The organism is Sphingobacterium sp. UBA2610 (genome assembly GCF_002339225.1).
In the GTDB taxonomy this organism is placed as follows: Bacteria; Bacteroidota; Bacteroidia; order Sphingobacteriales; family Sphingobacteriaceae; genus Sphingobacterium; species Sphingobacterium multivorum.
This window is the reverse complement of sequence record NZ_DDKA01000006.1, coordinates 61,030-115,651: the sequence shown is the minus strand read 5'-3', so window position 1 is coordinate 115,651 and position 54,622 is coordinate 61,030. Positions and strand designations below refer to the sequence as shown.

Below are 54,622 nucleotides of genomic sequence, written 5' to 3'. Positions count from 1 at the left end.
GTCGGGGTGGCAGGATTCGAACCTACGACCTCCACATCCCAAATGTGGCGCGATACCGGGCTACGCTACACCCCGAAAAGGTATCACCTTTGTTTTGTGTGGCACAAAAGTAAACTAAAAATATGTTTTTTTCAAAAATATTCTTCACATAACACCTAACAAGCTGATTTATTGTAAAATAATTTACAAAACATTTAAAACACATGTCGATTTCGATCCAAAATAATTATAAAAACCAGCATGACTGCCCTGAATAGCGAAGTTATCGGTTAGGTAGCTAAAATAGTGGGATTGGCTGGACCTGACTAAGTCTACTCCGGATCAAACTTAATAATATCCTAAAGGCCCTAGGTTCGCTCCTTGCCCTGAAACAAAAAAAGCCCTAACTTTCGTTAGAGCTTTTAAGTCGGGGTGGCAGGACGAATCAACCTACACGCAAATATCTATATATCAAAATGTTGACTACTTAACTTAAGAACTACTCACCGTTTTACTCACATATATTTTGTAATTCGATAATACAAATATAGATATATTAAACAAATCGGCAATACATCTTGGCATCTATTTATTAGAGTAGTTTAATGAAAAAAATAATATTTCAAATTATTTATGAATAAGTAAAGAGGCACAGATAAAAATAGAAATAGAAGAGAGCAATAAAATCATTGAAGCAGGCAAGGTATTAGATATACAACTACTAGATCACATAGTTCTAACTGCTGATAGTTACTATTCATTCAGAGATGAAGGGGAGTTTTAAAATCCCCTATTATACCTGACTCCTTCTGTTACTTCTATTTCATTAAAATATCCCTTTATCTTTTCTGAATAATATAAATGCTCTAATCCAAGTTTCCAGTAACTCTCAAATGAAGTACCATCACATTTTAATACTTGAGGAATTATTTCTGGAATATTTGGCACACAAATAAAGATAGTATAGCTTTCATTATCATTTAATTGCATAGTAAGGCATTTTTTAGGTTTGTATCCAATAGGTCTTTGTTTTTTGTAACTGAATTCCGCTACTGATATGCTTCATCAAAATCAAAAGGCCAAAGATCGGTTAGCCATTCATTTTATATAAAAATTTTAGTTTTGAAGAGGTAATGTTAAATACAAACAACTATGACCAAAGCAAATCTAAAATGAATTTCATTTATTGCTTGCAACTCCTTGTAGATGTGATTCAATATCTATTTTTAGAGTGCGTGTGATCAATTTTGCGGTATTTTAGTTTCTATAAAATCAAAAATTGGTTTAAAAACTTGAAATGGTTCATCATCAAAGGTAGGGACAAGATTCTTACTGAAATTTACCTTATCACCTTGAAATCTTAAAAATTGAGAAGGAAGACTAAGGTCTGGTTCAAACATGGCTTCAATTGCTGGAATATGCTGAAAGAGATGTTCAATAGCCATTAAAGAATGTTCACCAAAAGTACCACCGGTTGCGACATTTACGACTTGTTTAGTTATTGGTTTACCATTAGGTACGGGCAACATAATTGCATAAACCTCATTATCATCCATCTGTTTAATCAGACCATCATATACGTTTGTACATATATCATTTGTTGAAAATCCATTCCAACTGTTGTATGCTTTATCAAAATCAAATAAGCCAAAAATTGGCAGACCTTGCATATCACTTATAACTTCTGGATCTTTCATCAATTGAACTAGATATCTATGGCCAAAAGCGTAAAATGGAATAAACGGAATTTCTCTATCTGGATATATCCTATTCCAAGCTTCTTTGATTATTATAGGATCTGTTTTCCCTTCGGTAAAAAGAACAGGTTTCTTTTCAATTTGAATGGTGTTAATGATACTTAATAATTGCTCGTGTTCGCTGTAACGTATCAATCTCTCACTTAATTTATCAATAGCGATTCTTTTGGGAATAGTGTATGATCTTACATTTCCTTGTTCATTTAAATCAAAATAGCTTACTCTGCTCTTAATAAATTTTATTAAAGTTATTGCACTATGACTACTCATAATTATATGATTACTTTCACTTGATTCATCTGAAATTTCACAAACTTGTTTTAAAAAATCATACTGCCATTCAGGATGTAAAAAAGAATCTGGTTCGTCTAATAAAGAAATACAATTCTTATTCTTAAACAACTCTGTAATCGTATAGATGTAAATAGATTGGAATTGACCATCACTAAATTGCTTAATATCTATTTTCTTACCCGAATTCAATTCTACTTCAATTGAAATATCTGATAGCATACCAATAGTAATTAAGTTATCAAAGGAAACAAATAGTTCTAATGCATCCGTTGTATTAAATATATTTTGAAATGACTGCAAGCTCCTATAAAGAATATATTCTTCTTTTTCTTCCGTATAAATATAACCTTCTTCCCGAACAGGATTGTCCGCAATTTTCTCAACTCCCCAAATTTGATTCAAAAATGTCTTGAAAAATCCCTGTGCTCCCCAAAATCTCTCTTCATCATTAAATTCATCAAAAATTATTTCCTCCTTGCCTTCTGCATATTCAGGCCTCTTGAATACAAGTTTTACCTCATTGCCTATTGACCTAATTCCTAACTTTTTAAGGATGAATATTTTGGCATTTAGGTCTTCACTTTGTAAAAGCATTACTGCCAATAAAAGAGATTTATAATCAGTTCCAATTCTAAAAAATGGCCTAGCATCATCCTGGTTGAAGTTCGGACTATTTCTGTTCCTACTAATTTTTTCTTTATGCTTCTGATCGTTAACTGATATAAAATCTTTTATAGTCGAGTTGTGACCAGAGTAATATATAAGCACATTATTAGGCCGCTTATTTGCGGGTAAAGATCTTGTGGGGCTTCCGTCTGAATCTTTCCAACTGTTATCTTTCCAAGTTATGTCTACTATTTCACCATCTATTTCATATCTTATTCTATAATCGAAACGTATAGGATGTTCATTGTCAAAAAGATGTTTTAAAATTTCCAAACTCGCCTCGAAGAAATTTGATTTACCAGCACCATTCTTTCCAACGAATATGTCAATAAAACTACTTCCGTCAAAATCAATCTTAAAGTCCTTTAAGTTCTTGTATTCTGATATTATGTGAATATGTAACATCCTCATATCTCAATATTTGATAAGAATGAACTAAGAATTTGTGTTTGTTTCTTTGAAGATTCTTCAATGTTTGATTCAAGTAAATCAGAGAGTTTGAATAAATCCTCAATTTTCTTGACTATTCTTTCCTGCTCATAGAATGGGGGTAGAGGAACGGCTGTATTAATAATTTTTTCTCTTGAAATATTAGGCTGAGCAGCACCAGCACCTTGTGAAATAAAGTTGGATTTTAGAGACAATAATAAATAATACAAGAATTCATTATTAATTGGAGAAAAGGTTTTACAAGCACAAACAGCCTGATTTGTAGCAGCTTCAATTTCCAAAACACCAACTTCTCCAATATTCGCTCCATACATTGCTATCAAGACAGAGCCAATTGGATTTAAATGCAAGGAACACTTTTCTAACGCTAGTTCTGTAATTTTTTCACTGGTTTCTTTTATTCTACCTTGTTTTACCTCTCCTGATTTTACCCACGGAATATCTCCAGCATAGAATGCTTGATTCGTTCTGCTTGGAGTAGAACCTGATTTCCATATACCATAATTATTTAGCCTTACCCATTCCCAACCAGTGGGCAATTTGTATTTTTTTTCATCTTCTGATATTTGTGGAAGGCCTTTTGGCTTGCTTATTAGTTTTTGTCTTAAAAGTGATTTTCTCTCACTCTCTATTTGACTAAGTATTTTTGCAGCAGCTTCATCTTTGTGATTTTGAGTATCAAATTCACCTTTCATAGCTAGGCTTAATAAAACACTTTTCAATTTATCTATGCTTTCCTTCGATGAAAACAATTTATCGAAATGGGATAAAAACTCATAGTCATTATGATTTTGTTTAAGCTCTTTTTTTAGTAAATCCTGAATTTTGCTCCTTTCTTTTAAAAGATTGTCATATTCATTTAAAAGCTCTTTTGGATCTCTGTGATTTATTACCTTCTCGAATGGATTTTTAAAATCTAGATTGTAATTTCTTGCTTCAATCTCTTTAATAGAAATTTTCCAAGCGTATTGATTCTGAATACGTTTTTTCCACCAATTCTTTTCTAAATCAAATTCTTCAATTTGTAATGGCTTTCCTCTTGAATATGACTTGTAACCTTCTGGATATGGGTGCTCAAAAAACCAAACATTTTTGGTTGGTTCTCCTTTTTCGAAAAATAAAATATTTGTTGTAATACTTGTATAAGGACTGAAAACGCCTTTTGGTAATCGGACAATCGTGTGAAGATTAAATTCGTTCAGCAATTCTTTTTTAAGGTTTGTTTTTACACCCTCGCCAAAAAGAAAACCATCAGGTAAAACCACAGCGGCTCTTCCTGTATTTGGCTTTAAAAGGTGCATGATAAGTGCCATAAACAAGTCTGCAGTTTCTCTAGTCTGGTATTTTTTAGGAAAATTCTTTTCAATTCCATCTTCTTCTACACCACCAAATGGCGGATTTGTAATAATTACATCAACTCTGTCTTTTGATCCATAATCTTTCAAAGGACGGCTCAAGGTGTTGTCATGCCTTATGTTTAATGGGACATCGATTCCATGTAACATCATATTCGTCATTGCCAACATGTGTGGCAAGGGTTTTTTCTCAATTCCGATTATGTTGTCTTGAAGTTTAGCTATATCATCAGGGTTTTTAAATTGCTTTTTTTTATGCTCAATTACATTAACCAAAAAACCGCCTGTTCCACAGGCTGGGTCAAATACTTTTTCACCTAATTGAGGATTGAGGATGTCAACCATAAATTGAGTTACTGCCCTTGGAGTATAATATTCACCAGCATTACCTGCTGACTGTAAATCACTTAATATCTTCTCATAAATATCATTGAACAAATGTCTGTCAGACGATGAATTAAAATCCACATCACTTTGAATGGTATTTATCACTTGTCGTAACAATGTCCCAGATTTCATATAGTTATAAGCGTCTTCAAAAACACTTCCTATAACTTTTCCATGTGGTGAAACTCCTGCTGTATTTGACAATTTCTTAAGTGCAGGAAATAAATCATTGTTTACAAAATAAATTAAATCCTCTCCAGTATCCCCTTCATCATTAGCAGCCCAATTAGACCATTTGCATCTGCTAGGCAAAGGAGACTTATAATTTGGAATAGTTATTTCCCATTCCTTTTCTTTATCATCAAAAATTTTGAGAAATAGTAGCCAAACAATCTGGCTAATACGCTGTGCGTCTCCATCTACGCCAACGTCCTTTCTCATGATATCTTGAATAGTTTTTATTAATGCGCTTAATGACATGTTTTTTTCTTTTTTATGCAGTATATATTGCTTGTTCTAATTCTCTAATAGCCTTTTCGTATTCAGTTATACCGCCAAACTTTTTAATAATTTCTAGTGGTGTTCCAAACTCTGTAAATGGCTGAATTGTTAATATTTTTGTCTCTTCAATATGCACTACACCTTCATCTGCATACTTCTGCAGCAAGGCATCAATGACATTCTGTGCTTGTTCTCCGTATTTGAAAAAGTAATTTCTCTTCTTGACTTTTTCAGCTCTTTCTTTTCTTGTGAGAGGAGGCATGTCCCATGCTACATGACAAATGATATCAAAAGGGTCAATGTCTTTTCCAATTTCTTCTGATAATGCATCAAAAAAGACACCTTCTGCTTCTAAAGCTGAAATTATCGCTTTTTTCTTGTCGGCATCAGACCATTTTTTTAGAAAATCATCAAGAGATAAAAATTCCTTTGATAATGTTTTTTTAGTATAATCTTTTAATGACTCAGTGATTAATTTACCATATGCATCAAAATATTGAACTCTCTCAGCTACTACAGAAACAGGAACATCAGCTACGTAATACTTTTTTACTTTTTGCTGTTCTTCATCTGAAGATTGAATATCGGAGAAATCAAAATCATCACTTGTTGTATAATCAACTGGTTGGATTTTGTCAGAACTTTCCAAATCATCTGGAGGAACAGGAGATTCTCCTTTTTTCGGAGTATATACTACTACTGGGTCTCCGTCAAAATCAGGGTCTGCAAATAGCTCAGTTGCTTTCTTAAAGTCCATTATGGTAAAATAGAACTTATTGAATTCTTCATTTATTCTTGTACCTCTCCCTATTATTTGCTTGAATTCAGTCATTGATTGAATTCTTTGGTCTAGCACAATTAATTTACAAGTTTGAGCATCCACTCCTGTAGTCATTAATTTTGAAGTCGTTGCAATCACAGGATACTTTGATTCTGGAAAAATGAAATTGTCCAGTTCAAGTTTTCCTTCCTCATTATCACCTGTAATTCGAACAACATATCTCGAATTATCAGCAGCTAAATCACTATTTTCATTTACCAAAGCTTGCCGCATTCTTTCGGCATGGTCAATGTTGTCGCAGAATACGATAGTTTTATCAAAGCGATTAGTTTGCCTTAAAAAGTCAGATATTTTCTTGGCAACAAGTTGAGTTCTTTTATCTAAAACCAAGGCTTTATCAAAATCTTTCTGGTTATAGATTCTATCTTCAATTTCATTCCCATATTTATCCAGCATTCCTTTATCAGGTCGCCATCCTGTTACATCTTTATCAATGTCTATCCTTACTACTTTATAGGGGGCTAAAAAACCGTCATCAATACCTTGTCGCAAGGAATAAGTGTAAATAGGATCTCCAAAATAATCAATATTAGATACGTCTTTGGTCTCTTTGGGTGTTGCAGTTAATCCAATTTGTGTAGCATTAGAAAAGTATTCTAAAATTCTTCTCCAATTCGAGTCTTCCCCTGCACTCCCTCTGTGGCACTCATCAATGACAATTAAATCGAAAAAATCAGGGGAGAACTGCTTGTAAATATTTTGTTCTTCTTCTGTCCCAGATACAGCTTGATAAAGCGAAAGATAAATTTCATAAGACTTATTAGCTTGTCGTTTGGATATTTTGGACATTGCAGAACCAAAAGGCTTAAAGTCATTTGTAATTGTTTGGTCAACCAAAATATTTCTATCAGCTAAGAATAGTATTCTCTTTTTAGCTTTAGACTTCCATAATCTCCAAATGATTTGAAACGCAGTAAACGTTTTACCTGTACCTGTAGCCATTACAAGTAATATCCGATTATTACCTTTAGCTATAGCTTCAATAGTTTTATTAATCGCTAATAATTGATAATATCTTGGAGTTTTATTGCTTCCATCACTATAATAGTCTTGGGTTACTATAATCTCTTGTTCACTCGATAGCTTTTTATGGTCTTTCCATAAATTCCAAAGGAAATCAGGTGATGGAAAATCGTCTAATGTAATCTCAGTTTCAACTTCTCCATCTTTTGCAAGATTGTTATGAAACAAAAAACCGTCACCATTTGAGCTAAAAACAAAAGGTACATCCAACAATTCTCCATATTTAAGAGCCTGCTGCATACCATCACATATTGAATGATTATTGTCTTTTGCTTCAATTATTGCAATAGGAATACCTGGCTTATAGAAAAGTGCATAATCAGCTCTTTTATTTTTAGCTCTTGTATGGAGTTGCCCACGTACAATTATTCTTCCATTAGTTAACGGGAATTCTTCTCTTAACTGAACATGAGTGTCCCATCCAGCTTTTTCTAAAGCAGGTGTGATGTACTTTGTACAGATATCTCTTTCAGTTAAGTTCTTCTTATTCATAATATTGACATATAATTCGCTTTTAAAATATACAACATTTATAATATATTCCACGAGATAATTATCATTCCAAAAAATAATTAGTCCGAAATATGTCCGAAAATAAGAAAAGCCACTGATTATCAGTGGCTTTTGTCGGGGTGGCAGGATTCGAACCTACGACCTCCACATCCCAAATGTGGCGCGATACCGGGCTACGCTACACCCCGAAAAGGTATCACCTTTGTTTTGTGTGGCACAAATATACGCTTCTTACAAATTATTTGCAAATGAAAAACGCAAAATAAAACTAACAAGTTGTTACATTGCGACATACTGTTTTCTCATATGACGTAGTACCCTCCTTTACAAAATCAAACCCAATGTTATTCTCCATATTCCTTACCCACATAAGGCACCATCCTGTAAATAAAACTTTTTTTGATTTCCAGACCTCAGGATGTTCGAATATGAACACAAAGTGTTCGAATCCAAACACTTACACAACAAAAACACTACATAAAACACTGACTATAAACATATTAGCCATTTGGCAGTTTTTTTGGAATTAACCTGCATTGAACGTGTTTTTTCAAAAAAATTAGACGGACCTTCTATCTGATTGATTACTAAATAAGGTCGAAACAAACACTTATAACTAAAAGTATGATAAAGAACTATTTCCAAATCGCCTGGAGAAACCTCATGAAAAACAAGGTCTTTTCCTTTATCAATATCCTAGGCTTAACCATAGGCATCGCGGTCTGTGCAATGATATTCCTGTTTATCGCCAATCAGTTTAGTTTTGACAAGTTTCACAACCAAGGCGATCACATCTATCGTGTGATGCGAGGTTTTGACAACACCAAGGACCGTGCACCTTATTTATCGGCACCCTATGCCACGGCCTTATTAACCGATTATCCCGATGATATCAAAGAAGCTGTACGGGTAATGCCTGCCAATGGGTTATTCTCTATTGGCAACATTGCATTCAATGAAAAGAAACTCTTTATTGCAGATGACGATTTCTTTGAACTATTTAGTTTTCCGCTAATCAAAGGGAATCCAACGACTGTTTTAAAAAATCCAACAAGTGTTGTGCTCACGGAAACAACTGCGAAGAAATATTTTGGAAATGAAAATCCTATCGGTAAAATACTGCAGCTTGATAAAAATAAACAATTAACCGTTACTGGGATCGCTAAAGATCTTCCGGTCAATTCACATCTGGATTTTGATCTCATTATCCCCTTATCCAATTATCTCGATACCGAACCCTTTAAAGCCTGGCAAAACAACAATTTATTCACTTACATCTTACTTGACGAACATAAGGATGCTAGGCAATTGGAAAAGCAGTTTCCTGATTTCATGAATAGGCATATGAAAGCAGTTTCTACCAATATGGGCATTCATTTTGATCTTGCGCTTACACCGCTACGAGACGTCTATCTTGAATCCCACAGCGCATTTGACAGCGCAAAACATGGCGACAAAAAGGTTATTTACATTTTTCTTTCCATCGCCATACTTATATTGATTATCGCCTGCATCAATTTCATGAATCTCTCAACAATACGTGCAGTTGACCGATCAAAAGAAGTTGGTTTAAGAAAGGTACTTGGCGCTCGACGTCTTCAATTAATGGGACAGTTTATCGGAGAATCCATTTTATTAACCAGCATATCCTGCGCACTCGCCATGTGTCTGTTGCAACTACTCATGCCTGTATATAATCAACTATTGGGATACAGCCTAACAGTCCCATGGAATTCATGGCCGATCTATATTTTTTTGATTGCAGTTATCATTATAGTAGGTCTATTAGCGGGAAGTTACCCCGCATTATACCTTTCGACCTTCTCCCCTATACAGGCATTAAAAGGCAAATTGCGCTTCGGCAAGGGCGGCACACTGTTCCGACATACGCTGGTTGTATTCCAATTCAGCATATCCATTTTACTTATCATCGGTACACTGATTATCTCCAAGCAGATGAAATATGTAAAAGAACTAGGGCTCGGCTACGACAACCAACAGACTGTGGTTATTCCAATAGACAATGAAGAACTGTACAACAACCTTCGTACATTCAAAAACGAATTATCTGTGAGCAGTGATATTGCATCGGTCTCCTTTATGTCCGGTGAACCGGGCGGCTTCTTCGATAGCCACACATTCGAGGTCGAAGGAAAGAACGGTGAGAAGTGGAAGTCAAGGACAGAGTTCACTGATTTTGACTATGTAAGTACGTTGAAACTCAAAATAATAGCAGGCCGAAACTTTTCAATACAACACCCGACCGACTCCACTAGGGCTGTATTAGTCAATCGTAGTGCAGCATCGATGCTTGGATTTACTCCCGAACAGGCCATTGGCAAATGGATAAAAAATACGATCCGCGATCAATCCCCCCGGACAATCATTGGTGTAATTGATGATTTTAACTTCCTATCCCTAAAAGAAAACATGGATGCATTAGTTGTTGCCCCTTCTGATGATCTAAGGGTAGCCCTTATCCGCTTAAACACAAAAGATTTCCCTGCAGCCCTAAAAACTATTAGAACCGCATTTGGGAAAGTAGCCCCATTATATCCGTTTGAATACAGTTTTTTGGACCAGAAATTCGATATGCTGTACAAAACTGATCTTAGGCAACAACGTATACTCAGTCTTTTTTCTGGATTGGCCATATTTATCGCGTGCCTAGGCCTCTATGGTTTAGCCTCATTTACGGCTGCCAAACGAAACAAAGAGATCGGAATTCGCAAGGTGCTTGGCGCTTCGGTATCGGGTGTCACTACATTACTGTCCAGAGATTTTATAAAACCCGTATTAATTGCCTTGATAATCGCCTCGCCGATCGCCTGGCTAACCATGAACAAATGGCTGGAAGACTTTGCTTACCGCATCGAGATCCAATGGTGGATGTTTGTGCTGGCGGGACTAGTAACAATAGGCATCGCATTAATTACAGTAAGTTGGCAGGCTATCCGAACAGCCATAGCTAATCCTATAAACAGCTTACGGGACGAATAAAAAGAGGATACAAAAAAAGCTCTAACTTTCGTTAGAGCTTTTAAGTCGGGGTGGCAGGATTCGAACCTACGACCTCCACATCCCAAATGTGGCGCGATACCGGGCTACGCTACACCCCGAAAAGGTATCACCTTTGTTTTGTGTGGCACAAATATCGAATCATTTTTTGACTTTGTCAACACCCTATAGAAAATTAATCACTAAACAGCTGATTGATTGCATAATATTTTTATCAAAAGAATATATTCTATTGAATTTAGCAATCAAAAACCCTTTCCATATAGCCTACAAAGGAATATTCAAAATATCTTTAGATTATCCATTTCATTTTCATATCTTTGCATCCGATTTGAATATCAGTCAATAGTTTTTTAAAAAAGTATTTTTATATTCAGAAAATAAGTCGTAATATTGCATTCCGATTTTTACAGGATATAAATCGTTAATAATTACTCGAAATCATGGATTTAGTAAAATTTGTAGAAGAACAAGCGGTAGTAAAGAATGAAATTCCCGCTTTCAAAGCTGGAGATACCATCAGCGTTCATTATAAAATTCGCGAAGGAAATAAGGAGCGTGTACAGGTGTACCAAGGTGTAGTAATTCAATTAAACAGCGAAGGTGCTAACGCTACTTTTACCGTTCGTAAAATCTCAAACGGTGTAGGTGTTGAACGTATTTTCCCTGTAAACTCACCAAACATTGAAAAAATTGAAGTAAACAGCTACGGTAAAGTTCGTCGCGCGAAATTATTCTATTTACGCGGCCTTACTGGTAAAGCTGCTCGTATTAAATCGAAAAGAATCTAATTACGACTACCACGGCATAAAAAAAGGCTTTGAAATCATTCAAAGCCTTTTTTTATACCCTACCACCCGTAGCTTCCAAAACGCAGGTCATACAAACCACTGCTTCTGTAATAAATTTAGGACAATTATATATTGTTTCCTAAAATCACACCCTCCTCTTTGCCGCGCTAAAACATTTTACTTACTTTTAGCTTCGTATCTGAAAGGTAGAATCGTAGATGATCACAATAGTTAAAAACATCCTAATTTTGTTCCATCTTCACTTTGCTGCCGTTAAAAATCAAACTGTATCTTGATGAGAATTATAGCTTTTATCCTTGCTTTTATAAGCTATCCGACCTTTACTTTTGCACAACGGAATCTGAATGAATTTCTTCAGTTACAGTCGCGCCCTGAAACCTATTATGTACACCCAGCAACAGATGCAATCACGATTGACGGAAAGGACGATGAGGCTTCCTGGTCAAAAGCGCCATGGACAGACTCTTTTAAGGATATTGAGGGATTAAATAAGCCTGTTCCTACTTTTAAGACGCAAGTCAAGATGCTTTGGGATAAAGAAAACCTTTATCTTTTTGCCAAGCTTCAAGAACCTCATATCAAAGGATATTTAAGACAGAAAGATACAATCATCTATCATGACAATGATTTTGAGATCTTTCTCAAGCCAAATCTATTCTCTCCGGAATATATAGAGATTGAAATAAATGCATTAAATACAGTTATGGATCTTTTGATGACTAAACCTTATCGCTTTGGCGGTAGGGCTAATCTAAATTGGGACACAAAAGATATTGAAACTGCAGTCTATCATGCCGGGTCCATCAACAATCCACAAGACAAGGATGAATTTTGGACTGTGGAAATGAAAATACCTGTAAAAAGTCTAAAATACTTTGGCGAAGGAAATCAGATCAAAGTAAATGAAACCTGGAAGATAAACTTCTCACGCGTTCAGTGGCATTATGACAACACCGAAACCACCTACAGCAAGAGAAAAGACAATACGGGTAAGACGCTCGCTGAAGAGAACTGGGTATGGTCTCCAATCGGCCTCGTTAATATGCATTACCCCGAGCGATGGGGACATATAAAATTTGTTGATGATGCAAACCATCAACCTATCGACCAGCAATTCCTCGCGCTCGAAAAAGTTACCTGGAATATCTTTTACCTGCAACAGATCTATAGAAACGATAAAAAACGTTATGCAACGTCAATTCAGGAGTTAAGCAAATTATATCCTGAAATTATAAATGAGCAAAAAAATTATGAGATTGTATTTTCAAACAGTATTAATTTCTATCGCATTGAAATCAAGTCAAAAGCACAGCCTACATTAAAGACGACAATCGATAGCCAAGGTAACATCTATTTTTAATTTAATTATTCGAGCGATCTTCAATTCTGATTTTGAATAAAAATTGCTATCTTTGTATCCCGTACATAAAGCAACTATTATTGGTCATTTTGACCACATAAAATTGAAAATCCTTTAATTGTTATGACTAAATATATTTTTGTTACGGGCGGCGTTACTTCGTCGTTGGGGAAAGGTATTATTGCTGCCTCCCTTGCTAAACTTCTCCAGGCGCGTGGCTATAAAGTTACCATTCAAAAATTCGACCCTTACATTAACATCGACCCAGGAACATTAAATCCATATGAGCATGGAGAATGCTATGTTACGGAAGATGGTGCTGAAACAGACCTTGACTTAGGTCATTACGAGCGCTTCCTGAACGTCCCTACTTCACAAGCAAATAACGTCACGACAGGCCGCATCTATCAACACGTTATCCAACAAGAACGTGAAGGTGCATATTTAGGAAAAACTGTTCAAGTGATTCCCCATATCACAGATGAGATAAAACGCAGAATGCAACTGTTGGGTGAGTCTGGTGAATATGACATTATCATCACTGAATTGGGCGGAACCGTGGGCGATATTGAGTCCTTACCTTTTGTGGAGGCCGTAAGACAACTTCGCTGGGAATTAGGAGCCAATAATTCGCTGGTTATCCATTTGACTTTAGTCCCTTACCTAGCTGCTGCAGGTGAGCTTAAAACTAAACCTACGCAACATTCAGTAAAAACATTATTGGAATATGGTGTACAACCAGATATTCTAGTGTGTCGTACTGAACATAAATTATCACAAGAAATCCGTAAAAAATTAGCGCAATTCTGTAATGTCAACATCAACGCCGTCGTAGAATCTATCGATGCGTCGACGATTTATGACGTTCCATTACTGATGCTAAAGGAGAATCTTGATAAAACAGCATTAACAAAGCTAAAACTTTCCAACAAAAATGAGCCTGATTTAGAAAATTGGAAGAACTTCCTTGGCAAACTCAAAAACCCAACTAGTGAAGTGAATATTGCTTTGGTTGGAAAATATGTAGAACTTCCAGATGCTTACAAGTCCATTATCGAAGGATTTATCCATGCAGGAGCAACAAACGAATGTAAAGTAAAAGTAAGCTATATTGCTGCTGAAAGTGTTACAAAAGAAAATGTTGCTGAAAAGCTAAAAGGTATGGATGGAGTTTTGGTTGCTCCAGGATTCGGCGAACGCGGTTTGGACGGCAAGCTAAATGCTATTCAGTATGTTCGTGAAAATAATATTCCGTTCTTTGGTATCTGTTTAGGTATGCAATGTTCGGTTATCGAATTCGGAAGAAACGTATTGGGTCTGAAAGACGCTAATAGTTTCGAGATGGATGCCACCACGAGCAATCCGGTCATCAATTTGATGGAAGAACAGAAGAATATCACCAATATGGGCGGTACAATGCGTTTAGGTGCTTACGACTGCGAAATTAAAAAAGGAACTAAAGCCTTTGCCATCTATGGTAAAACAAAAATTTCTGAAAGACACCGTCACCGTTATGAATTTAACAATGACTATTTAAAACAATATGAAGCAGCTGGAATGATTGCTTCAGGATTCAACCCGGAGACTGGATTAGTTGAAATTGTCGAATTGAAAAACCATCCATTTTTCGTTGCCGGACAATTTCATCCAGAATTAAAGTCAACTGTTGCAAATCCTCACCCACTTTTTGTTAGCTTTGTAGCCGCTGCTTTGGCCAACAAAAAATCAAAGTAGTAATAGAAGGATACAATTAATTAAGTTTAATTATTAAAAATGGATAGAAATACCCTAATTGGTTTGGTCCTGATGTTTGCTATCATCACTGGTTCATTTTACCTGATGAAGCCTTCAGAATCAGAAATCAAACAAGAACAAGCGAGACAAGAGGCTAAAGCGCGTACAGAAAAAGGACTGCCTGCCGAAAGTGACTCTACCGCTAAAGCCAAAGCAGCACAAACAGCAGTGATTGCTGATTCGGCGGAATTGAAAAAACCTTTTGGCGCGACAAAATTTGGAACGGAGAAAGTCATTACGATTGAAAACGAGAAAATCATTGCCAAAATCAGTACAAAAGGTGGTAAGGTTAAATCCGTAGAACTAAAAGGCGAAAAGAATTTCAATGGAAAACCGTTGATGCTTTTTGATGGCGACGACAACAAGTTTGGTTTTCAATTTAACGCAGCTGGTCAAAATGTGTCAACAAATGATTTATACTTCAGTACAGAGTCTTCGGATATCCAAGTTTCTGCTGAAGGTAAACAATCTGTGAAATTCCGACTAAATTACAGTGCCGATCAATATATTGAATATGTATACTCGATTGCTGGCAAAGGTTATAATGTAGGACTGGACATTAACACAAAAGGGATACAGAATTTAATTCCGCAGAGTCAAAAAACGTTGACCCTGAACTGGAACACCACGTTGAGACAGAAAGAGCAAAACATAGAATCGGAAAGACAGAAATCTACCCTGTATTATAAAGAAGATAATAAAGTAGATCACCTTTCCGAATCAAAAGATGCTGATGAAGCATTGGAGAAAAAAGTACAATGGATTGCATTCAAGCAGCATTACTTCTCTAGTATCCTCAGCACTAAAGATGGCTTTGTCAACGCAAAAGTGGATGTAAAACATGCGTCAGAAACCGATATCGTTAAATTCTACAACACAAACGCGGAATTAGCATTTGATAACCACAAAGACAACAACTATTCCTTAAACTTCTTCTTTGGGCCAAATCAATACAATGTATTGAAGGCTGAAGGAAATGATTATCAATCGATTATCAATATGGGTTGGGGCCCTATGCGTTGGATCAACCAATGGATTACAGTACCTGTATTCAACTTCCTGGATGGTTTCCATATGAGCTACGGTATCGTTATCCTTTTATTGACATTGATGTTGAAGTTGATTCTTTCCCCAATGACCTACAAGTCTTATGTCTCTATGGCCAAAATGCGTGTTTTAAAACCGCAGCTGGATGAGATCAAAGCAAAAGTGGGTGAAGACAATCAAATGTTGATGCAGCAGGAGCAAATGAAATTGTACAAACAGGTTGGTGTGAATCCACTTGGCGGATGTCTTCCTCTTGTCTTACAAATGCCATTTACCATTGCGTTCTTCTACTTCTTTCCAAATTTATTTGAATTGAGAGGACAAAGCTTCTTGTTTATGAAGGACATGTCAACTTATGATACGCTATTCACATTTGCACCTATTTTTGGATCATTCAATCACATCTCTTTGATGTGTATCTTGATGACATTGACAACACTGTTAACGACCTGGTATAACAACGCTACATCTGGTGCTACAGGACAAATGAAATACATGGGCTATATCATGCCGTTGATTTTCTTCTTTGTTTTGAATAGCTTCCCAGCGGGTTTGAATTACTACTATTTCTTAAGTGCATTATTTACGTTCTTAACGCAGTTGGTTATTCGCACTATGGTGAATGATGAGAAAATCTTAGCTAAATTGGAGGAAAATAAAAAGAATCCAAAAGCAGATAAAAAATCGAGCTTCCAAACGAAAATGGAAGAAATGATGCGTGCACAACAACAGGCACAACAAAATAAAAACAAATCGTAAGATTTATCCTACTGATAAAGAAGGCTTCTAATTGGAAGCCTTTTTTTGTTTGTGAACTTTTGTAGCATTTTGTCAAACCAAACGTTAAAAAGGGTGTTAATAGGTTAAAATTTAGAATATGAACTTTAAAAACATCGCCATACTGGCCATCTTAATCGTTAGTCTTGGAAGTTGCTCTGTGATCAAGAAAAACGCGAATGAGCAGAACACAGACAGTAGCCTGTCGTCAGTAATTGGAAAAAAATGGCAATTGATTGAAATCAATGGACAGCCAGTAGCGGCTCAGATCAACGGCAAAATGCCTTACCTCCAGCTGGACGAAAAAAGTTACAGTGCAAGTGGGGGATGTAATGGCATCGGTGGAGAATTGACTTTATCAAAGAATGGAAAGGTTAAATTTGCTCAGGGTATGTCTACGATGATGGCCTGTCCGGATATGTCTATTGAACAAGCCTTATCCAAAAACCTTATTGCTGCAGATAATTATACGGTTAAGGATGGTATTCTTAGCTTAAACAAAGCGAAAATGGCTCCCCTGGCAAAATTTAAACTGATTCAGGACAATAAGCAACAACTTAGTGGAACTTGGGAACTTGATTATATATCCGGCCCACGGATTGCTTTCGACGGCCTATATCCCAATCGTAAACCAACCATGATCTTTGATGCTTCCAGTGGTAAAGTAAACGGAAATAGCAGCTGCAATAACTACAATATGACTTTTAAAACGAATGGAAACACCATCAATTTTGGCCCCATTATGTCGACAAAAATGGCCTGTGAAGGTAATGGTGAAGCAACCTTCTTTTCGACCTTAGAAAAGGTAAATACCTTTAGCATAAGCGAGAATACATTGACATTTATCATGGGAGATATTGCTATTATGCGATTCAAACGGAAATAGAAAATTAGATTTTTGCTCCAAATGAAGTAAAACTGGCGTTGTTACGGAACAACGCCAGTTTTATATATTAAGCGATATTTGGCAACAGAATGCCAAAGACCAGCCTGATAATCCCTAAACAAAGGCACTAAATCCAGTTATACTTCTACCAACAATAAGTGAATTGATTTCTTTTGTCCCCTCATAGGAATAAATGGCTTCAGCATCGGCCAAAAAGCGTGCGACATTATATTCCAACAGAATACCGTTTCCGCCCATGACCTCTCGAGCCTTGGAAACAATATCCCTCGTACGTAAAGAACAGAAGACTTTGGCCAGCGAGGCATGTTCATCTCTTAGCTCACCCTTATCCTGTAATTCAGATAATCTGAAGACAAGCGTTTGCATGGCCGTTAAATTGGACAACATTTCGACCAGGTGATTTTGAATAAGCTGAAAAGAGGCGATTGGTTTACCAAATTGCCTCCTTTTACGCGTATAATCCAAGGCATTTTCATAGGCGCCTCGCGCACATCCAACGGCCATCCAAGCAACACCTGCTCGCGTCATCTGAAGAACCTTTCCTGTATCTTTAAAGGAATTTGCATTTTGCAGGCGATCACTTTCTGGAACGATGCAATTCGCTAAAGTAATAAGACCATTCTGTACAATACGCAAAGCCATCTTATCTTTAATTTTCTCAACTGAAAAACCTGGGTTATCTTTTCGTACGATAAAACCTTTAACTTCATCATCATCAAGATCCCTAGCCCAAACAATGGTTATATCCGAAAAGGTGGAGTTCCCGATCCATTTTTTCTGACCATTTAACACCCAACCTTCGGCGGTCTTCTTACAGGTTGTTGTCAATCCGCCCGCTGCTCCCGACCCTACTTCGGGCTCGGTTAGACCAAAAGCACCAATCACTTGCATTTTCTGCATTCTAGGCAACCACTCCTGTTTTTGTTCTTCGGATCCGCATATATAGATTGATCCCATAGCCAAACCACTCTGTACGCCAAAAAAAGTCGCTACAGAAGCATCAACACGCGCTATCTCCGCTGCGATGATCCCCTCCATTAAAGAACTGCCCCCCATACAGCCATACCCATCGTAGGTATAGCCACAAATATTTAAAGCGGCTAGTTTCGGTATAATTTCGAAAGGAAATTCATCTCTTAACCAATATTTATTGACAATTGGCTTGACTTCATTCTCCATAAATTCCCGCACCTTCAATTGCAATGCACTATCTGAATCATTTAATTTGCTATCCATAGCATAGAAATCACCATTAATAGGAGGTAATTCCTTTTTTTCTTTTCCTGCACTCAGCATTTTCATTAAACCATGAAGCTGCTTATCATCCATTTTTGATACGGCATCCATTACTGCTCCCAAATCCACTTTCTTCGATATTTCTTCCAATTTGCCAAAGTCTATTGATTTTGCCAAATCCATTATATTCTTTACTTTATCAAACATAATTGCAATTTCTTTTTAAGTGTTTACTTTTTAAAATAAGAAAAATAATCGAAAATTGTTTGGAAACGGCATGATACAAATTGACACTATGGAATTATCCGGTAAACAAACGAATGGACAGCAACTTACCTTTTATCGCACGATATCTTATCAACAAAATATTGGAATCAGGAACGTTTCGAATAAAACACACAACTATAAAACACTTAAAAACAGCTTGTTAATAATATTTTCAAAAAAATATTATTTTTTGGGTTACCTTTTTTGGTTACGTGTATTAAGAGATGAAAAAGAAAATTATTTCAATTTAAATTAGAAAATTAGAAAATGAAAAACGCATTAAAATTCGGTTTCTTAGGTTTAGCTTTAACTGTAGCTTTCGCATCTTGTAACAATTCAGAGAAAAAAGCTGAAGGTGCTGCAGATTCAGCTTCTGCTTTAGTTGATTCAGCTGCTAACACATTAGATTCAGCTGCTACTAAAGTTGATTCAGCTGCTGCTAAAGTTGATTCAGCTGCTGCTAAAGTTGATTCAGCTGCTACTAAAAAATAATTTAGGACTGAATAGAGCTTTTGGAAGGCCTTTTTTACGAAAGGCCTTTCTTTTTTTTTTCAAAAAAAGAAATACACGGGTTACCTTTTTTGTTTAATGGTATTAACTCCTAAATAACAAGATTTAAAAATATTTTAATTTTAATAAAATGAAAAACGCATTCAAATTCGGTTTCTTAGGTTTAGCTTTAACATTGGCTTTCGCATCATGTGGTGAAACTGCTAAAAAAACTGACGCTGCTACTGATTCAGCTAACGTTGCACTAGATTCAGCTAACACTCAATTGGATTCAGCAAAAACTGCTGTAGATTCAGCAAAATCTGCTGTAGATTCAGCTGCTGCTAAAGTTGATTCAACTAAAGCTGCTCACTAATTCTCTGAAAAGAATTTACACCGTATAGAAAGCTTCCTTCAGTAAGGAGGCTTTTTTTATATCTACACCAATTAAATTGCTAAGCTCCAAGCATTTTTTTACCTTTGCCAAAAATCATTCAATCTATGGCTTTATCATCTTTAACAGCAGTTACGCCTATTGACGGACGCTATTACAATAATACTAATGAACTTTCAGCATTTTTTTCCGAATTTGCCTTAATAAAATATCGTGTACGCGTAGAAGTCGAATATTTTATTGCATTAAGCGAGTCTGGTATCGCTCAATTGCAACAGTTTGACAAAACACTAAATGAAAAATTAAGGGATATCTATAGGAATTTTTCTGAAGAAGATGCCATTTGGATCAAAAACACAGAGAAAGTTACGAACCATGATGTTAAAGCTGTTGAGTATTTTCTAAAAGATCAATTTGAAAAATTAGGATTACAGGACTACCTTGAATTTATTCATTTTGGTTTGACTTCACAAGATATCAATAACACAGCCATTCCACTTTCCTGGAAAGAAGCAATTAAAGAGAGCTATACACCTGCAATCGAAGAATTGCTTCATGAATTGAAATCTTTGGCAACTTCGTGGTCAGAGATCCCGATGTTGGCACGTACCCATGGACAGCCAGCATCTCCAACTCGTTTGGGCAAAGAGTTCTATGTTTTCATTGAACGTATTGAACGTCAATTGCAACTATTACATCAAGTACCGTATTCAGCTAAATTTGGTGGAGCGACTGGTAATTTTAATGCGCATCACGTTGCATATCCAGCGACAAATTGGATCGATTTTGGAAATAATTTCGTCAACAATATCTTGGGTTTAGACCGTTCACAAACGACCACGCAAATTGAGCACTACGATAACTTTGCGGCAAGTTGTGACGCCTTAAAACGGATCAACAATATTGTCATCGATTTATGCCGTGACATTTGGACATATATTTCGATGGAATATTTTAAACAAAAAATTACTGCCGGTCAAATCGGTTCTTCGGCTATGCCACATAAAGTCAACCCGATTGACTTTGAAAATGCAGAAGGAAATTTAGGTATTGCAAATGCAATTTTCGAGCACCTTGCAGCGAAGTTACCTGTTTCCCGTCTTCAACGGGATTTAACAGATTCTACGGTATTACGTAATATTGGTGTTCCATTTGCACATACCCTAATTGCTATTAAATCAACTTTGAGAGGGTTACGCAAATTGATCTTAAACGAACAGGCATTGGCCAATGATCTTGAAAATAATTGGGCTGTTGTTGCCGAAGCGCTACAAACGATACTAAGACGAGAAGGCTATCCAAAACCGTATGAAGCTTTAAAAGACCTAACACGTACCAACACGCATGTCACGAAAGAAACAATAGCGACATTTGTTGATAATCTAAATGTGTCAGCGGAAGTTAAAGAGGAACTGAAAGCGATCAGTCCTTCTAACTACACAGGTGTTACTTTATAAGCTTTTACTTATAGATGACCTTAAGAAAGCTCCTTTTGACCTATATTTGTTTGGAATAAAATAGATATTACATGGCTACGATTAACGTATATACAGAGTCTACCCCCAATCCTTCTACAATGAAGTTCTTGGTCAATAAATTGTTGATCAACGGTAGTGTAGATTATCCAAATAAAGAAGCAGCACAAGATTCACCGTTTGCACTTGAATTGTTCAAATTTAATTTTGTAAGTGGTGTATTTTTCGCGAGTAACTTCGTTACTATTACCAAAACGGAAGATGCAGAATGGGAAGACATCGAAGCTTTGTTGAAAGATTTTGTAAAAGGTGCTGTAGAGTCTGAACTTGCTGTAAAAACGGTACACCACGACACAGAAGTGGATTTTGAGGGCACCGAAACTGAAGTTAAGATACAACAAGTTTTACACGATTATGTACGACCTGCTGTTGAACAAGATGGGGGTGCTATACATTATAAATCATTTAATGAAGGTGTGGTAACGGTTGAACTAAAGGGTTCTTGTAGCGGTTGTCCATCATCTACAATTACTTTAAAAGCAGGCATTGAAGGATTGTTGAAACGCATGGTTCCGGAAGTGACTGAAGTAGTGGCAGAGGCCATGTAATCACAGCTATTCGATACAATAAAAAAAGGATTCAGTAGTTAATTTTGCTGAATCCTTTTTTTTATACCCTAAGTCCTAAGGAATGATTGCCATCCGTCATCTATTTGGTCTGGCAATTTTAAACCTAATTGACCACTTCAAATGAATCCTTAAGCGGAAGATTAACAGAAGAATTACCGATAAATAGTTCAAATTTGCCAGGTTCAACTGTCCAGTTATTGTGCTGATCCAAAAGTTCCAGGTGGGCAGGTAGTATTGTAAACCGTATGGTCCTTTTCTCTCCTGGATTAAGTTCAATTTTTTCAAACCCACGCAAATCCATCTCATATGTCGTTACCGAAGACAGCACATCTTTGATATAAAGCTGAACAACTTCGGCGCCTTTCCTCTTCCCTATGTTTTCAATATCAACCGTAACTGTAAGGGAATCCGTTGGTCTGATCTGTTTCTTCGTGAGTTGTAAATTTGAAAAACTAAAATCTGTGTAGCTTAATCCATATCCAAAAGGGTATAAAAAGCCAACAACCCGACTATTTCCCCACCCATTGGGTCCGACCCCGGGTTGCCCCGCCTGTGCAGCGGGCTTGGTCGGAAAATTCATCTCAACCTGTCCTACAGACTTTGGAAATGAAATGGGCAATTTTCCACTAGGGCTATACCCTCCAAACAGCATTTCGGCAAGAACATTTCCCGACTGATTACTAAGAAACCAACTCTCCACAATTGCAGGTAGATACTTATTTTCCCAATTGACAGTAAGTGGACGACCATTGACAAGTACCAGCACAATAGGTTTACCTGTTTCTTTCAATTTCATTAAATAGTCGCGTTGCTTGCCTGGCAAATTTAGATCTGACCTCGATCGACTTTCACCGACTTCCCGTTCCGACTCGCCCATTACTGCTATGATTAGGTCTGATTCTTTACCGAGACGGACACCTTCGGCCATCTTTTCCAGCTCCTCACTTGACAAGTCTGTTGGAATAATCTCACTCTCAGGCCAGTTTTTATCCACGACATCTACCCCTTTTGCATAATCAACCCGAAGTGCCTTTGTTTTTCCATAGTTTATAATCCCATCTTTGATGGTTGTGATTGGGTTATTGGATGGCCCGTATCGACTTGTCGTATAATTTGTTGCTTCTGCCATTGGTCCCGTAACCAAAATTCGTTTGTATTTATTCACGTCTATTGGAAGAAGATTCTGTTCATTTTTCAACAGAACAATAGACTCCTTATTCATTTGAAGTGATACTTCTTCATCTGCGGGGGTATGCACCTTTTTATCGGCTATCGCTATATCTTCTCTCAATGGATGATCAAATAATCCCAATTTAAATTTCACCGTCAGGACTTCGCGAACCCGCTGATCCAATATTTTGGTATCCAGCCCCCCTTCCTCTATTAGTTCCATTAACGGTGTTAGATAGGTACTCGGTGGATCAAAATTTGTCCGCACATTCAAACCCGCCTCCAATGCCTGTTTAATAGCCTCTTTATAGTTTGCAGCAACATGGTGTTTGTTGTAAATAAACTCTAGGGCCTCGCTATCAGAAACTACATATCCTTCAAACCCATATTCTTTGCGGAGTAAGTCCTGCAAAAAATAACTACTGGCAGATACCGGCACGCCATCATAATCATTATAACTACTCATGACTCCTAAAGGTTTGGCTTCCTTTATGACCCTTTTAAATGGATAGAGGTGAAGCGAATGCATCTCACGAAAGCCAACATGCGGATCCGTTCGTGCATTGCCATCTCTCCCCCCTTTGGGCACAGAATAGACCGCATAATGTTTCAATGTGGATGCGACGCCATTTTTTTGAATCCCCAAAACAACTTGTTTTCCCATTTCGGCAATATGAAACGGATCTTCTCCATAGGTTTCAACCACTCTTCCCCATCGTGGATCTCTAGAAACGTCAAGAATAGGCGTATAAACATTTGTATAGCCAAGATACTTGGCTTCCCTACCAATTATATCACCAGCTTTACGTACCAGCGCAGTATTCCATGTACTTCCAATATTGATTGGTGCCGGCAAGGAGGTAGCCCGATCATGGTTGAGTCCATGAATTCCTTCATTGGTAAAATCAACCGGAATACCAAGTCGTGTATTTTCCACAAACCATCGTTGAACATTATTTAAGGCTTGAGCGTGGCGGCTGAAGGGATACGAAAATGAACTTTTTGCCGACTTATTATAAGCTAAGCTATTCAACATTTCGTCAATATTGGCCAAGCCGTATTTCCAAATCTCTTTGTCCCAAGCGGCAGTGGGCTGTTCATCCTTCAAAACCCGCCCATAACCGTAAAGTGTGACAGTCTGATTGGCCTTTTCTTGAACAGTCATTTGGCGCAACAAATCTTCCACGCGACTGGCTATTTTCTGATTGGGGTCTTCATAAATATCCTTTTTTCCATTTTTGTTAAAATCGATCCAATCCTTATGATAAATGTTGCTGTGCTGGGCAGAAGAATGCAAATATAGGACTGAGAGCGCTGAAAAAAAACGCAGCTTTTGAGTTGATTAAGCATTATGCTGAAAATTGTTGGTTTTATAAAGTGAAGCAAGGTACAAAAAAAATAAAAATCTGCAGGCCAAATACATTGTCAGTCTGGAATAAGTCAATATAAATTCATTTTTTAACAAGCATCTAGCTTAAAAATAGTTAACTTTACGACCAATTGTGAAACCAACAAAAAAAATGAGTGCAGATATTAACAAACTAGAACAAATTGCATCACAGGTAAGACGTGATATCGTACGTATGGTACACGCTTGTCAATCAGGACACCCAGGTGGTTCGTTAGGTTGTACAGATTACTTTGTGGCGCTTTATTTCAATGCAATGAAACGCAATCCTTCCTTTGACATGGATGGAAAAGGAGAAGATTTATTCTTCCTGTCAAACGGACATATCTCTCCTGTATTTTACAGTACATTGGCACGTGCGGGATATTTTGAAGTGAGCGAATTAGCAACGTTCAGAAAAATCAATTCCAGACTTCAAGGTCACCCAACAACACACGAAGGCCTTCCAGGTATTCGTATTGCTTCGGGATCATTGGGACAAGGATTATCTGTTGCAATTGGAGCCGCACAGGCAAAAAAATTGAATAAAGACAATAATCTAGTTTATGTATTAATGGGTGATGGAGAATTGCAGGAGGGCCAAGTTTGGGAAGCTGCAATGTACGCGCCACACAACAAGATTGACAATTTAATTGCTACTGTTGACTATAACAAAGCACAAATTGACGGATCTACAGATCAAGTATTATCTCTTGGGGATCTTCGTGCAAAATGGGAAGCATTTGGCTGGGATGTGATGGAAATTGCTAAAGGCAATGATATGAATGCTGTTGTTGCAGGTTTAGCAGAAGCTAAGTCACGCACAGGAAAAGGTAAACCAGTCATTATTCTGATGCATACTGAAATGGGTAACGGTGTTGATTTTATGATGGGTTCTCATAAATGGCATGGTGTTGCTCCAAATGACGAACAATTGGCGTCGGCATTGAATCAGCTTACAGAAACTTTAGGAGATTACTAGAATGAAAAAATATACTTATACAGAGTCAAAAGATACACGTTCAGGATTTGGTGCGGGATTACTAGAAGCAGGAAAGCAAGATGAGAATGTAGTTGCATTATGTGCTGATTTAATTGGTTCGTTAAAAATGAACGATTTTATCAAAGAATTTCCAGAACGTTTTTTCCAAATCGGTATCGCGGAAGCTAATATGATGGGAATTGCTGCCGGACTTACGATCGGTGGTAAAATACCATTCACTGGTACATTCGCAAATTTCTCAACAGGACGTGTTTATGATCAGATTCGCCAATCGATTGCATACTCGGACAAAAATGTAAAAATTGCAGCGTCGCATGCCGGCCTAACCTTAGGTGAAGATGGTGCAACTCACCAAATCTTAGAAGATATCGGCTTGATGAAAATGTTGCCAGGAATGACAGTGATCAATCCTTGTGATTTCAATCAAACAAAAGCCGCTACGATTGCAGCAGCAAAATATGAGGGACCAGTTTATTTGCGTTTTGGCCGTCCCGTAGTTCCTAACTTCACTCCTGCTGATCAAGAATTTGTGATTGGTAAGGCGGTATTATTAAATGAAGGAACGGATGTTACGATCATTGCTACAGGTCATTTAGTATGGGAAGCTATCCAAGCTGGCGAGAAATTAGCTGAGTTGGGTATCAACGCTGAGATTATCAATATCCATACCATCAAACCTTTGGATGAAGAAGCTATTTTAAAATCTGTTGCGAAAACCAAATGTGTCGTAACGGCAGAAGAGCATAATCGTCTTGGCGGTTTGGGTGATAGCGTTGCTCAAGTGTTAACAAGAGAGTTACCTACTCCACAAGAGTACGTTGCCGTAAATGATAGTTTTGGAGAATCAGGTACTCCTGCTCAATTGATGGAAAAATACGGTTTGAATGCTGCGGCTATTGTGGCTGCGGTTCAAAAAGTAATCAAAAGAAAATAACAAAACTACGCAAGTCAATATATGGATGACGCTTTAATTATAGCAAAATTCGCCGAAGAGAGTACGCGAGAAGAAGCTTTCCGTTTATTGTTGAAGAAATATCAACAGAAGATTTATTGGCATGTGCGAAGAATGGTCATCGATCATGACGATGCGGACGATGTTGTTCAAGATATCTTTGTCAAAGTATGGAAAAACCTTGGGAATTTCCGTGAAGACTCACAATTATACACTTGGCTTTATCGTATCGCAACAAATGAATGTATTACCTTCTTAAATAAGAAAAAGCAAAAGCAGAACGTGTCGTTGGATGACGACACGACTGCTTATTTGGCAGAAACGCTTGCTGATGGCAATTATTTTAACGGTGATAAAGCTCAAATGAAATTACAACAGGCTTTGTTGACTTTGCCAGAAAAGCAAAAATTGGTCTTCAATATGAAATATTTTGAAGATATGAAATACGAAGAAATTTCAGAAGTACTCGGAACAAGTGTCGGAGCGCTTAAAGCCTCTTATCATTTAGCTGTCAAAAAAATAGAGGCATTTTTTAACAACAACGATTAAACCTTTTAGCGAAATTAGGTTCTAACAGATACTATGAAGGAAAATGGCACATATCATGATGGGCTGGAGCCTACAAATCTTCCAGCATCGTTGCGTGAAAATCCATTTGGCTTACCTGAAAATTATTTCAGTGATTTAGAATCAAAAATAATTACGCAAGTCAAATTGGTTGAATGCAAGGAAGAATCCATCTTTGAGGTTCCAGAAGGATATTTTAATAGCTTATCTGACGCCATAATGTGTAAGGTTGCGGAAGATAGTTTAAAAAATCAGGTTACTACAGACGGCTTTGAAATTCCTGAAAATTATGCTTCTGAACTATCTTCAACTATCTTCAACCGAATTTTAGAAGACAAATTAAAAGAAACGATTGCATCGGATGGCTTTACCATGCCTTCTGCTTATAATCAAACCCTTGAAGACTCCATCTTCGCCCGTTTAGCGGCGGAGAAATTGAAGGAAACAGTTCCGACAGATGGTTTTACAGCTCCTGTTGGCTACGAAGAAATAGTTGAATCGACAATTTTTGCTCGTATTGCTGAAGAAAAACTAAAAGAAACGATTGTGACTGCAGGTTTTGATGTACCACAACATTATTTTGAGATTCTTTCGGACAGCATCATTGATCGTGTTCAAATGCTTGAAAAGGATAATACACCGATCCGTCAGATTGGGAAACCTAAAAAATGGTACGCTCGTTATGCGGTTGCGGCATCCTTTGCGGCTATGTTGAGTATAGGCGGATATTGGGGTTATCAATATCAACAGCAAAATACGACTCCTGTAGAAGCTGTTGCAGAAGAGCAGTTAAGCCAGCATTTGTCAGAAATTCCTAAGCAGGAAATCATTAATTACCTTGCGGAGTCGGCTTCTGGTGACGATATGATCTATATGGCCCAGTATACTGACGAAGCAAATCTCCCTACTAAGGGATTTGGAAGTAATATATCTAAACAAGAAATAGAAGATTATCTAAATTATACCTTATAATGATGTTCAATAAAAAATACATATGGATAACATTGTTCTTTAGTATATTTTCTATTGCCTTGGGCTTTGCGCAAGACAAAAATCGATTTCAAGCTATAGAAAATGAAAAAATAGCTTACATTACTAAAGAACTGGATTTAACTCCGAGAGAGGCTCAGCAATTCTTCCCGCTCTATAATGAATACAGCCAAACGCTTTGGGATATCAGGAAAGAAAAATTGAATGGTGCTCCAAAAAATAGTTTTAGAGGTGGCTCCAGAGACGTCTTACAGTATGATGCTAAGGAAGTGGAGATCAAAAAAGAATATCGGGCCAAATTTGCCAAAGTTATTGGCAATGCGCGAGCATCGCAATTTTTTGAAGTAGAACAGGAATTCAGGGAACATCTATACAAATCCCTGCAGAATAGAAGAAAATAATCTCGAAAATAAAAAAGAAGTCTTGAAGACTTCTTTTTTATTTTCGGACATTTGTAAGATCATGTTAAGCAACAGAGAATTATTTTTAATGAATACCGCTCAAACATCTAGCTCACCTAGATTGGTTGAAGTAGTTAAGGCTGAAGGTGTCTACCTTTATGGCCCAAATGGAGAAGAATACATGGATTTGGTCTCTGGCTTCAATGTCAGCAATATAGGCCATCGTCACCCGAAGGTTTTGGAAGCTATAAAATCACAATTGGACCAGTACCTACATGTCACCGTTTATGGTGAATTTGTGCAGGCCCCACAGGTGCAATTTGCTACAGAATTATTAGCAGAACTTCCTCCTAATTTTCAATCGGTTTACCTCACCAACAGTGGAACGGAAGCCGTAGAGGGATCAATGAAAATAGCAAAGAAATATACCGGTCGCAGGCAGATTATCGCTGCAAAAAAGGCGTACCACGGCAGTACACAAGGCGCGCTCAGTCTTATCGGAAACGATGCGTACCGTAAAGCGTATGCCCCCCTCCTTCCCGAAATAGATTTTATCGAGTTTAATGATCTGGACGATCTAACAAAGATTACGGAACAAACTGCTGCTGTCATCCTCGAAGCTATTCAGGGGGAAGCGGGTGTCCGAGTCCCGGATATCGCTTACATGCAAGCCGTCAGAAAACGCTGTAATGAAACAGGTACCCTACTGATCTTTGATGAAATCCAAACTGGTTTTGGCCGCACAGGCCGTCTCTTTGCTTTTGAGCATTTTGCTATCGTCCCAGATGTCCTGATGCTTGCCAAAGGAATCGGTGGTGGCATGCCCCTAGGCGCATTTGTTGCAGCCAAAGAAGTGATGGATGTTATTAAGGATAATCCCATGCTTGGACATATCACGACTTTTGGGGGCCACCCCGTAAGTTGTGCCGCAGCACGGGCTTCACTGGCTGTTATCAAGGAAGAAAAATTGGTAGAACAGGTCGAGCGAAAATCGCTTTTATTTAAAGAAAAACTCCGACACCCTGCAATTAAAGAAATTCGAGGATTAGGTCTTATGATGTGTCTGCAATTGGATTCCTTTGATCAGGTTTACAACGTGAGTAAGTATTGTGCTGAAAACGGGGTTATGATCGATTGGTATCTGCATTGTGAAACAGCACTGCGTGTCGCTCCTCCATTGACTATTACAGATCTGGAAATTGAAAAAGCGTGTAACATCATTATAAAAGGTTTGGAAAAGTATGCTTAAAGTATGTAACTTTAAACATAACAAAAACCTAATAATGAACACAAACCGCAGATCATTTATCAAAAAAAGCATTATTGGTTCCGGTCTATTGACTGGTGCCAATATACTGGGAAACGATGTATTCGCTCACGAATCCACCGCCAGTTCCTCAAAAATCAGTTTAAATAACGACGACATCATTTTATTTCAGGGCGATTCCATTACGGATGTGGGCCGAGATAGAAACAATAGAAATGCCAATGATACCGCAGCACTTGGACATGGTTATGCTCTATTGGCTGCCAGCCAGCTCTTAAATAAATATTCGGCAAAAAAACTAAAGGTATATAATACAGGTATTAGTGGAAATCGTGTGCCCGATCTTCAAAAGCGCTGGCAGGAGGATACACTGGCAATAAAACCCACTGTATTGAGTATTTTGATCGGTGTGAACGATTTCTGGCGAACAATCGACCGCGGAGCACAGACAACGGTTGAGGAGTATAAATCCCAATACCAACAGTTACTACAGGAGACATTACAAAAGCTTCCAAACGTCAAATTGATCATTGGAGAACCTTTTGCAGTAAAGGGCGTAGGTCACATTACTGAAGCGTGGTATCCAAAATTTTTGGCCTACCAAGAATCCGCTCGTGAGGTCGCCAAAGAATTTGGCGCAATTCTAATTCCCTATCAAAAAATATTCGACAATGCCCAAAAGAATGCTCCTGGTGCCTACTGGGCAGCAGATGGTGTACACCCTACCCTTGCCGGCGCACAGATGATGGCCTCAGCCTGGATGGACTGCATCAAATAATAACAAAAAAGAGCGGATATTTTATTGAAATCCGCTCTTTCGTGTTTAACATGCGCCTATATGCCAAATCTAGATTTCTTTGTAAGGTGTTTTTTGTAGATTGGGAAGAAAATAAGCCACAATACCCATCAATGGCAGGTAGGAACATAGGTGATAAATAAACTCGATGGACGTATGATCTGCCTGCCAGCCAAGTACAGCGGATCCAATCCCTCCCATTCCAAATGCAAAGCCGTAAAATAAACCTGAAACCATGCCCAACTTCTTAGGCAATAGTTCTTGTGCATAAACAATAATTGCTGGAAAAGCTGATGATAAAATCAATCCAATAATCACGATTAGTATTCCCGTCATCGTAAGTCCGACATAGGGTAATGCTAATGCAAATGGTGCAACGCCCAAGACGGAGAACCAAATGACATATTTGCGACCAAATCGGTCCCCGAATACTCCGCCCAGTAATGTTCCCACCGCAACAGCTATCAGAAAATAAAATAGATAGACTTGTGCTTCCACTTCATTAATCCCAAATTTCTTGATGGTATAAAACTGGAAATAGTTTGTAATACTTGCTATATAGAAGTATTTTGAAACAATCAGTAAGAGGAGTATAACAACGGTCACGACGATTCGGCTATTGGGTAGATCAGGCACGCGTATTGTTTTCTTCGTTGATTTGGCAAAGCTTTGAAGTCTCTTTTTATACCAACTACCAATATAATAAGATATAAATTGGCCAAGAATCGTAAATAAGCACATCCAGGCGATCGCCTGCTGCCCTCTCGGTAATACCAAAAAAGCGACAATGATTGGGGCCATTGCGGTCCCTCCATTTCCTCCAATCTGAAAAATAGATTGTGCCATACTTCTTCTCCCTCCCGATGCCATATAAGCTACACGAGAAGATTCAGGGTGAAAGATTGAAGAACCAATCCCGACCAGAAAAACAGAAAATAAGATCCATTCATAACTATGTGCTTTCGAAAACAAAAGCATACCGAGAAGGGAAAAAGACATCCCAATGATCTGAGAGTATGGTACAGGATGTTTGTCCGTAAATGAGCCTACAACGGGCTGGAATATTGAAGCTGCTATCTGATAAACCATTGTAATCATCCCAACCTGAGAAAAGCTTAGATGATGCTCTTCTTTGAGCAAGGGATAGGTCGCCGGTATCACTCCCTGAATCATATCGTTCAAAAGATGCACCATGCTCACGGCAAACAAAATAGAAAAAATAGGTCTACTCGTCTTCTCTTGTATCATGACGTTGTTCAAAAATTAAAAAGGTTGATTTGTTAAAATCAACCTAAACTATCTTCATATAATAATTACAATACGCGCACCAACAATCCTTTCAGATACTCGCCTTCTGGGAACGAAGCCCGGACAGGATGATCTTCAGGCTGATGAAATTGTCTGATAAACTGAATTTCCTTACCGGCATCCAGTGCAGCCCAAGCGAGCACCTGTTTGAAGGTATCCATGTCCATCGCACCTGAGCAAGAAAATGTCGCTAATAAACCACCACTATTTAACAACATCAATCCGCGGCGATTGAGGTCTTTATACGCCCTTGATGCTCTTTCCAATGCAGATCGAGAGGGCGCATATTTCGGTGGATCCAAGACAATAAGATCAAATTTTTCCCCTTCATCAATGAATTTACGCAATTGCTTGTTTACATCAGACAATATTGCGCTATGTCGACTAAGTTCAAAACCATTTTCAATAATATTCTTTTCCAGGGTTTCAATAGCCAGTGCAGAACTATCTACAGATATAACTTCTGCCGCCCCACTTTTCAAGCTATTTAACGTAAAACCACCGGAATAGCAAAAACAATCTAGGACGCGTTTATTTGAAACGTAATTGGCCGTCAGCTGGCGATTTTCACGTTGGTCGCAATAAAATCCCGATTTTTGTCCATCAATAATGTTCACCTTATAATGAATGCCATTTTCGATAACGTCGACAAATTCAGATGGAAGTTCTCCAAACAAAAGCCCATTGGTATCAGGTAAACCTTCATGTTCGCGAGATTTCAGATCACTACGCTCATAAATTCCTTTGGGTTGCAGCAAAGCATTCAATTCATCGATAATAACTGATTTGACTTTTTCCACCCCAACTGAATGAACCTGAATGGATATAAAATCCGCGTATTTGTCTGCAATAAGTCCAGGAAGAAAATCTGCTTCAGCAAAGATTAAACGAACCGTATTGGTGACACCTTCTTGCAACAGATGCTGTCTTGCTGCTACAGCCTTCTGAACGCGTGCACGCCACCAATCTGCATCAATCTGTGCTTGAGGGTTCCATTCCAATAAACGAATGGCTACACGCGAGCTATTGTGAAATAGACCATAGGCAATAAATTCACGTTCAGCATTGTAAACGCCAACAACTTCGCCATCTTCAATCTTATCGGACAATGATTTAATTGCTCCAGAAAATACCCAAGGATGCAATTGCCAGGCAGCTTTATCCTTACCCTTATTCAAATAAACTGATTTCATTGTTGCAAAATTAACGTATTAATTGTAAAACCCTGCTTCTTTATTTGTCAAAAAATAAATGAAACAATTATTCTTGTATATTTACAAAATGAATTTAAAACACTTATTATTAACCACAACATTTATTTGTTCGCTTTTTTCGTGTAAAAAATCAGATTCTGAACTCACAATTAAAAATGAGGAGGATCTTGAGCTTGTCGAGTTGTCTAGATTTGAAAAAACAGAAATGAAAGTCAGCCAAGCAATTAAAGCTGAACCATATTTTATGGTAGGCTATGGATATGATGCAAAAGAAAACCTACTTTTTGTCAATAAGGGGCTACGTGCAAAAATCATTGATACCGAAAAATTAAAGGAGTCTTCCTATATTTCTAGAACAACGGGCTTTTCAAGTGGTGGTGCATTTAGCGAAGATATTAATAAGGAGGGACTATTGAGAAGTCTGAGAATACAATTTGATCATTACGGGGAGCAACTCGTTACAACGGAAACAGATGCATTGGCACGCATTCCCTCGGACCAGAAAATGCAACTAACCAACTATTATTCTGAAGGATTTCAATACAGCATGCTTTTCTTTGCAGTAAAAGATCCGAAATTTCAAAATCAAGACTTCATTAATTTTGTTCAGAACAACAGTCCAGAACTTATTGTAAAAAAGTATGGCACACATCTCATTTTGAGTTGCACCAAGGGGGCGTCCGTAAATCTTATAAAATACCTGGACAAAAAAACTGTGCTTGATGACAAAGTCATAAAAGATTGGAAAATTGTAGCGTTTGTTTCAGGTGCCAATCTCCGATTATTTGATATGCACCCGATAAAAAATACCATTGATGTCAGTGCATGGTTAAGTTCATTGACGGAAGAAAATGGAGATTTCATAAGATTTGGGCGAGAGCAACCTATCCCCATCTATGACTTAATCTTAGATAAGGATAAAAAACTTGAATTAAAGAATTATATTGATACTTATCTTGGTATAAAAAAGGGCTCCTAAAGGAGCCCTCAACGTTTAGTTATGGTTGATTAAATATTTTTTGAAGGCTTCGAAATCAACTTTTAAAAGTTCCGCTAATTTTTCTTTTCCTTGCAATGTTTCTGCACCGGCAGGCAACACTATTTTTCCAAATACATCTGCTGCTATTGCGTCGGGGAATTTGCAGGGATGTGCTGTCGATAAGAAAACCGAAGCGTAATGACCTGGATGCTCCTTTGCATAAGCACGAGCGCCAAGCCAGGCGATTGCTGTATGCGGACAGGCGATATAGTTCGATTCTTCATATAATTTTTGCATTCCTTCTTTTGTTTCTTCATCTGTAAATGTATAAGAAGAGAGCATATTTTTTAATTCCTCCACATTTCCGCCAAAAAGATCCTGTATACGCACCCAGTTGCTGGGATTCCCAACATCCATGGCATTGCTTAAGGTTTGAACAGAAGGCAATGGTTCATATTTGCCGGAAGAAAGGAATCGAGGAACGGTATCATTGACGTTTGTTGCAGCTACAAAATGCTTCACTGGAAGTCCCATTTTATAGGCCAATAAACCAGCCCCGATATTACCAAAATTACCACTCGGCACTGTAAACACGACCTCATTGATTCCTTGTGACTTCAATTGTGCATACGCATAAAAATAATAAAATGTCTGTGGGATCAGCCGTGCTATATTGATTGAATTAGCGGAGGTCAAACGCAATACAGCATTGAGTTCTGCATCACTAAAAGCTTGCTTTACTAATGCCTGACAATCGTCAAAAGTTCCTTCAACTTCAATAGCACGAATATTTTGTCCATTGGTGGTCAATTGTAGTTCCTGAACTTCCGAGACTTTACCTTTAGGATATAAGATCGTCACACGTGTTCCTTCTACGCCCAAAAAGCCCAATGCAACAGCTCCTCCTGTATCGCCTGACGTCGCAACAAGCACGTCCAGTAATTTATCGTCAGTCTTTGAAAAATAGCCCATAACCCTGCTCATAAACCGAGCTCCGAAATCTTTAAAAGCATAAGACGGCCCATGAAATAGTTCGAGCACAGCCGTGCTGTCGGTCAAGAATCTTACAGGAGCATCAAAATTGATGGCATCGTTCACAATCTGTTTTAAATCGCCTTTGGGAATATCTTTTCCCAATAGGGTAGAAGCTACTTCGAAAGCAATCTCCTGCAAGGAATACTGTTGAATATTCTTAATGAATAGCGGGTCCAATTGTGGAATCTCTTCAGGCATATACAATCCTTTGTCTGCAGGGAGAGAATTGAAGACCGCATCTTTAAAGGAGACTTCTAATGTTTTATTATTTGTACTATAAAATTTCATATGTAAATAATTTTGTCAAGGCCATATAAAATATCCTGTTATTTTGATTCGTATTCACTTTAGAATGCGGATATTTCATTTTATTATCTTTTCTGAGCCAATTATCAATTGACCTGAGATTTATAAACCTCGTTTCTGTCCGTAAATAATTTTTAATCTAAAACCCTGGGTCCTTCGACATTGACACGGGAAACATAGCCAAAACTGTCAATTTCATTTTCTTTGAGATGAGTTTGAATTTTGTCGGCGATATCCTTTGCTATTTTTTCGTCCCGTGTTATTGCAACGACAGAGGGGCCTGAGCCAGAAATACCAAAACTCAAGGCACCATTTTTCAAAGCAATCTCCTTCATTTCATAAAACTGGGGAATTAAAATTGCACGTGTTGGTTCAATGAGGATATCTTTCATGCTTCGTGCAATGAGATCGTAATCTTCTTTGAACAATGCAGCGACCAATCCCGCGATATTTCCCCATTGTGTCACGGCGTCTTTCAACAGCACTTTATCCTTTATGAGTTGTCTTGCGTCACGTGTGGGAACATCGACCTGTGGAAAAACCACTGCTGCTACGAGTTCTTTTGGCGAAGGGATGGAAATAACATCCAAAGGTTCATTTCCCCGGATTAATGTGATGCCTCCATAAAGCGCTGGGGCAACATTATCAGCGTGGCCTGTACCGCAAGCCAAACGCTCACCTTCAACACAAAATGGTAATAATTCTTCTTTTGTCAAAGGGTTTCCGAGCATGGTATTGATGGCAAAAAGCCCAGCTACGGTGCTTGCTGCACTGGAACCTAGACCAGATCCAATTGGCATATGTTTATGCAATTCGATTTCGACGCCTACCTTTGATGAGATATTCAGGGCTTGTAATAGATATTGCACACAGGCAGATACGGTATTCTTGCCAGGGTCGAGTGGTAGTCTTCCATCGTCACCAGTTATTTCCCGAATCGTTACTCCAGGTTGTTGCGTACGTCGCATCACCACCTCATCACCGGGTTGCTCAACAGCAAAACCCAATATATCAAAACCGCAGATCATATTTGCGACAGTTGCAGGTGCAAAAACACGAACTTCCGACAGCATGCTGTCTAAATTTATCACCTTATCTTTCAGATACTCCACATTTAAATTATTGGCCATCACGTAATTTTTATTTTCCTTGAATAGTTTTTATGCTCCGACATTTACCAAATCTGCAAATACACCGGCAGCTGTCACCTCAGCTCCCGCACCAGGACCTTTTACGACAAGGGGACGTTCTTTATAACGCTCTGTTGTAAACGATATAATGTTATCGCTGCCTGATAAAGCATAAAAAGGATGATTTTCATCAACAAACTGAATCGCAATGGATACCTTTCCATTTTCCAATTTCCCGATGTAGCGGATTACTTTATTTTCATTGGCTGCTTTCTTCTTCATTGCTTCGAAATATTCATTTTCCTGTTGCAATTCTGTATAAAAAGAATCTACTGTATCTGCTTTCAAACATGCTGGAGGTAATATTGCACCGAGGTCTACATCTTCGGCCTCAACAGCATACCCCGCATCTCTCGCCAGGATGAGCATTTTACGCATAAAATCTACACCACCTAAATCATCCCTTGGATCTGGCTCGGTGTATCCCAGCTCCTGAGCCTGTTTGACGATATCATAAAAAGAAGCATCTGCTTTAAAATTGTTGAAAATATACGAGATTGTCCCTGAAAGAATAGCCTCTATCTTCAGAATACGGTCACCGCTCAGCATCAAGTCTTTGAGCACCCTGACGATAGGCAATCCTGCACCTACATTTGTTTCATAAAAGAAATCTACACCGTGTCGATGAGCAGTATCGCGTAATGTTTTATATTGCTCGAATTTACCTGAATTCGCAATTTTATTGCAGGTGACGATTGAAATATTGGATTTAAAGATATCTTCGTAGTAGGTTGCAGGTAATTTGCTTGCAGTATTATCGATAAATACACAGTTCGGCAAATTCAGCGCTTTCATTCGATCTATAAACAATGCCAGGTCTGATTCAGTTCCATTTTTAGCAAGTTCATCCGACCAATTATTTAAATCAACACCTTCGGTATTGAAAAGCATTTTACGGCTATTGGAAATTCCAACAACTTTAATTTCAATATCATTTTTATCCAATAGGAAGTCATGCTGATTTTCCAATTGTTTAAATAAAGTTGCACCAATGTTACCGGTACCGATATTAAATACATGCAGCGTTTTCTTTAGCTCTGCAAAAAACGCATCATGTACGGCATTAAGTGCCTTCGCTAAATCTTCTTTACCAATAATTACAGATATATTGTATTCGGATGATCCCTGTGCAATAGCACGGACGTTGATACCGTTGCGTCCTAATGCTGCAAATAACCGACCGGCCATGCCGGGAGTTTTTTTCATATTTTCACCAACGATAGCTAAGACCGACAGGTTTTCTTCGATCGCAGGAACGACCAGTTTATTTGCCTGGATTTCAAGCTCAAACTCCACTTCGATCAATTGTATAGCGCGTTTGGCATCCGATGGATTGACAGCAAATGTGATGCTGTGTTCGGAAGATGATTGCGTGATTAGCACAACATTGATCTGCTCTCGAGCCAATAGCGTAAAAAGCCGCCCGCTAAAACCCGATTTACCGATCATCCCTGATCCACTCAGGTTGATGACAGAAATATCCGAGATCGAAGAAATCCCCTTGATTGGCAGCGCAGTTTTTCCACTATCAAACTGAATCACTGTCCCTGAAAAATCAGGCTCAAAAGTATTTCGAATAACTATCGGTATTTTCTTTAAGAAAGCCGGAATCATCGTTGGAGGATAAATCACCTTAGCACCGAAGTAAGATAACTCCATTGCCTCTGTGTATGATAATACAGGCAAGGAAAACGCTTTCTTCACAATACGTGGATCGGCAGTTAACATCCCATTCACATCTGTCCAAATTTCAATGGCTGTTGCGTCCAGTATCGACCCGAAGATCGCTGCGGTATAATCTGATCCACCTCTTCCCAAGGTGGTAATACGTCCATTTTCATTACTTCCGATAAAACCGGTGACAAACAGCAGTTTATCACCATGCGTGATATACAATGATTTCACCAATTGCTCCGTTAGCATTTCATTTAAATGTGCATTACCAAAATTTGAATCAGTTTTCACATAATGGGATGCATCTACAAATAGAGACTCGGGAATATATTGTTCCATCACCTTAGATACCATATAATTTGAGCAACGTTCACCGTAGCTAAGGATCAAATCTTTACTTTGATTACTCAGCTCCTTTAGTGCAGAAATTCCTTGCAGGAGATCTTCTATCTCATTAAAAAACAACTTTAGCTTTGTAAATACAGGATTTTGATATTTCACAGCCAAGAGCTCTTTGACAACCGTAAAATGCTTATCTTCCAAGGACTTTAGACCATCCGAAAAGGACTTTCCTTCGGCAGCGTCCTCCGCCAGTTGGGTAAGTAAGTTTGTTACACCTGACATAGCTGACAACACAACCAATGGTTTTTCCTTTGCATCGTAAGATTTTTTTACAATGCTTAAGACCGCCTTTAGACTTTCTACCGTCCCGACCGATGTGCCTCCAAATTTTAAAACTTTCATACTGTTTTATACTGTTTGTTTAGATTGATGATTTTTATGCTAAAAAAAGAAGCGCTTTCCTTTGTCGAGGAAAGCGCTTCTAAATATTGTGTCTACAATTATATACAACGAAACTACTTCCTCCTGAGTTTTATCCCGGTGGTAATAATAATCGATGTAATAATTGTATTTGTGTTCATTGCTTTTGCTTATGTTTTGTAAATATAGAACAAATATTATCACTTTACCAAAGAAAATTAATATTTTTTTTAAGATTCACAATGAGACATATAATCAAGTGGCATTCTGACATTAGGGGAGCGTTTTTTACTCGAACAGGTGGTTGAGGCACTGTAGTTGATCGTTGACAGAATTATTAAAGTACAATATGCCCAAATGGGCGTTATGAAGATGTTAAAATTGTTAAAATTTCGTTAAATACCTTAAAATAAATTTGACCCTAAACTGATATTGTATTATATTCGCAACAGTGCTGTCCAAAATAGATGACAGTGTTAAATTTTTAAAAGTTAAATGTTGTACAAAAAAGCGATTTAATGAAAACAAAGAAATTTATAGCGTCAATGCTATTTATCGGCTTATGTCTAGTGTCGCAGGCACAAACCAACAGAAACTCCAAACCAGAATCAGATCCTGATAATCTAGCGAAAGAATACTTTTCACAAATCATGGGAGTTGCAGTCTCAGCAACAACAAATACCAAACTTTATCAATTTGTTTACGAATGGTTGGGAACTCCATACCGCTTAGGAGGAGATTCAAAAAGAGGCATTGATTGTTCTAAATTTTCTTATGAATTATACGACAAAGTATTTAACACTTCGTTAGGATATAATAGCAGAAATCAATATTCTCAAGTCAAAACTGTCGAAAAAAATGAGCTAAAAGCAGGTGATTTGGTATTCTTCAAAATTAGAAGTAAAAGTATTACCCATGTAGGTGTTTATATCGGCGATAATAAGTTTGCACATGCCTCGTCCAGTAAAGGAGTTATGATTAGCAATTTAGATGAGCCATACTGGCGACGTTATTATTACAATGGTGGTCGTTTACCAGAAGATAATAGATCGCTTACAGCAGAAATATTAAAAGCGGAAAAAGATAATAAATTGAATTAATAAGATTGATTCAGTCTCGAAAAGTCCAAAGCGTTTAACTCGTTTTGGACTTTTTTTATACAATATAATATCCTATTTTTACCCCATAATCATTGGAATACTATTATGTCTTCAAAGAAAACGCTCATCTTAAATAAAGAACAAATAAAACAAAAATCTATTCGGATTGCCTATCAAATTTTGGAAGACAATTTTGAAGATGAAACACTTGTATTGGTAGGAATTGCTGACCGGGGTTATGTATTTGCACAACGCCTTCAGGCGATTTTACAGGAGATTTCAACGAAGGAAATCCTGCTGATTAAAGTTACTATGAAGAAAACGAGTAGATCGTTGAGTGCAAGCACAGACATACCTGTTGATATTGCAAAAGATAAGACCATCATCTTAGTCGATGATGTACTGAATAGTGGTAGAGCCTTAGCCTATGGACTAGGTGTATTCTTAAACGTTCCATTGAAGAAAATGAGAACGGCTGTATTAATTGATAGAAGCCACCATAAGTTCCCTATATTTAGTGACTACTATGGTACGAAGCTTTCAACGATATTAAGAGAACATGTTACCGTTACTCTTGAAGAATTTGACAAAGAAGAAGATGCAGCATGGTTAATTTAAACCATGCTGTTATTTTTTTGAGACTTTCAATTTCATCCCCGGTTTTATCCGGCTTCCATTTAAATCATTTTCACTTTTAAGTCGACCGACTAATGTGCCATTTTTATCTGCGATCTCAGATAATGTATCACCTTTCTTAACGACATAGTAAGCTGTACGCGTGGCGCTAGCGGCACGTTGTTGGTTTTTCTTTGAAGACCTTTCTGTGTTACGAGCTAATTTCGCATTGACGAAATCATCCTCCTTTTTTATCAGTAAGTTTTGTCCAGGGACAATCTGATTTCCACGCAGGTTATTCCAAGATTTTATATCCTGTACGGTTACTTCAAACTTGTCAGCAATGGAAGCGAATGTCTCACCAACTTTCACTTTATATTTCCCATTCTGTAAAGGCTCGCTTGGATTTTCTGTCTGACTAGGATTTACCGAAGATATTGGCGTATTGAGCGCTGCATACAATTCCTCTGCGGCAATCTTTTTATCCAATACAGGTAAAACTAATCGCAATGGGGACTCTTCAGTGCCATTTAACACGTTTCTTTTAAAACTAGGATTCAATGCACGTAATGTCTCTTTTGACACCTGTAAAGCATCCGCTATTTGGTTCAATGAAATACGCTTATTGATATCCAATGCTTGAGTTCTCAGTGAAAGTTCGGTATCCGCAGCATTGATATCATTTTCGTCTGCGTATTTCATCGCATAGGTCATTGCGATGAACTTAGGGATATAGTTTTGGGTCTGTTGCGTTAGATATGGAGCGATATCCCAAAAAGTAGCATTCTCCTTTCCCGAACGTTGGATCGCACGGCTAACCGCTCCTTTACCGCCATTATAGGATGCTATCGCTAACAACCAATCGCCATATTCATCATAAGCTTCTTTTAGGATTTTTGCAATAGCATAGCTCGAAGCGATCGGATCCATACGTTGGTCGGTATAACTGTCCACCGTAAGATGATAAGTTTTGGCTTCATAATACATCAATTGCCATAATCCTGTTGCTCCGGCACTAGAGATATCACGTGGATTTAATGATGATTCGACTACACTTAGATATTTGAGTTCCCGCGGCACTCCTACTTCATCCATGATTTTATCAAACAATGGGAAATAGTATTGTCCTAGTCCCATCATCCTACACATATAGGGATTATAATTATCCGACGTGTATTTGGCAATCAGATCTTTCACTCGTGGTGAGTAGTCTAATGGAACCTCACGTTCTATTGCCTTTAATTTCCGTACAAGCTGTATATCTTCATCTGTAATTTCAGCATCATGCTGTCGGTTACTTCCGGAAGATTTTATACTGTCCAGGTACTGGTAAATCTCTTGTTTTTCTTTTTCGATGCTTTTTTGAAAGAAGGTATGGGCAGCTTCTTTCATACCTTCTACAGCGCTTTCTTGGGCCATGAGTGGTAGTACATAGCATACCCCTCCTAGTATTGAAATTAACGTCTGTTTTCCGATCATAAATTTACTGTTAAATCCGAGTTTGATTCATCTGCTGAAAAATCAACAATAATCTAAACGATTAGAAATGGATTTTAGTATAAAATGGTTTTCGTCCTATTTCGCTATAGGTCGCGTATAAAACAAAATACGATTTTGTTCATCACAAAATCGTATCCATGCTATATGGGATCAAAACCTCCCTTATTTGTTATCTTCTACTTCAGATTTTTTTTCAGGTGAAGACTCATCTTTTTGGCCTTCTTTAAATTCCTTTACTCCTTTACCCAATCCGCGCATCAATTCAGGAATCTTCTTGCCACCAAATAATAGTAACAATATTACTACAATGACAATTAACTCTTGCCCCCCGATTCCCATGATTAATAATGATGTTGACATAACTATAATTTCTTGTTTTTCAATTCTTTTAAACTAAAACTTCTCTCTCTATTTACAAATGTAATGATAATTATTAAATATAGTAATTATTTCTTATCTCGCCAACCATGACATCGGATTCAGTGGTGTTGTTCCTTGTAGTACAGAAAATTCTACCATCGGAACTCCCGTATCGGAATCTACATCGGCCGTCCCTATCGTCTGTCCCGTACTTACTTTTTGTCCTTTTGAAACACTTACACCAGCCAAATTCATATAAACAGTAAAGTATTCACCATGTTTAATCATGACAATACGCTGCCCCATCATCGATACTATACTCAAAACTTCTCCATTAAATACTGCTTTCACGGCCGAACCGCTTGATGTTTGTATTTTGACAGTTTCATGATCCCAATTGACATTTCTACCGACACTTTCTGAACCAAACTCTTGCATAATCTTCGCATTAGAAACAGGCCAAGGCAAACTACCTCGGTTCGATCTGAAGTCATTTGAAAGTTTGACTGCTTCCGGAGTACTACGTAAGACTTCAGAATCTGATTTTCGCGCAGTATTACTGCCTTTCGAACTTGTATTATTTTTACCCTTTGTAGTTGATGTGGACTCATTCGCTTTGCGATTCCGTTCAGCAGCAGCTTCCGCAGCACGACGCGCCGCCTCAGCTCGTCGACGTTCAGCCTCAATTTCTCTTCTAATGATCTCCTTGATGGCCGCATTAATACGACGCTCCTCTTTTTGCTTTTGGGTAATATCTTTCTTCACGCCGCGCTCTGTAACAATCAATTCACTCAATTGTCCAGAATAAACAGATCGCTGTTGAGATATGGTTTTTTTCTCATTTTCCTGCTCTTTCATCAAGGCAACCTGTTTGTTTCGGTCCGCCTGCAATTGAGCAATTTTTTGTTCAATCTGTTTCTTGGTATTTTCGATATCGGCAGCTTTCAGCTTTCTAGAATCGTTAAACTGTTGTAAGTACTTAACCCGTCGGAACCCCTGATTAAAATCCTTGGATGCAAAAATAAACATCAATTTATTATAGGCATTCCGGTTTCTGAACGCAAACATCACCATCTTCTCATAGTCACGTTTCATCTTCTCCAATTCGGCCTTTAACTTATTTACGGCAGCGGTATTGGCATTGATATGTTTGTTAATTACAGCTACTTCCGAAGTAATGGTATTTATCTTCTGCTCGCGCAAATTAATCTGCTTACTCAATGCTGTCACTTGTTGTTGAGTAAGTGATTTTTCCTTTGCAATCTCTTTGACCGTATTCTGTAATTCAGCAATTTCACGATTGAGTTTCTCACGCTGTTTTTCAAGTTCAGCCCTAGTCTGCGCCGATGAAATCCCAATCATGAATAGGAAAGCAGCTATACCAAGTATTGTCTTTTTAAAGTTCATTTACAGTACTATTTTTTTGTGTTTGCCATCTTTCTATCCTATTAATTCACCCCATACTTTAGCAAACTAATTGCGAAAGTAATAAATCTAAAGGAAATAGACAGCTTCTCATCGGATTACTTTGTAACGTGACGATACTGAAAAAGGCATTTCGACTGGTTCATTAAAAGTCACTTTGTTAAAATTTATCTCTGTTTTTATCTCTTGACGACCATCAGAAATGATCATTTTTAAAAGCATCGGAAATTCTTGTCCAGAGGCCATGGCATATTCACCGTAATTGGCCTCCAGCAATTGTTTTTTTGAAAGTTGCGCTAATCTAAACTGATAAGGCCTATTGTTATTATTTAACTTATATAAAAAATCTAGTTCATTCAGTTTGCCATCCAACTGGACAGACATCGAGTCCTGTTTAAAATTAACCTGATCAATATCGGACAATAGATTCACCGAAAGATTGGCTAGCAACAAATCCTGTAGATTTCCGAAAGTTAAATCCGGACTGGCAAAACGATATAGGTAGTCAAATGGCTTAACCATATATTCGCTCTGAAACTTATTTAAGATTTGTACACTGTCTGGAGTGATCAATACCCGGGCAACCTCTATACCCAGTGTAGCAGAAATGGAAATCCAGATCCTTTTATCTTTCTCTATTCGAATAGTAGAAGTGACATCATAATTGTCCTTCCCAAGATCGAGACGCATCTTCGCTTTTCCAGAAAAAGTAGAATAATTCAAATTGGTCAAAAAAAGAGCACGTAAGCTATTCTTTTTCGCCTCCCTTGTATTATCTTTTATGGTCAACTCGTTTTCAGCTTTAAGGTCAGCACCTTTTAGTAGTTTCTTCTTAGAACTACAAGAAGAAAGCAGCAACACAACAGCACTAACCCAAACAATTTTATTCCACATAGCTCTTAGTCTCAATCTTCTTTTTCAATTTCAGCTTACCCTCCTCCGTATCAGCTCCCTTTTCTAAAGCGAGGTTCCACTGCTTAACGGCATCCGTTGTTTTCCCTAACTTAATCAAAATGTCGCCATAATGTTCCAGTAATACCGCCGTTTGCGGATTTGTATTTTTTAACGCTTTTTGAATCCATACTAGTGCGTCATCATATTTTCCATTTGCAAAAAGTACCCAAGCATAGGTATCTTCAAAAGTTCCATTATTGGGCTGCAATTTCGTCGCCATTGCGGCATACTTTATAGCTTCATCAAGTCGTTCTTTTCTTAACGACAAATAGTATGCTAAATTGTTCATCGCCGTCACATTTGTACTATCCAATCGAATAGCTTCGATATAAGCCGCGTCAGAGGCTTTATACATCTGAAGTGAATTATAAATATCACCTAATCCCCCATAAATATTTGCTTGTAGAAAAGGCGATTCATCCTGTGCATTATTAAGTGCAGCCTCCATAAACTTTCGGCTATTTTCCATGTCTTTTTTCATCAAATAGGCCATACTCGTAAAATAGAGTATGGTCGCATTATTGGACACATAGTGCAGCGCTTCCCCACCATGTGCAATGGCTTGATCAAATTCACCTTTGTCCATATCCAAACTCATCAGCATCCGCCAAGCATCGATCTGGTAGGGGTTCATACTCACGGCTACCGCTAGTGAACTTTGAGCAGCGGACTTATCGTCTCTCAACCATAACACTTGTCCCCTTGCCATATGGCTTTCGGCAATACGTGGATGAACTTCAACCAAGATATTCACCAATTCCAAAAGTTGGTCTTTTGTATAGGGACCTTTCGGATTCAACAAGGTCATTATAATCCGATTCTTATCTGCAAAATCAACTTTCTTAGATTGAAATCCTTGCTTAAGTGCATCAAAAGATAATTTCAGCTTTTTATCAAATCGATAGAGATCAGCCAAATCGAAATAAAGAAAATCCTCTTTTGTGGTCTGAATTCCTTTATTAATGTAGTCCAATGCAAGCTTCGAATTTTTGGAAAGATTATAGGCTTGCGCTAATTGTCCATACACTTGAGCCAGCGAAGTCCCTTTGTCTGCCCAGGGCTTCAAAAGATCAATGACAGCTTTATAATTACCGGCATCATTTAACAACACACTGCCAACCATGTCCAATGTATCAGAAGCGACAGCGATCTCTTTGGTTTTATAGAAATACTCCAAAGCCACATCCTTGTACCCACCATTGAAAAGGAGCATGATACGCTCCCGTTTTAGTGAGGCAGTATTATTGTCATCTCGATCTATCAACTTATCGAGATAGATTAAAGCACTATCCGCGTCGTTTTTACTTTTAAATGCATCTACAGCAAAACTTAGATATTCCGGCTTCGACTGAATATTCAGCGCTTCTTTTATAGCTTCGATCGCTCTATCTTGATTTCTCATCTGCGCAAGAAGAATTGCCTTTGTAAAATAGATATCATCGGCTTGTGGGTAATCTGCGATTATAGCATCCAAAGAATCCATCCCGGGGCCAATTTTTCCTTGCTTCAATATTTCCTGCACGTTTTTGAGTCGTGCATCGTAAGGTTTAGGCTTATTATCCGGAGATTGTGCCTTTAATGAGCCCAGTGCTACTAGGAGTAAACCAATAAAACTTAAAAAAAATCGCTTATCTAAAAAATTCAATCTCATCTACTTCCGCTATAATAATTTAAAAATTCTTCCTGCAATATACTAACTAATGTAACAATATTCATTCGAGGAAGTTGTAAAAATATTGAGATTAGTGGGGCTCGCTTGAAATTCAACTCGTTTTCAACAAAATAAGCAAAATAGATTTTAAAATATAGAATAATAGATGTACCTTTGCAGACCCTTGAGATAAGGGGAAGAAAAATTTTTTAATAAATTATTTAAACAAAAGCAAGTGAATACGTTAAGTTACAAAACTGTCTCTGCCAACAAGAACACCGTTAACAAAGAGTGGATCGTTGTTGACGCTGAAGGAGAGATTTTGGGGCGTTTGGCGAGCAACATCGCGAAAGTAATTCGTGGTAAGCATAAGCCTACATTCACCCCACACGTAGACTGTGGAGATAACGTGATTGTTATCAATGCAGACAAAATTAAATTGACAGGAAACAAATTAGGCGACAAAGTTTACGTACGCTACACTGGATACCCAGGTGGTCAACGTTTCGTTTCTCCTAAAGAGTTAATGGCTAAATTTCCTGAACGCATTATTGAAAAAGCTGTTCGTGGTATGCTTCCTAAAAACCGTTTAGGTCGTCAATTGTTTAAAAACCTTTACGTTTATGCTGGTACTGAGCACAAGCATGAAGCACAAAATCCAAAACCAGTTAAATTTTAAGGAGAATCGTCATGTCAACAACTAACACTTCAGGAAGAAGAAAAACTGCTGTTGCCCGCATTTACTTAACTGCTGGTAGCGGAAACATTATCATAAACGGTAAAGACTACAAAGAGTATTTCCCAACATTACCTTTGCAATACATCGCTACACAGTCATTGAACGTAGCTGGTGAATTAGCAAACTTTGATGTAAAAGTAAACGTTAACGGAGGTGGTGTTAAAGGTCAAGCAGAAGCTGTTCGCTTAGCGATCGCAAAAGCTTTGGTTGAGCTTAACCCAGAAGTTAAACCTGCATTACGCGCTAAAGGTTTAGTAACACGTGATGACCGCATGGTTGAACGTAAGAAACCAGGACGTCGTAAAGCTCGTAGAAGATTCCAATTCAGTAAACGTTAATCAAAGGAGGATCAAAAAATGGCAAGAACTACTTATCAAGATTTATTGGATGCAGGTGTGCACTTTGGTCACCTTACACGTAAATGGGATCCGAAAATGGCTAAGTACATTTTCATGGAACGCAACGGTATCCACATCATTGACTTGAACAAAACTCTTACGAAATTAGAAGAAGCTGCTTCAGCTATCAAACAAATCGTAAAATCAGGTCGCAAAGTTTTATTCGTCGCTACGAAAAAACAAGCAAAAGAGATCATCGCACAACAAGCAAAAGAGGTTAATATGCCTTTTGTAACTGAGCGTTGGTTAGGTGGTATGCTTACAAACTTCGCTACAGTTCGTAAGTCTATCAAAAAAATGTCTAACATTGACAAAATGCAAAAAGATGGTACATATGATGTATTGTCTAAAAAAGAGAAGTTGATGATTCAACGTGAGCGTATCAAATTAGAAAACCTTTTAGGAGGTATCGCTGATTTGAACCGTTTACCAGCTGCTTTATTCATCATCGATGTGAAAAAAGAACACATCGCTGTTTCTGAAGCAATGAAATTGAACATCCCTACTTTTGCAATGGTAGATACAAACTCTGATCCTTCAAACATTGATTTCCCAATCCCAGCAAATGATGACGCTAGTAAATCTATTAGTTTAATCGCCGGTATCATTGGTCAAGCAATCCAAGAAGGTTTGGACGAGCGCAAACGCGACAAAGAAGAAGAAGCTGAAAAAGATGCTGCTGCTGCTAAAGCAAAAGTTGATAATAGTGATGCTTCAGAAGCTAAACGTCCTCGCAAAGCGAAAGACGGAGAATAATATTTTTATTCCAAACCGGATGGCGTAGCGTTAGTTTCTGGAAAAGTTTACTTTTCTTGAACTAGCCTCTCTGTCCGGTTTTTTGGTTTAACAATACTCGTTTATCAAGAAATGTTAAACTTCATATTAGCTTAACATGTTTTAAGTTAATATTGTACAAATTTCAGTCGTAAATAATAATAAAAAGAAATAAACATGTCAGTACAAATTTCTGCATCAGATGTGAACAAATTGCGTCAACAAACTGGCGCTGGTATGATGGATTGTAAAAAAGCTTTAGTTGAGTCTAATGGTGACTTTGAAGCTGCTGTAGATTACTTGCGTAAAAAAGGCGCTAAAGTAGCTGCTAGCCGTCAAGATCGCGACTCTAACGAAGGTGTTATCATCGCTAAAGCTACTGCTGATGGTAAATCAGGTATCGTAGTTGAAGTTAATTGTGAAACTGACTTCGTAGCTAAAAACGCAGACTTCGTTGCTTTCGCTGAAAAAATTGCAGACGTTGCATTAAACAGTAAACCTGCTTCTTTGGAAGAATTAAAAGGTTTGGAACTTGATGGCAAAAACATCGCTGATTTATTAATCGAGCAAACTGGTGTAATTGGCGAGAAAATTGACGTTTCTAAATACGAAACTATCACTGCTGAAAAGGTTATCGCTTATATTCACGGTAACTACCGTTTAGGTGTATTAGTAGGTCTTTCTGCTGATGCTGCTGGTGCTGAAGAAGCAGGTAAAGATGTAGCAATGCAAATTGCCGCAATGAACCCTATCGCAATTGACAAAGATGGTGTTGATCAAAACACAATCGAGCGTGAAATCGCTATTGCTAAAGAGCAAATCATTGCTGAAGGTAAACCTGCTGAAATGGCTGAGAAAATCGCTCAAGGTAAATTGAATAAATTCTTCAAAGACACAACTTTGTTAAACCAAGAATTCGTAAAAGATTCTTCTAAAAACATCGCTCAATTCTTAGATTCAGTTTCCAAAGGATTAACTGTAACTGCTTTCAAACGCGTACAATTGGGCGCATAAGCATAATTCATTCCATTACCAGAATTGGAAATTTTTAAAACAGGAGCTATTCTTCGAATGGCTCCTGTTTTTGTTTACATCTCTTCCTTCATTTATTCCCGAACTATTTTTCACCGCTGGCCTTGGCTTTTATTTTATCCCAAATTTGTGTAACTTAAGGATACATAAAAACTGGACAGCATATGGGTATGTTAAAGGAAAACGCGTTAAAAGGAAAACGAATTTTGATTACGGGTGGTGGTACAGGCCTCGGAAAAGCCATGACAGATTACTTTCTCGAGCTTGGCGCCTCTTGCCTGATCACGAGCCGTAAAGATGATGTTATACAGCATACAGCGAACGAATTGTCGGAAAAATATCAGGCGAAATGTCTTGCAGTAGCTGGAGATGTCCGAAATTATGAGGATGTCGAGCGCGTCGTTTCCTGTGGATATGAACATTTTGGCGGGATAGATATACTCATAAACAATGCTGCCGGAAATTTTATCTCCCCTACCGAACGTTTAAGCCACCGCGCCTTCGAATCTGTTATTGGTATCGTTCTCCAAGGTAGTATAAACTATACCCTAGCACTGGGCAAGCGTTGGATTGAGGCCAACGAACATAATAAAGCTATACTAAGTATCGTCACAACCTATGCTTGGACGGGTTCTGGCTACGTTGTTCCTTCTGCAACAGCTAAAGCCGGAGTTCTTGCATTAACTCGATCGTTAGCCGTTGAATGGGGAAAAAAAGGGATAAGACTCAATGCTATAGCTCCGGGTCCATTCCAAACTTCAGGTGCCATGGAACGGCTACTTCCAGGTGAATTAGGCGAACTTCTCTCGCCTGCCAAACGTATCCCCTTGGGCCGCTTGGGCAAACTGGAGGAATTGGCCAACCTCGCGGCCTATCTGGTATCCGATTACGCCAGTTATATCAACGGTGATGTTATCACGATAGATGGCGGCGAGTGGCTTAAGGGAGCAGGTGAGTTCAATGGATTGGATATTATTCCTGAAGATCAATGGGATGCTATTGAACAGATGACCAGAAATGCAAAAAGTACCTGATAATCGTTTAAAATAACGAATGATTTATTTTATGGTGAATACGCAACTGTATTACATGCCGGTTTAAAAGAGGAAATAGCAAGGTCTTTAATCCATTTTTCTTAGGTTTGTAGCGATTATTCCAATAGACTCTGTACATATGATGAATTTATCTTTCGAATCTCAAAAAATCAAGCATAAAGAAAAATTAGAACTCAATAAAACGGGTTTTGATTTTGCGTTAGTTTATATAGCCGAAGGCACACTCGTATCGAAAGGGAATAATTTAAAATTTTCCAAAGAGAATTTACTTTTTTTGAATAAAGATTTCGAAACACTTGAGACAAAAAAAGATACAACTGCATTTGTACTCTATTTCTCCAACTCCTACTTTAAAGATCTGCACTTTATACAACAAAATTTTAGACTTACTCACAACCCGGTTGATATCTTTAACTCGAAGACATTGTTAAATAAGAGCCTATCCCTTAAAAAGGAAAATAAAAAACTGATCGAGCGGGTAATTTCGCTAATTCAACAATATGAGAGTGAAGATGAAGCGGCATCAATTTTTATATTCCACCAGACAATGTCCCTTTTCGCTTTAGTAGAAAATATATTGACAGATCTGGAGCTACCTATTAACGAGTCTTATGAATTGTCTCAAGAGATCGAGCAATACATACAGCAAAATATCTATTTCCCGGATAAATTACAAATCAAGTCGATTGCAGATCAGTTCCAAATTTCAGCAAATTATTTTGGGGCCTTTTTTAAAAAAAGATATTCAAAAAGCTACAAAGTGTATATAGACGATATTCGTATTAAACTAATTGAGGAGCGACTAGCATCCAATAGATACACGATGAAACAAATTGTAGAAGAACTCGGATTTAATGATGAAAGTCACCTAACCAATTTCTATAAGAAGAAAAGAAATATTACACCCAGCTCTTATAAAAGAGCTAAAAATAGTGCTTAATTGTCGAGTTGGATTACACCATTAAGATCGTGATTTAAAGAGCGTTGAATGGCTTCATCCAAAATAAGAATCTTCTTTCCTTGAAAGGTCGCTGCATCATGACTGTCAAAATTTGAGCTACTGGAATTAAAAGATTCCAATTTCATTGGGAAATAAATTGGGTTCTCATCTTCAGCCCGACCAATGGTCAATAAAATATTGTAGCCTTGTAGGCGTAAACTCTGTAAAGTCTGATAATTTAAACGCTTGAAGATCATAATTCCTATTTTAAAATAAAACAAACATATAATTATATTGTTTTACTGCTTTAACCATTTTTTGGATTTTATCTTTCCAAAAGAATCTTCACATTCCTGACCTCCTAGTGGCACTGGAACATTCGCTTTCACAGATAAATCAAAAACTTTTTTTTACGGGAACTGTTTTACAGATAAATAAAAATTAGCAGGATTATGTCGAAAAAAGAAAGTAAAAATGGGAAAGTCGAAGAAGACTATCCAGATAAAGAGCAGGACCTTGCTTTTAATGAAGAACTTGACAGTTATGAAATGGATGTCGATGACAACGATCCAGACTACGATCACCCGGCTGACTACGATACAGTAGCTGAAGGTGCAATTGATGATGATTCAACATACGATGACTCTAATCCTTTTGTCGGAGATGAGTATGCAACACAAGATGAACTCAAAGAGGAAGATCTAGATAATGCTAACATGCGAATCGAGACTTTTGATCATGAACGTTTATCCCCTTTGGACAAGAAATTAGCCGAGAACGAAGAAGATTTGAGAGATGATCTCGATGAAGAGGGATATCCTAAAAACGATAGGTAGTTTTTCCGAAAATAACATAATTTTTGAAGGGACCGGAAGGTCCCTTTTCCATTGATTAAAATAAAGACTTTCTTCTCAAAATTAGGTATCATATACTTTTCAATTGGAAACTATAACTCCAATTTTTTATGTAAGTTTACTTTGAAGATTATAATGATATGGAAAGTATATTACCTCTCATCCGGATTGTTGACCTAAAAAAGTCATACGGAGAAAAAGAAATATTGAAAGGAATCAACCTCGACATATTCCCAGGTCAAGTTATCGGATATATTGGCCCAAATGGTGCCGGCAAATCCACAACTGTTAAAATATTAACAGGACTTATCGAGGACTTCACAGGCACTGTAGAAATTAATGGCATCAATATTCAAAAAGATCCACTTGCAGTAAAAGCATTATTGGGATATGTTCCCGAAAACGCAGAATTATATGATGTACTGACTCCCATGGAATACCTGGATTTTGTAGGTAAACTCTATGGAATGGAAGATAAGGTCATTCAGGAACGTTCCTTAAAACTGTTAGCGGCGTTTGGCCTTGAATCTAATGTAAATAATAGGATGGATACCTTCTCCAAAGGAATGCGTCAAAAAGTACTTTTAATTTCAGGAATTATTCATAACCCACAAATTATCGTGCTGGATGAACCATTATCTGGACTCGATGCTAATGCTGTTATCTTTGTTAAAGAACTTATCTCATTACTTGCAAAAGAAGGGAAAACAATTTTCTATTGTTCACATATGATGGACGTTGTTGAAAAAGTATCTGATCGGATCTTACTGATAAACCAGGGGAGCATCATTGCGGATGGTACGATTGAGGAACTAAAAACAGATCCTAACGAATCATTGGAGCATATATTTGCTAAATTAACCAATACGGGCAGCAGCGCATTGGACGCTTCCAATATCATTACAGCAATTCAATAACATGGAAAAATTTATCTTAAAATTTATCCTTCTTTTTCGTGGGGTTTGGAAAGGCTTAGGTATCAATTATGAACAGTTTAAAATCATCTTAGAAACCAAAATAATCCTAGATAATCGAAAGCCTATTAGCTTTCGCAAACGTAGCTCGGGAAAATCATCTTCGTCGTCATCGATTTTACAATTCTTATTGTATCTCATCTTTGGCCTGATATTCATGGTCATTATTTTGTCGATTCCAGATAGGTACTTAGCCATTTCGATCATGCTACTCAGTTTCATTAGCATGTTAAGTATTACACTGGTGTCCGATTTTTCGCCCATACTATTAGATACTCGGGATCAGTATATCATTATGCCCAGACCAGTTAATGATAAGACTTTAGCTATTTCCCGAATAACTTTTATTGCAATCAAGCTTTTTAATCAAGTAATTGCGTTAACCTTACCTGTGCTTATTTATGTATCTTTCAATTGGGATATCGTCTCCGTCCTTCTTCTATGTCTGCAGCTTATACTAAGCACATTGATCGCGCTGATATTTGTCAACGGATTTTATCTGATTAGCATCAAATATCTCCCCATACAAAAGTTTAAAGATGTAATTACTTATATACAGATCGGTCTCTCGCTAGTTCTTTTCCTATCCTATTATGTTGGCCCTAATTTGATTCAATCTATTGTAGAATCTCATTTAACGATGGAACAGCTCAGATTTCTTTGGATATTCCCAAGTACCTGGATTGCATCATTTCAACCATTACTCTTTGGCAGCCACAGTGTACATATGGTCGTCTTATCAACATTAGGAATACTAACTCCTCTTGCTGGTATTTACGCTTGTACTAAGCTATTTTCACGTGGATTTAATGCGAAAATAGCTGCACTTGCAACCGCCGATAGCCTTCCTGATGAAGCTTCACAATTAACTCGAAATAATCCATCCCAATTACCTTTATATAAAAGAATTTCCTCGAAGGTTTGCTCATCCCCGGTTGAAGAGGCAGGATTTAGCATTGTATGGCTGATAAGTTCTAAAACGAGAGAATTTAAGCAACAGCTATACCCTTCGTTGGCTTATCTACCTATTTATTTCGTTTTTTTATTTCTACGTACAGGAGATGATCTCCCAATAGCTGGCAAAATAGCGAAGCTTCGTGATTCAGGCTTGTATATAATTATGTTTTATCTTTCGTTATTAACCATACTAACCGTTTTCCAGCTTATTACGCAAAGTAATAAATATAAAGCGGCCTGGGTCTACCATGTGACTCCCATACAAAAACCAGGACAACTGATGACTGGAGTTCTTAAAGCATGTCTTATCAAATATGTTTTA

At 37.7% G+C, this 54,622-nt stretch carries 47 protein-coding genes and 3 tRNA genes (1 of these 50 cut by a window edge); 30 read left to right on the top strand and 20 right to left on the bottom strand.

What is annotated here, in order from left to right; translation table 11 throughout:
• Window position 1: 1 nt before the first annotated feature.
• Window positions 2–75, bottom strand: a tRNA-Pro gene (locus B4Z47_RS04670).
• Window positions 76–616: 541 nt separating this feature from the next.
• On the opposite strand from B4Z47_RS04670, the gene B4Z47_RS04665 reads away from it, so the two are divergent.
• Window positions 617–763 (top strand): JAB domain-containing protein, encoded by a 147-nt coding sequence (locus B4Z47_RS04665; RefSeq protein ID WP_115049399.1) that lies wholly within the window; start codon window positions 617–619, stop codon window positions 761–763.
• Here the strand turns inward: B4Z47_RS04665 and B4Z47_RS04660 are convergent.
• From B4Z47_RS04660 to B4Z47_RS04640, 5 genes are all read right to left on the bottom strand, one after another.
• The gene (locus B4Z47_RS04660) at window positions 760–969 is read right to left on the bottom strand and encodes a hypothetical protein (protein WP_115046691.1); all 210 of its coding nucleotides are present in this window, start codon (window positions 967–969) and stop codon (window positions 760–762) included. The two genes, B4Z47_RS04665 and B4Z47_RS04660, sit on opposite strands and share 4 nt — an antisense overlap.
• 251 nt (window positions 970–1,220) lie before the next feature.
• Window positions 1,221–3,101: an AAA family ATPase gene (locus B4Z47_RS04655; protein ID WP_201303580.1), complete on the bottom strand. Its 1,881-nt coding sequence runs from the start codon at window positions 3,099–3,101 to the stop codon at window positions 1,221–1,223.
• 2 nt (window positions 3,102–3,103) lie between these two features.
• Window positions 3,104–5,368 carry an N-6 DNA methylase gene (locus B4Z47_RS04650; RefSeq protein ID WP_201640125.1) on the bottom strand — a complete coding sequence of 755 codons (2,265 nt, stop codon included), beginning with the start codon at window positions 5,366–5,368 and terminating at the stop codon, window positions 3,104–3,106.
• A 13-nt stretch (window positions 5,369–5,381) separates the two neighbouring features.
• The gene (hsdR, locus tag B4Z47_RS04645) at window positions 5,382–7,745 is read right to left on the bottom strand and encodes an EcoAI/FtnUII family type I restriction enzme subunit R (protein WP_115046683.1); all 2,364 of its coding nucleotides are present in this window, start codon (window positions 7,743–7,745) and stop codon (window positions 5,382–5,384) included.
• A 135-nt stretch (window positions 7,746–7,880) separates the two neighbouring features.
• Window positions 7,881–7,954 (bottom strand) — tRNA-Pro (locus B4Z47_RS04640).
• Between the two features lie 436 nt (window positions 7,955–8,390).
• On the opposite strand from B4Z47_RS04640, the gene B4Z47_RS04635 reads away from it, so the two are divergent.
• Entirely contained in the window at window positions 8,391–10,766 is a 2,376-nt protein-coding gene (locus B4Z47_RS04635) for an ABC transporter permease (RefSeq protein ID WP_115046681.1), read from the top strand.
• A 45-nt stretch (window positions 10,767–10,811) separates the two neighbouring features.
• Here B4Z47_RS04635 and B4Z47_RS04630 read toward each other — a convergent pair.
• Window positions 10,812–10,885 (bottom strand) — tRNA-Pro (locus B4Z47_RS04630).
• 342 nt (window positions 10,886–11,227) lie between these two features.
• Between B4Z47_RS04630 and rplS the strand changes: the two genes are divergently transcribed.
• The 5 genes from rplS to B4Z47_RS04605 all read left to right on the top strand — a co-directional run bounded on the left by rplS (window position 11,228) and on the right by B4Z47_RS04605 (window position 17,460).
• A complete protein-coding gene (gene rplS / locus B4Z47_RS04625; RefSeq protein WP_046671854.1) occupies window positions 11,228–11,575 on the top strand; it encodes a 50S ribosomal protein L19 in 348 nt (115 codons plus the stop codon).
• Window positions 11,576–11,870: 295 nt separating this feature from the next.
• A complete protein-coding gene (locus tag B4Z47_RS04620; protein ID WP_070563028.1) occupies window positions 11,871–12,956 on the top strand; it encodes a carbohydrate-binding family 9-like protein in 1,086 nt (361 codons plus the stop codon).
• Window positions 12,957–13,079: 123 nt separating this feature from the next.
• Entirely contained in the window at window positions 13,080–14,690 is a 1,611-nt protein-coding gene (locus B4Z47_RS04615) for a CTP synthase (RefSeq protein ID WP_046671852.1), read from the top strand.
• Window positions 14,691–14,729: 39 nt separating this feature from the next.
• The gene (gene yidC, locus B4Z47_RS04610) at window positions 14,730–16,556 is read left to right on the top strand and encodes a membrane protein insertase YidC (protein ID WP_070563034.1); all 1,827 of its coding nucleotides are present in this window, start codon (window positions 14,730–14,732) and stop codon (window positions 16,554–16,556) included.
• A 118-nt stretch (window positions 16,557–16,674) separates the two neighbouring features.
• Window positions 16,675–17,460: an META domain-containing protein gene (locus B4Z47_RS04605; RefSeq protein WP_115046679.1), complete on the top strand. Its 786-nt coding sequence runs from the start codon at window positions 16,675–16,677 to the stop codon at window positions 17,458–17,460.
• A gap of 114 nt (window positions 17,461–17,574) precedes the next feature.
• Here B4Z47_RS04605 and B4Z47_RS04600 read toward each other — a convergent pair whose 3' ends face one another.
• A complete protein-coding gene (locus B4Z47_RS04600; RefSeq protein ID WP_201303583.1) occupies window positions 17,575–18,924 on the bottom strand; it encodes an acyl-CoA dehydrogenase family protein in 1,350 nt (449 codons plus the stop codon).
• 327 nt (window positions 18,925–19,251) lie between these two features.
• Between B4Z47_RS04600 and B4Z47_RS04595 the strand changes: the two genes are divergently transcribed.
• The 4 genes from B4Z47_RS04595 (at window position 19,252) to B4Z47_RS04580 (ending at window position 21,950) form a co-directional block, all read left to right on the top strand.
• Window positions 19,252–19,476 carry a hypothetical protein gene (locus B4Z47_RS04595; protein ID WP_046671848.1) on the top strand — a complete coding sequence of 75 codons (225 nt, stop codon included), beginning with the start codon at window positions 19,252–19,254 and terminating at the stop codon, window positions 19,474–19,476.
• Window positions 19,477–19,624: 148 nt separating this feature from the next.
• Window positions 19,625–19,849: a hypothetical protein gene (locus B4Z47_RS04590; RefSeq protein ID WP_046671847.1), complete on the top strand. Its 225-nt coding sequence runs from the start codon at window positions 19,625–19,627 to the stop codon at window positions 19,847–19,849.
• A 125-nt stretch (window positions 19,850–19,974) separates the two neighbouring features.
• Window positions 19,975–21,324 (top strand): adenylosuccinate lyase, encoded by a 1,350-nt coding sequence (gene purB / locus B4Z47_RS04585; protein WP_115046675.1) that lies wholly within the window; start codon window positions 19,975–19,977, stop codon window positions 21,322–21,324.
• Window positions 21,325–21,395: 71 nt separating this feature from the next.
• A complete protein-coding gene (locus tag B4Z47_RS04580; RefSeq protein ID WP_115046673.1) occupies window positions 21,396–21,950 on the top strand; it encodes a NifU family protein in 555 nt (184 codons plus the stop codon).
• A 124-nt stretch (window positions 21,951–22,074) separates the two neighbouring features.
• Here B4Z47_RS04580 and B4Z47_RS04575 read toward each other — a convergent pair whose 3' ends face one another.
• Window positions 22,075–24,438: a glycoside hydrolase family 3 N-terminal domain-containing protein gene (locus tag B4Z47_RS04575; RefSeq protein ID WP_236560283.1), complete on the bottom strand. Its 2,364-nt coding sequence runs from the start codon at window positions 24,436–24,438 to the stop codon at window positions 22,075–22,077.
• A 223-nt stretch (window positions 24,439–24,661) separates the two neighbouring features.
• Here B4Z47_RS04575 and B4Z47_RS04570 point away from each other — a divergent pair, with 223 nt between their 5' ends.
• The 7 genes from B4Z47_RS04570 (at window position 24,662) to B4Z47_RS04540 (ending at window position 30,486) form a co-directional block, all read left to right on the top strand.
• On the top strand, window positions 24,662–25,510 hold the full coding sequence (locus B4Z47_RS04570) for a transketolase (RefSeq protein ID WP_070563052.1): 849 nt from the start codon (window positions 24,662–24,664) through the stop codon (window positions 25,508–25,510).
• Between the two features lies 1 nt (window position 25,511).
• Window positions 25,512–26,465 carry a transketolase family protein gene (locus B4Z47_RS04565; RefSeq protein ID WP_046671842.1) on the top strand — a complete coding sequence of 318 codons (954 nt, stop codon included), beginning with the start codon at window positions 25,512–25,514 and terminating at the stop codon, window positions 26,463–26,465.
• 21 nt (window positions 26,466–26,486) lie between these two features.
• Window positions 26,487–27,032, top strand: a complete 546-nt coding sequence (locus tag B4Z47_RS04560; protein WP_046671841.1) for an RNA polymerase sigma factor — start codon at window positions 26,487–26,489, stop codon at window positions 27,030–27,032.
• 33 nt (window positions 27,033–27,065) lie between these two features.
• Window positions 27,066–28,022, top strand: coding sequence for a hypothetical protein (locus tag B4Z47_RS04555; protein WP_070563055.1), 957 nt, complete (start codon window positions 27,066–27,068; stop codon window positions 28,020–28,022).
• A complete protein-coding gene (locus B4Z47_RS04550; protein WP_231585177.1) occupies window positions 28,022–28,441 on the top strand; it encodes a hypothetical protein in 420 nt (139 codons plus the stop codon). Before B4Z47_RS04555 ends, B4Z47_RS04550 begins: the two co-directional genes overlap by 1 nt.
• Window positions 28,442–28,502: 61 nt before the next feature.
• Entirely contained in the window at window positions 28,503–29,690 is a 1,188-nt protein-coding gene (locus B4Z47_RS04545; RefSeq protein WP_115046670.1) for an aspartate aminotransferase family protein, read from the top strand.
• 34 nt (window positions 29,691–29,724) lie between these two features.
• Entirely contained in the window at window positions 29,725–30,486 is a 762-nt protein-coding gene (locus B4Z47_RS04540; RefSeq protein ID WP_115046669.1) for an SGNH/GDSL hydrolase family protein, read from the top strand.
• 69 nt (window positions 30,487–30,555) lie between these two features.
• On the opposite strand, the gene B4Z47_RS04535 is transcribed toward B4Z47_RS04540, so the two are convergent.
• Window positions 30,556–31,752 (bottom strand): MFS transporter, encoded by a 1,197-nt coding sequence (locus tag B4Z47_RS04535; protein WP_070563062.1) that lies wholly within the window; start codon window positions 31,750–31,752, stop codon window positions 30,556–30,558.
• A 65-nt stretch (window positions 31,753–31,817) separates the two neighbouring features.
• Window positions 31,818–33,005 carry a class I SAM-dependent rRNA methyltransferase gene (locus B4Z47_RS04530; RefSeq protein WP_070563065.1) on the bottom strand — a complete coding sequence of 396 codons (1,188 nt, stop codon included), beginning with the start codon at window positions 33,003–33,005 and terminating at the stop codon, window positions 31,818–31,820.
• Window positions 33,006–33,231: 226 nt separating this feature from the next.
• Between B4Z47_RS04530 and B4Z47_RS04525 the strand changes: the two genes are divergently transcribed.
• Entirely contained in the window at window positions 33,232–34,005 is a 774-nt protein-coding gene (locus tag B4Z47_RS04525) for a hypothetical protein (protein WP_139144922.1), read from the top strand.
• A gap of 15 nt (window positions 34,006–34,020) precedes the next feature.
• Here the strand turns inward: B4Z47_RS04525 and thrC are convergent, their stop codons facing one another.
• From thrC to thrA, 3 genes are all read right to left on the bottom strand, one after another.
• Entirely contained in the window at window positions 34,021–35,328 is a 1,308-nt protein-coding gene (gene thrC / locus B4Z47_RS04520) for a threonine synthase (RefSeq protein WP_115046666.1), read from the bottom strand.
• A gap of 152 nt (window positions 35,329–35,480) precedes the next feature.
• Window positions 35,481–36,419, bottom strand: coding sequence for a homoserine kinase (locus B4Z47_RS04515; RefSeq protein ID WP_046672011.1), 939 nt, complete (start codon window positions 36,417–36,419; stop codon window positions 35,481–35,483).
• An 87-nt stretch (window positions 36,420–36,506) separates the two neighbouring features.
• Window positions 36,507–38,954, bottom strand: coding sequence for a bifunctional aspartate kinase/homoserine dehydrogenase I (gene thrA, locus B4Z47_RS04510; RefSeq protein ID WP_070563074.1), 2,448 nt, complete (start codon window positions 38,952–38,954; stop codon window positions 36,507–36,509).
• A 536-nt stretch (window positions 38,955–39,490) separates the two neighbouring features.
• Between thrA and B4Z47_RS04505 the strand changes: the two genes are divergently transcribed.
• Both B4Z47_RS04505 and B4Z47_RS04500 read left to right on the top strand, forming a co-directional pair.
• Window positions 39,491–40,072 carry a C40 family peptidase gene (locus B4Z47_RS04505; protein WP_046671999.1) on the top strand — a complete coding sequence of 194 codons (582 nt, stop codon included), beginning with the start codon at window positions 39,491–39,493 and terminating at the stop codon, window positions 40,070–40,072.
• A gap of 105 nt (window positions 40,073–40,177) precedes the next feature.
• Window positions 40,178–40,690, top strand: a complete 513-nt coding sequence (locus B4Z47_RS04500) for a phosphoribosyltransferase family protein (RefSeq protein WP_070563077.1) — start codon at window positions 40,178–40,180, stop codon at window positions 40,688–40,690.
• Window positions 40,691–40,699: 9 nt separating this feature from the next.
• Here the strand turns inward: B4Z47_RS04500 and B4Z47_RS04495 are convergent, their stop codons facing one another.
• The 5 genes from B4Z47_RS04495 to B4Z47_RS04475 form a co-directional block, all read right to left on the bottom strand.
• On the bottom strand, window positions 40,700–42,166 hold the full coding sequence (locus B4Z47_RS04495) for a LysM peptidoglycan-binding domain-containing protein (protein WP_159333392.1): 1,467 nt from the start codon (window positions 42,164–42,166) through the stop codon (window positions 40,700–40,702).
• A gap of 183 nt (window positions 42,167–42,349) precedes the next feature.
• Window positions 42,350–42,547 carry a twin-arginine translocase TatA/TatE family subunit gene (gene tatA, locus B4Z47_RS04490; protein WP_046671996.1) on the bottom strand — a complete coding sequence of 66 codons (198 nt, stop codon included), beginning with the start codon at window positions 42,545–42,547 and terminating at the stop codon, window positions 42,350–42,352.
• A gap of 93 nt (window positions 42,548–42,640) precedes the next feature.
• On the bottom strand, window positions 42,641–43,954 hold the full coding sequence (locus B4Z47_RS04485) for a murein hydrolase activator EnvC family protein (RefSeq protein ID WP_070563083.1): 1,314 nt from the start codon (window positions 43,952–43,954) through the stop codon (window positions 42,641–42,643).
• A 108-nt stretch (window positions 43,955–44,062) separates the two neighbouring features.
• Window positions 44,063–44,866 (bottom strand): DUF4292 domain-containing protein, encoded by an 804-nt coding sequence (locus tag B4Z47_RS04480; protein WP_159333393.1) that lies wholly within the window; start codon window positions 44,864–44,866, stop codon window positions 44,063–44,065.
• Complete coding sequence (locus tag B4Z47_RS04475) at window positions 44,856–46,577, bottom strand: tetratricopeptide repeat protein (protein ID WP_159333394.1); 1,722 nt, start codon at window positions 46,575–46,577, stop codon at window positions 44,856–44,858. Before B4Z47_RS04475 ends, B4Z47_RS04480 begins: the two co-directional genes overlap by 11 nt.
• Window positions 46,578–46,812: 235 nt before the next feature.
• On the opposite strand from B4Z47_RS04475, the gene rplM reads away from it, so the two are divergent.
• The 6 genes from rplM (at window position 46,813) to B4Z47_RS04445 (ending at window position 51,515) form a co-directional block, all read left to right on the top strand.
• Window positions 46,813–47,256: a 50S ribosomal protein L13 gene (rplM, locus tag B4Z47_RS04470; RefSeq protein WP_046671993.1), complete on the top strand. Its 444-nt coding sequence runs from the start codon at window positions 46,813–46,815 to the stop codon at window positions 47,254–47,256.
• An 11-nt stretch (window positions 47,257–47,267) separates the two neighbouring features.
• On the top strand, window positions 47,268–47,654 hold the full coding sequence (gene rpsI / locus B4Z47_RS04465) for a 30S ribosomal protein S9 (RefSeq protein ID WP_070563091.1): 387 nt from the start codon (window positions 47,268–47,270) through the stop codon (window positions 47,652–47,654).
• Window positions 47,655–47,672: 18 nt separating this feature from the next.
• A complete protein-coding gene (rpsB, locus tag B4Z47_RS04460; RefSeq protein WP_070563093.1) occupies window positions 47,673–48,470 on the top strand; it encodes a 30S ribosomal protein S2 in 798 nt (265 codons plus the stop codon).
• Window positions 48,471–48,665: 195 nt separating this feature from the next.
• Entirely contained in the window at window positions 48,666–49,502 is an 837-nt protein-coding gene (tsf, locus tag B4Z47_RS04455; RefSeq protein WP_070563096.1) for a translation elongation factor Ts, read from the top strand.
• Window positions 49,503–49,690: 188 nt separating this feature from the next.
• Window positions 49,691–50,554, top strand: a complete 864-nt coding sequence (locus B4Z47_RS04450; protein ID WP_083295831.1) for an SDR family oxidoreductase — start codon at window positions 49,691–49,693, stop codon at window positions 50,552–50,554.
• Between the two features lie 139 nt (window positions 50,555–50,693).
• Entirely contained in the window at window positions 50,694–51,515 is an 822-nt protein-coding gene (locus B4Z47_RS04445) for a helix-turn-helix domain-containing protein (RefSeq protein ID WP_083295829.1), read from the top strand.
• Here B4Z47_RS04445 and B4Z47_RS04440 read toward each other — a convergent pair.
• Complete coding sequence (locus B4Z47_RS04440) at window positions 51,512–51,772, bottom strand: hypothetical protein (protein ID WP_070563105.1); 261 nt, start codon at window positions 51,770–51,772, stop codon at window positions 51,512–51,514. The two genes, B4Z47_RS04445 and B4Z47_RS04440, sit on opposite strands and share 4 nt — an antisense overlap.
• A gap of 195 nt (window positions 51,773–51,967) precedes the next feature.
• Here B4Z47_RS04440 and B4Z47_RS04435 point away from each other — a divergent pair, with 195 nt between their 5' ends.
• From B4Z47_RS04435 to B4Z47_RS04425, 3 genes are all read left to right on the top strand, one after another.
• Window positions 51,968–52,351 (top strand): hypothetical protein, encoded by a 384-nt coding sequence (locus tag B4Z47_RS04435; protein ID WP_070563107.1) that lies wholly within the window; start codon window positions 51,968–51,970, stop codon window positions 52,349–52,351.
• A 158-nt stretch (window positions 52,352–52,509) separates the two neighbouring features.
• Window positions 52,510–53,286, top strand: coding sequence for an ABC transporter ATP-binding protein (locus tag B4Z47_RS04430; RefSeq protein WP_070563110.1), 777 nt, complete (start codon window positions 52,510–52,512; stop codon window positions 53,284–53,286).
• Window position 53,287: 1 nt separating this feature from the next.
• On the top strand, window positions 53,288–54,622 hold the 5' portion of the coding sequence (locus tag B4Z47_RS04425) for a hypothetical protein (RefSeq protein ID WP_159333395.1). Its footprint extends 345 nt past the window's final position; only the first 1,335 of its 1,680 coding nucleotides appear in the window; it begins with the start codon at window positions 53,288–53,290; its stop codon lies off the right edge, out of view.

Coding starts and splice junctions, on each gene's coding strand:
- B4Z47_RS04660 (WP_115046691.1), bottom strand. CDS start 969: ATGCAATTAAATGATAATGAAAGCTATACTATCTTTATTTGTGTGCCA.
- B4Z47_RS04655 (WP_201303580.1), bottom strand. CDS start 3,101: ATGTTACATATTCACATAATATCAGAATACAAGAACTTAAAGGACTTT.
- B4Z47_RS04650 (WP_201640125.1), bottom strand. CDS start 5,368: ATGTCATTAAGCGCATTAATAAAAACTATTCAAGATATCATGAGAAAG.
- hsdR (WP_115046683.1), bottom strand. CDS start 7,745: ATGAATAAGAAGAACTTAACTGAAAGAGATATCTGTACAAAGTACATC.
- B4Z47_RS04635 (WP_115046681.1), top strand. CDS start 8,391: ATGATAAAGAACTATTTCCAAATCGCCTGGAGAAACCTCATGAAAAAC.
- rplS (WP_046671854.1), top strand. CDS start 11,228: ATGGATTTAGTAAAATTTGTAGAAGAACAAGCGGTAGTAAAGAATGAA.
- B4Z47_RS04620 (WP_070563028.1), top strand. CDS start 11,871: ATGAGAATTATAGCTTTTATCCTTGCTTTTATAAGCTATCCGACCTTT.
- B4Z47_RS04615 (WP_046671852.1), top strand. CDS start 13,080: ATGACTAAATATATTTTTGTTACGGGCGGCGTTACTTCGTCGTTGGGG.
- yidC (WP_070563034.1), top strand. CDS start 14,730: ATGGATAGAAATACCCTAATTGGTTTGGTCCTGATGTTTGCTATCATC.
- B4Z47_RS04605 (WP_115046679.1), top strand. CDS start 16,675: ATGAACTTTAAAAACATCGCCATACTGGCCATCTTAATCGTTAGTCTT.
- B4Z47_RS04600 (WP_201303583.1), bottom strand. CDS start 18,924: ATGTTTGATAAAGTAAAGAATATAATGGATTTGGCAAAATCAATAGAC.
- B4Z47_RS04595 (WP_046671848.1), top strand. CDS start 19,252: ATGAAAAACGCATTAAAATTCGGTTTCTTAGGTTTAGCTTTAACTGTA.
- B4Z47_RS04590 (WP_046671847.1), top strand. CDS start 19,625: ATGAAAAACGCATTCAAATTCGGTTTCTTAGGTTTAGCTTTAACATTG.
- purB (WP_115046675.1), top strand. CDS start 19,975: ATGGCTTTATCATCTTTAACAGCAGTTACGCCTATTGACGGACGCTAT.
- B4Z47_RS04580 (WP_115046673.1), top strand. CDS start 21,396: ATGGCTACGATTAACGTATATACAGAGTCTACCCCCAATCCTTCTACA.
- B4Z47_RS04570 (WP_070563052.1), top strand. CDS start 24,662: ATGAGTGCAGATATTAACAAACTAGAACAAATTGCATCACAGGTAAGA.
- B4Z47_RS04565 (WP_046671842.1), top strand. CDS start 25,512: ATGAAAAAATATACTTATACAGAGTCAAAAGATACACGTTCAGGATTT.
- B4Z47_RS04560 (WP_046671841.1), top strand. CDS start 26,487: ATGGATGACGCTTTAATTATAGCAAAATTCGCCGAAGAGAGTACGCGA.
- B4Z47_RS04555 (WP_070563055.1), top strand. CDS start 27,066: ATGAAGGAAAATGGCACATATCATGATGGGCTGGAGCCTACAAATCTT.
- B4Z47_RS04550 (WP_231585177.1), top strand. CDS start 28,022: ATGATGTTCAATAAAAAATACATATGGATAACATTGTTCTTTAGTATA.
- B4Z47_RS04545 (WP_115046670.1), top strand. CDS start 28,503: ATGTTAAGCAACAGAGAATTATTTTTAATGAATACCGCTCAAACATCT.
- B4Z47_RS04540 (WP_115046669.1), top strand. CDS start 29,725: ATGAACACAAACCGCAGATCATTTATCAAAAAAAGCATTATTGGTTCC.
- B4Z47_RS04535 (WP_070563062.1), bottom strand. CDS start 31,752: ATGATACAAGAGAAGACGAGTAGACCTATTTTTTCTATTTTGTTTGCC.
- B4Z47_RS04530 (WP_070563065.1), bottom strand. CDS start 33,005: ATGAAATCAGTTTATTTGAATAAGGGTAAGGATAAAGCTGCCTGGCAA.
- B4Z47_RS04525 (WP_139144922.1), top strand. CDS start 33,232: ATGAAAGTCAGCCAAGCAATTAAAGCTGAACCATATTTTATGGTAGGC.
- thrC (WP_115046666.1), bottom strand. CDS start 35,328: ATGAAATTTTATAGTACAAATAATAAAACATTAGAAGTCTCCTTTAAA.
- B4Z47_RS04515 (WP_046672011.1), bottom strand. CDS start 36,419: ATGCTGTCGGAAGTTCGTGTTTTTGCACCTGCAACTGTCGCAAATATG.
- thrA (WP_070563074.1), bottom strand. CDS start 38,954: ATGAAAGTTTTAAAATTTGGAGGCACATCGGTCGGGACGGTAGAAAGT.
- B4Z47_RS04505 (WP_046671999.1), top strand. CDS start 39,491: ATGAAAACAAAGAAATTTATAGCGTCAATGCTATTTATCGGCTTATGT.
- B4Z47_RS04500 (WP_070563077.1), top strand. CDS start 40,178: ATGTCTTCAAAGAAAACGCTCATCTTAAATAAAGAACAAATAAAACAA.
- B4Z47_RS04495 (WP_159333392.1), bottom strand. CDS start 42,166: ATGATCGGAAAACAGACGTTAATTTCAATACTAGGAGGGGTATGCTAT.
- tatA (WP_046671996.1), bottom strand. CDS start 42,547: ATGTCAACATCATTATTAATCATGGGAATCGGGGGGCAAGAGTTAATT.
- B4Z47_RS04485 (WP_070563083.1), bottom strand. CDS start 43,954: ATGAACTTTAAAAAGACAATACTTGGTATAGCTGCTTTCCTATTCATG.
- B4Z47_RS04480 (WP_159333393.1), bottom strand. CDS start 44,866: ATGTGGAATAAAATTGTTTGGGTTAGTGCTGTTGTGTTGCTGCTTTCT.
- B4Z47_RS04475 (WP_159333394.1), bottom strand. CDS start 46,577: ATGAGATTGAATTTTTTAGATAAGCGATTTTTTTTAAGTTTTATTGGT.
- rpsI (WP_070563091.1), top strand. CDS start 47,268: ATGTCAACAACTAACACTTCAGGAAGAAGAAAAACTGCTGTTGCCCGC.
- rpsB (WP_070563093.1), top strand. CDS start 47,673: ATGGCAAGAACTACTTATCAAGATTTATTGGATGCAGGTGTGCACTTT.
- tsf (WP_070563096.1), top strand. CDS start 48,666: ATGTCAGTACAAATTTCTGCATCAGATGTGAACAAATTGCGTCAACAA.
- B4Z47_RS04450 (WP_083295831.1), top strand. CDS start 49,691: ATGTTAAAGGAAAACGCGTTAAAAGGAAAACGAATTTTGATTACGGGT.
- B4Z47_RS04445 (WP_083295829.1), top strand. CDS start 50,694: ATGATGAATTTATCTTTCGAATCTCAAAAAATCAAGCATAAAGAAAAA.
- B4Z47_RS04440 (WP_070563105.1), bottom strand. CDS start 51,772: ATGATCTTCAAGCGTTTAAATTATCAGACTTTACAGAGTTTACGCCTA.
- B4Z47_RS04435 (WP_070563107.1), top strand. CDS start 51,968: ATGTCGAAAAAAGAAAGTAAAAATGGGAAAGTCGAAGAAGACTATCCA.
- B4Z47_RS04430 (WP_070563110.1), top strand. CDS start 52,510: ATGGAAAGTATATTACCTCTCATCCGGATTGTTGACCTAAAAAAGTCA.